This is a genomic window from Pseudomonas sp. NPDC088885, assembly GCF_044750025.1.
Classification (GTDB): Bacteria; Pseudomonadota; Gammaproteobacteria; order Pseudomonadales; family Pseudomonadaceae; genus Aquipseudomonas; species Aquipseudomonas rustica.
Genome location: NZ_JBIVJB010000028.1, coordinates 1 through 56,796 on the forward strand (window position 1 = coordinate 1; position 56,796 = coordinate 56,796).

Annotated in this window: 42 protein-coding genes and 2 pseudogenes; 17 read left to right on the forward strand and 27 right to left on the reverse strand. The window is 59.0% G+C overall.

Features of this window, described 5'->3' with window-relative positions:
* Together ACIP1X_RS13985 and ACIP1X_RS13990 are read left to right on the forward strand one after the other, a co-directional pair.
* A partial coding sequence (locus tag ACIP1X_RS13985; RefSeq protein WP_400752849.1) for a DALR domain-containing protein occupies positions 1-568 on the forward strand: 568 nt, incomplete at its 5' end.
* 505 nt (positions 569-1,073) lie between these two features.
* Entirely contained in the window at positions 1,074-2,279 is a 1,206-nt protein-coding gene (locus ACIP1X_RS13990) for an MFS transporter (protein WP_400752852.1), read from the forward strand.
* Between the two features lie 84 nt (positions 2,280-2,363).
* On the opposite strand, the gene ACIP1X_RS13995 is transcribed toward ACIP1X_RS13990, so the two are convergent.
* Positions 2,364-4,202: a sigma-54-dependent Fis family transcriptional regulator gene (locus ACIP1X_RS13995; RefSeq protein ID WP_400752855.1), complete on the reverse strand. Its 1,839-nt coding sequence runs from the start codon at positions 4,200-4,202 to the stop codon at positions 2,364-2,366.
* Between the two features lie 381 nt (positions 4,203-4,583).
* On the opposite strand from ACIP1X_RS13995, the gene ACIP1X_RS14000 reads away from it, so the two are divergent.
* The 7 genes from ACIP1X_RS14000 to ACIP1X_RS14030 all read left to right on the forward strand — a co-directional run bounded on the left by ACIP1X_RS14000 (position 4,584) and on the right by ACIP1X_RS14030 (position 11,856).
* Positions 4,584-5,678, forward strand: coding sequence for an ABC transporter ATP-binding protein (locus tag ACIP1X_RS14000; protein WP_400752856.1), 1,095 nt, complete (start codon positions 4,584-4,586; stop codon positions 5,676-5,678).
* Complete coding sequence (locus ACIP1X_RS14005; RefSeq protein WP_400752859.1) at positions 5,678-6,790, forward strand: ABC transporter ATP-binding protein; 1,113 nt, start codon at positions 5,678-5,680, stop codon at positions 6,788-6,790. Before ACIP1X_RS14000 ends, ACIP1X_RS14005 begins: the two co-directional genes overlap by 1 nt.
* Complete coding sequence (locus ACIP1X_RS14010; RefSeq protein ID WP_007912484.1) at positions 6,787-7,653, forward strand: carbohydrate ABC transporter permease; 867 nt, start codon at positions 6,787-6,789, stop codon at positions 7,651-7,653. The genes ACIP1X_RS14005 and ACIP1X_RS14010 overlap by 4 nt, the downstream gene beginning before the upstream one ends.
* A gap of 30 nt (positions 7,654-7,683) precedes the next feature.
* Positions 7,684-8,478, forward strand: a complete 795-nt coding sequence (locus ACIP1X_RS14015; RefSeq protein WP_371926003.1) for a carbohydrate ABC transporter permease — start codon at positions 7,684-7,686, stop codon at positions 8,476-8,478.
* A 10-nt stretch (positions 8,479-8,488) separates the two neighbouring features.
* Positions 8,489-8,761, forward strand: a complete 273-nt coding sequence (locus ACIP1X_RS14020; protein ID WP_053121664.1) for a DUF2160 domain-containing protein — start codon at positions 8,489-8,491, stop codon at positions 8,759-8,761.
* Between the two features lie 48 nt (positions 8,762-8,809).
* The gene (locus ACIP1X_RS14025) at positions 8,810-10,552 is read left to right on the forward strand and encodes an ABC transporter substrate-binding protein (RefSeq protein ID WP_053121662.1); all 1,743 of its coding nucleotides are present in this window, start codon (positions 8,810-8,812) and stop codon (positions 10,550-10,552) included.
* A gap of 506 nt (positions 10,553-11,058) precedes the next feature.
* Positions 11,059-11,856, forward strand: a complete 798-nt coding sequence (locus ACIP1X_RS14030) for a class I SAM-dependent methyltransferase (protein ID WP_400752862.1) — start codon at positions 11,059-11,061, stop codon at positions 11,854-11,856.
* A gap of 136 nt (positions 11,857-11,992) precedes the next feature.
* Here ACIP1X_RS14030 and ACIP1X_RS14035 read toward each other — a convergent pair whose 3' ends face one another.
* The 17 genes from ACIP1X_RS14035 to ACIP1X_RS14115 all read right to left on the reverse strand — a co-directional run bounded on the left by ACIP1X_RS14035 (position 11,993) and on the right by ACIP1X_RS14115 (position 30,906).
* Positions 11,993-12,685 carry an N-acetyltransferase gene (locus tag ACIP1X_RS14035; protein WP_400752865.1) on the reverse strand — a complete coding sequence of 231 codons (693 nt, stop codon included), beginning with the start codon at positions 12,683-12,685 and terminating at the stop codon, positions 11,993-11,995.
* 113 nt (positions 12,686-12,798) lie between these two features.
* Positions 12,799-13,590, reverse strand: coding sequence for a ChbG/HpnK family deacetylase (locus ACIP1X_RS14040; RefSeq protein WP_400752867.1), 792 nt, complete (start codon positions 13,588-13,590; stop codon positions 12,799-12,801).
* The gene (locus tag ACIP1X_RS14045; RefSeq protein WP_400752870.1) at positions 13,562-14,746 is read right to left on the reverse strand and encodes a GNAT family N-acetyltransferase; all 1,185 of its coding nucleotides are present in this window, start codon (positions 14,744-14,746) and stop codon (positions 13,562-13,564) included. Before ACIP1X_RS14045 ends, ACIP1X_RS14040 begins: the two co-directional genes overlap by 29 nt.
* 4 nt (positions 14,747-14,750) lie before the next feature.
* On the reverse strand, positions 14,751-15,440 hold the full coding sequence (locus tag ACIP1X_RS14050) for an N-acetyltransferase (protein ID WP_159812510.1): 690 nt from the start codon (positions 15,438-15,440) through the stop codon (positions 14,751-14,753).
* A gap of 224 nt (positions 15,441-15,664) precedes the next feature.
* The gene (locus ACIP1X_RS14055; protein WP_400752872.1) at positions 15,665-17,587 is read right to left on the reverse strand and encodes a hypothetical protein; all 1,923 of its coding nucleotides are present in this window, start codon (positions 17,585-17,587) and stop codon (positions 15,665-15,667) included.
* The gene (locus ACIP1X_RS14060) at positions 17,584-18,891 is read right to left on the reverse strand and encodes a lipopolysaccharide biosynthesis protein (RefSeq protein WP_400752875.1); all 1,308 of its coding nucleotides are present in this window, start codon (positions 18,889-18,891) and stop codon (positions 17,584-17,586) included. Before ACIP1X_RS14060 ends, ACIP1X_RS14055 begins: the two co-directional genes overlap by 4 nt.
* Positions 18,888-19,889, reverse strand: a complete 1,002-nt coding sequence (locus tag ACIP1X_RS14065; protein WP_400752877.1) for a polysaccharide deacetylase family protein — start codon at positions 19,887-19,889, stop codon at positions 18,888-18,890. Before ACIP1X_RS14065 ends, ACIP1X_RS14060 begins: the two co-directional genes overlap by 4 nt.
* A 13-nt stretch (positions 19,890-19,902) precedes the next feature.
* Positions 19,903-21,039 carry a glycosyltransferase gene (locus ACIP1X_RS14070; RefSeq protein ID WP_400752878.1) on the reverse strand — a complete coding sequence of 379 codons (1,137 nt, stop codon included), beginning with the start codon at positions 21,037-21,039 and terminating at the stop codon, positions 19,903-19,905.
* On the reverse strand, positions 21,032-22,000 hold the full coding sequence (locus ACIP1X_RS14075; RefSeq protein ID WP_400752880.1) for a glycosyltransferase: 969 nt from the start codon (positions 21,998-22,000) through the stop codon (positions 21,032-21,034). Before ACIP1X_RS14075 ends, ACIP1X_RS14070 begins: the two co-directional genes overlap by 8 nt.
* Entirely contained in the window at positions 21,997-23,367 is a 1,371-nt protein-coding gene (locus ACIP1X_RS14080; RefSeq protein ID WP_400752883.1) for an O-antigen ligase family protein, read from the reverse strand. Before ACIP1X_RS14080 ends, ACIP1X_RS14075 begins: the two co-directional genes overlap by 4 nt.
* Positions 23,364-24,455, reverse strand: a complete 1,092-nt coding sequence (locus ACIP1X_RS14085; protein WP_400752884.1) for a glycosyltransferase family 4 protein — start codon at positions 24,453-24,455, stop codon at positions 23,364-23,366. The genes ACIP1X_RS14080 and ACIP1X_RS14085 overlap by 4 nt, the downstream gene beginning before the upstream one ends.
* On the reverse strand, positions 24,452-26,044 hold the full coding sequence (locus ACIP1X_RS14090; protein ID WP_053119136.1) for a Wzz/FepE/Etk N-terminal domain-containing protein: 1,593 nt from the start codon (positions 26,042-26,044) through the stop codon (positions 24,452-24,454). The genes ACIP1X_RS14085 and ACIP1X_RS14090 overlap by 4 nt, the downstream gene beginning before the upstream one ends.
* A 16-nt stretch (positions 26,045-26,060) precedes the next feature.
* The gene (locus tag ACIP1X_RS14095; protein ID WP_053119138.1) at positions 26,061-27,086 is read right to left on the reverse strand and encodes a polysaccharide biosynthesis/export family protein; all 1,026 of its coding nucleotides are present in this window, start codon (positions 27,084-27,086) and stop codon (positions 26,061-26,063) included.
* 21 nt (positions 27,087-27,107) lie between these two features.
* A complete protein-coding gene (locus tag ACIP1X_RS14100; protein WP_008084477.1) occupies positions 27,108-27,755 on the reverse strand; it encodes a CpsD/CapB family tyrosine-protein kinase in 648 nt (215 codons plus the stop codon).
* Entirely contained in the window at positions 27,755-28,501 is a 747-nt protein-coding gene (locus ACIP1X_RS14105) for a sugar transferase (protein WP_400752887.1), read from the reverse strand. The genes ACIP1X_RS14100 and ACIP1X_RS14105 overlap by 1 nt, the downstream gene beginning before the upstream one ends.
* Positions 28,502-28,519: 18 nt before the next feature.
* Positions 28,520-29,557 carry an NAD-dependent epimerase/dehydratase family protein gene (locus ACIP1X_RS14110; protein WP_400752889.1) on the reverse strand — a complete coding sequence of 346 codons (1,038 nt, stop codon included), beginning with the start codon at positions 29,555-29,557 and terminating at the stop codon, positions 28,520-28,522.
* Positions 29,554-30,906 (reverse strand): UDP-glucose/GDP-mannose dehydrogenase family protein, encoded by a 1,353-nt coding sequence (locus tag ACIP1X_RS14115; protein ID WP_212546148.1) that lies wholly within the window; start codon positions 30,904-30,906, stop codon positions 29,554-29,556. The genes ACIP1X_RS14110 and ACIP1X_RS14115 overlap by 4 nt, the downstream gene beginning before the upstream one ends.
* A 390-nt stretch (positions 30,907-31,296) precedes the next feature.
* On the opposite strand from ACIP1X_RS14115, the gene ACIP1X_RS14120 reads away from it, so the two are divergent.
* Complete coding sequence (locus ACIP1X_RS14120) at positions 31,297-32,994, forward strand: sulfatase-like hydrolase/transferase (protein ID WP_400752892.1); 1,698 nt, start codon at positions 31,297-31,299, stop codon at positions 32,992-32,994.
* Between the two features lie 105 nt (positions 32,995-33,099).
* Here the strand turns inward: ACIP1X_RS14120 and ACIP1X_RS14125 are convergent, their stop codons facing one another.
* Positions 33,100-34,128 carry a helix-turn-helix domain-containing protein gene (locus tag ACIP1X_RS14125; protein ID WP_400752895.1) on the reverse strand — a complete coding sequence of 343 codons (1,029 nt, stop codon included), beginning with the start codon at positions 34,126-34,128 and terminating at the stop codon, positions 33,100-33,102.
* Positions 34,129-34,199: 71 nt separating this feature from the next.
* Here ACIP1X_RS14125 and ACIP1X_RS14130 point away from each other — a divergent pair, with 71 nt between their 5' ends.
* Positions 34,200-35,135, forward strand: coding sequence for a LysR family transcriptional regulator (locus tag ACIP1X_RS14130; protein WP_400752897.1), 936 nt, complete (start codon positions 34,200-34,202; stop codon positions 35,133-35,135).
* Positions 35,136-35,195: 60 nt separating this feature from the next.
* Here the strand turns inward: ACIP1X_RS14130 and ACIP1X_RS14135 are convergent, their stop codons facing one another.
* Entirely contained in the window at positions 35,196-36,629 is a 1,434-nt protein-coding gene (locus ACIP1X_RS14135; RefSeq protein ID WP_400752899.1) for a heavy metal sensor histidine kinase, read from the reverse strand.
* Positions 36,626-37,300 (reverse strand): heavy metal response regulator transcription factor, encoded by a 675-nt coding sequence (locus tag ACIP1X_RS14140; RefSeq protein ID WP_053121655.1) that lies wholly within the window; start codon positions 37,298-37,300, stop codon positions 36,626-36,628. The genes ACIP1X_RS14135 and ACIP1X_RS14140 overlap by 4 nt, the downstream gene beginning before the upstream one ends.
* 535 nt (positions 37,301-37,835) lie before the next feature.
* Here ACIP1X_RS14140 and ACIP1X_RS14145 point away from each other — a divergent pair.
* The 5 genes from ACIP1X_RS14145 to ACIP1X_RS14165 all read left to right on the forward strand — a co-directional run bounded on the left by ACIP1X_RS14145 (position 37,836) and on the right by ACIP1X_RS14165 (position 44,311).
* Positions 37,836-39,083 (forward strand): TolC family protein, encoded by a 1,248-nt coding sequence (locus ACIP1X_RS14145; RefSeq protein ID WP_400752901.1) that lies wholly within the window; start codon positions 37,836-37,838, stop codon positions 39,081-39,083.
* A 49-nt stretch (positions 39,084-39,132) separates the two neighbouring features.
* The gene (locus tag ACIP1X_RS14150; RefSeq protein WP_400752903.1) at positions 39,133-40,320 is read left to right on the forward strand and encodes an efflux RND transporter periplasmic adaptor subunit; all 1,188 of its coding nucleotides are present in this window, start codon (positions 39,133-39,135) and stop codon (positions 40,318-40,320) included.
* A 14-nt stretch (positions 40,321-40,334) separates the two neighbouring features.
* On the forward strand, positions 40,335-43,481 hold the full coding sequence (locus ACIP1X_RS14155) for a CusA/CzcA family heavy metal efflux RND transporter (protein WP_400752904.1): 3,147 nt from the start codon (positions 40,335-40,337) through the stop codon (positions 43,479-43,481).
* 230 nt (positions 43,482-43,711) lie between these two features.
* Positions 43,712-43,912, forward strand: coding sequence for a co-regulatory protein PtrA N-terminal domain-containing protein (locus ACIP1X_RS14160; protein WP_212551202.1), 201 nt, complete (start codon positions 43,712-43,714; stop codon positions 43,910-43,912).
* A gap of 66 nt (positions 43,913-43,978) precedes the next feature.
* Positions 43,979-44,311, forward strand: coding sequence for a DUF2790 domain-containing protein (locus tag ACIP1X_RS14165; protein ID WP_400752906.1), 333 nt, complete (start codon positions 43,979-43,981; stop codon positions 44,309-44,311).
* Between the two features lie 169 nt (positions 44,312-44,480).
* Here ACIP1X_RS14165 and ACIP1X_RS14170 read toward each other — a convergent pair whose 3' ends face one another.
* On the reverse strand, positions 44,481-44,885 hold the full coding sequence (locus ACIP1X_RS14170; protein ID WP_400752908.1) for a hypothetical protein: 405 nt from the start codon (positions 44,883-44,885) through the stop codon (positions 44,481-44,483).
* 177 nt (positions 44,886-45,062) lie between these two features.
* Between ACIP1X_RS14170 and ACIP1X_RS14175 the strand changes: the two are divergent.
* Positions 45,063-45,233, forward strand: a pseudogene (locus tag ACIP1X_RS14175) (DUF6124 family protein); the annotation flags it as partial.
* 208 nt (positions 45,234-45,441) lie between these two features.
* Here the strand turns inward: ACIP1X_RS14175 and ACIP1X_RS14180 are convergent.
* The 5 genes and pseudogenes from ACIP1X_RS14180 to nuoN form a co-directional block, all read right to left on the reverse strand.
* The gene (locus ACIP1X_RS14180; protein ID WP_400752911.1) at positions 45,442-48,195 is read right to left on the reverse strand and encodes an RHS repeat-associated core domain-containing protein; all 2,754 of its coding nucleotides are present in this window, start codon (positions 48,193-48,195) and stop codon (positions 45,442-45,444) included.
* Entirely contained in the window at positions 48,192-52,748 is a 4,557-nt protein-coding gene (locus ACIP1X_RS14185) for a SpvB/TcaC N-terminal domain-containing protein (protein WP_400752914.1), read from the reverse strand. The genes ACIP1X_RS14180 and ACIP1X_RS14185 overlap by 4 nt, the downstream gene beginning before the upstream one ends.
* A 479-nt stretch (positions 52,749-53,227) precedes the next feature.
* The gene (locus ACIP1X_RS14190) at positions 53,228-54,553 is read right to left on the reverse strand and encodes an OprD family porin (RefSeq protein ID WP_400752917.1); all 1,326 of its coding nucleotides are present in this window, start codon (positions 54,551-54,553) and stop codon (positions 53,228-53,230) included.
* A gap of 536 nt (positions 54,554-55,089) precedes the next feature.
* Positions 55,090-55,185, reverse strand: a pseudogene (locus ACIP1X_RS14195) (transcriptional regulator); the annotation flags it as partial.
* A 269-nt stretch (positions 55,186-55,454) separates the two neighbouring features.
* Positions 55,455-56,796: NADH-quinone oxidoreductase subunit NuoN (gene nuoN, locus ACIP1X_RS14200; RefSeq protein WP_400752920.1), on the reverse strand; the 1,342-nt coding region annotated here is incomplete at its 5' end.

Consider the following 56,796-nt stretch of genomic DNA (forward strand, 5'->3'; position numbering starts at 1 on the left):
CAACTTCTTCACCATCCGCGACGTGCTGGAAAAGTACCACCCGGAAGTCGTGCGTTACCTGCTGGTGTCGAGCCACTACCGCAGCGCGATCAACTACTCGGAAGACAATCTCAAGGACGCCAAAGGCGCACTCGAGCGTTTCTACCACGCGCTGAAAGGCCTGCCGACCGTTGCACCGGCGGGCGGCGAAGCGTTTGTTGAACGCTTCACTACCGTGATGAACGACGACTTCGGTACCCCGGAAGCGTGCGCGGTGCTGTTCGAGATGGTGCGGGAGATCAACCGTCTGCGTGAGAGCGATCTCGATGCAGCGGCGGGTCTGGCGGCGCGTCTGAAAGAACTGGCGAGCGTGTTGGGTGTGTTGCAGTTGGAAGCCGATGACTTCTTGCAGGCGGGCGCTGAAGGGCGTGTCGATGCGGCTGAAGTTGATGCACTGATTGCCGCGCGTCTGGCGGCTCGGGCCGGGAAGGATTGGGCTGAGTCGGACCGGATTCGTGATCAGTTGACGGCGATGGGTGTGGTGTTGGAAGACGGCAAGGGTGGGACTACCTGGCGTCTGGCTGACTGAGATCAGGGACGCGGAGCGTCCCGGGCTGCATTCCCACGCGGAGCGTGGGAACGATCAACAAAACCCGCCTAGTGCGGGTTTTTGTTTGGCCGCGAGAAGAGCCCCTCACCCTAACCCTCCCGAAACGTCGGACCGCCCGGAGGGAGAGGGGACTGAGTGGGGGATGCTCACGAGATACGCCGACGTGAACGTGCTGTACCGAATCCGTAATCGACTGGTTTTGATCGTTCCCACGCTCTGCGTGGGAATGCCTCTTCGGACGCTCCGCGTTCGGTTTTGCAGGGACGCAGAGCGTCCCCGGCTGCATGCCCACGCGGAGCGTGGGAACGATCAAGATCGCAGCCTTCGACAGCTCCTACATGAAATGCGATTCCTGTAGGAGCTGCCGAAGGCTGCGATCTTTTGATCTGTGTTTTTAGCCGAGGTTGCTTTTGCTCTGCGCGTAGGTCTTGATGTCTGACGCAGCCGGATGCTGCGTCGATGACGATTCTGCAACGGAGAAATCATGGCCAATCACTATCGCGAACTGTTCGCGACCCCCGGCGCCACCGGGTTAGTGCTCGCGAGCTCCATCGCGCGGTTGCCGCAGGCGATGATCGGCATTGGCATCATCACCATGCTGGTTCAGCAAACCGGTGTGTACTGGCTGGCCGGTGCAGTCGCCGGCACGTTCACCCTGGCCAATGCACTGCTCGGCCCGTACATCTCGAAACTCGTTGACCAGCGCGGCCAGAGCCGCGTGCTGCCGGTCGTGACGGTTTTCAGCATCGTGATGCTGCTGGCGCTGATCATTGCCGTGTACATTCGCGCGCCCGCCGCATGGCTGTTTATTCTGGCGGCTCTGGCAGGGACGATGCCGAGCATGCCGTCGATGATCCGCGCCCGATGGACGCAGCTATTCCGGGGCAAGCCGCAGTTACACACGGCGTTTTCGCTGGACACGGTTCTGACGGAAATGGCCTACATCGTCGGCCCGCCACTGGCAATCGGACTGAGCGTGAGCTTTTTCGCCGAAGCGGGGCCGCTGGTCGCGGTCGGATTGCTGGCCATCGGGGTCACGGCGTTTGTGCTGCAACGCCAGACCGAACCCAAGGTTGTCGTGGGCCACAGCAGTCATGCCGGCTCAACCTTGCTGATCCCCGGCGTCCGCACCATTGTTTTGGCGCTGCTGGCGATGGGCGTTATCGGCGGGGCAATCGATGTCGCCGTCGTTGCGTTCGCCAATGCGCAAGGCTGGCCAGCGTCGGCGACATTCATTCTCGCGGCTTATGCCTTTGGTTCGCTGGTGGCAGGCCTGACGTTCGGGGCGATGAGGGTTTCCCTGGCAATTGAAAAACAGTTCCTCATCGGGATATTGGTCACGGCGTTTACCGGTGTGCTGCCGGTTTTTGCGACGGACGTTTATGTGCTGACCGCAGCGCTGTTTATCGCCGGCATCTCGTTTGCGCCGACGATGGTTGTGGTGATGAAAATGGGCACGATCATTATTCCTCCGTCGCGGATCACCGAGGGGCTGACGTGGATGACTACCGGTATCAGCGTGGGTGTTGCGCTCGGCGGCATGCTGGCGGGGATGGTGATTGATGCCTTTGGCGCGCGAGCGGGATTTGCGGTGGCTATTGGTGCGGGTTTGATGATGGTGGTCGTTGTGCGGGTGGGGTTGCGCACATTGGCGGCGGCTTCGGCTGTGCAGGTTGAGCCAGCCATTTAAAGTCAAAAGATCGCAGCCTTCGGCAGCTCCTACATACGATCCCTGTAGGAGCTGCCGAAGGCTGCGATCTTTTGATCTGCGCTGCTAACCCCCCAATTGCCGCAACCGCTTATAAAGCGTATTGCGGCTCACCCCCAACCGCCGCGCCAAATGCGAAATATTGCCCCCGGAAGCCTTCAGCTCCCGGTTCAACGCCTCGACATCGTTCAGATCAATCCCTAACGGGGCGCAGCTCTCCACCGGCTCCATCTCCAGATCGACAAAAAAATCATCCGGCAAATGCTCCGGTCTTACTGGCTGCTCCTCGGCCATCGCCAGCGCCACCTGCATCACGCTACTGACCTGACGCAAATTGCCCGGCCACGGATGCCGATCAAACAAATCCAGCACTTCCTGGCTCAATCCCGCCCATTGCGTCGGCTCGCGATGCTGCTCCCACAAGCGTTTAAACAACGCCTCTTTATCACTGCGCTCCCGAAGCGGCGGCAGTTCCAGCGTCAGCCCACCAATGCGGTAATACAAATCCTCCCTGAACCGGCCCAATTGCACTTGTTCGCGTAAAGAGCGATTAGTCGCCGAGATAATCCGCAAATCCACCGCAAACAACTCGCTGCTGCCCACCGGTTGCACGCAACGCTCCTGCAACACCCGCAGCAACCGCGCCTGCGTCGGCAGCGGCATGTCGCCGATTTCATCAAGGAACAGCGTGCCTTTGTCCGCCTTGCGAATCAGGCCGATGCTGCCTTTTTGATTGGCTCCAGTGAACGCGCCTTTCTCGTAGCCGAATAGTTCGGATTCGACCAGTTCGGCGGGGATCGCTGCGCAGTTGACGGCGATGAAGGCCTGTTTGCTGCGCGAGCTGGCCTGGTGCAGAGCTTTGACGAAGACTTCTTTACCCACGCCGGTTTCGCCATGAATCAGCAACGGAATGTCTTTCTCCAACAGCCGTTCCGCTTGGCGCACGGCTTTTTCCACGCGGCTGTCGCCGAAGTGCAAGGTGTTGAGGCTGATGGCCGATGTTGCGGCCGCTTTGGCCTCCGCGATAAACACCCGTGGCTGAACCAACGCCTGCTTCGGCCGTTTCAATAGACACTGAAAACGGTTGCGCCCAGAAGTCTGCAAGGCAAACGGCAGATCATCCGGCTGATTGAGCAATTCCAGCAGCGACACGTTAAACAAACTCTCAACACTGACCCGCGACAAGCGCACACCGAGCAGATTGTCCGCCCGACGATTGGCCGACAGCACTTGCCCGCTCTCATCAAAAATCAACAACCCGGCCCACTGGCTGTCGAGGTTGTTCAGCCCGGTATTGAAGGTCAGTTGAAAGTGCTGGCCATGGAACAGGTTGAGGATCAGCCGGTTTTCCACGGTCTGGCTCATCATCTTGACCATGCCCAAGGTGTGCGAGGGCGGTAGATAACTGTCGCTGGACACATCGAGCACGGCAATCACCTTGCGCTCGGCATCGAAAATCGGCGCGGCGGAACCGGTCATAAAGCGGTTGGCCTTGAGGAAGTGTTCATCGTGTTCGATGTGTACCGCTTGTTCGCACGCCAGTGCCGTGCCGATCGCGTTGGTGCCGCTGCATCGCTCCATCCAGCTCGCACCGGCCTGAAAACCCCGGGCCAGATTCGGTTCGATAAAGCGCTGCGTGCCCCACGACGTCAGCACCTGGCCCTGATTGTCGGCGAGCATGATCAGGCAGTTGGAGTTGCTCAGGATGTTTTCGTAATAGGGCAGGACTTCCTGATGCGTGGTCTGCACCAGTGAGTGATGGCGGTCGAGCAGGTGCGTGATGCCTGCGGCGGGGAGTTGGTCGAAGGCGGGCGTGCTCTGGTGGTCGAGACCGAACGCGCGGCAACGTTGCCAGGAATTCTGGACGATCGCGTCGTGGGACAGCGGCGGGGCAGGTGCGGCCATGGCAGTCAGCCTCTGATGCAGCGTTATTATTATTTTTATGAAGCCAATCTTCGAAACCTACACAGATCCCCTGTGGGAGCGAGCCTGCTCGCGAAAGCGGTCTGTCAGACACGATTGCATTGGCTGACACATCGCATTCGCGAGCAGGCTCGCTCCCACAGGGGATCTCTATCGCATTCGAGATTGGGCAAAAAGCGTTCATAGAGTGTTGTTCACTATTGTTCATTGTCAATCGCCCGACTGTTCAAATGTGTTCAGCAATGAACGCCCAATCCCTGCGTTTTCAACGATTTTCACGCCAAATCAATCACTTGCCCTTTCTGGCACGAAACTCGCTCCTGTGCACAGGTCGCTTGACTCCAATAATAAAAAGGCCGAGCCATGTCACTCACCCTGGAGCACGTCAGCCGCACCGTCGAGGGCCAGACCTGGATCGACGATGCCTGCCTGAAATTCGAAGCCGGTTCGTTCAACGTTTTGCTCGGTCGCACCCTGTCCGGCAAAACCAGCCTCATGCGTTTAATGGCAGGTTTAGACAAGCCCGATACGGGCCGCATCCTGATGAACGGCGTCGACGTCACCCAACGCCCGGTGCGCCTGCGCAACGTGTCTATGGTCTATCAGCAGTTCATCAATTACCCGACCATGACCGTGTTCGAGAACATCGCCTCGCCGCTGCGGCAGGCCGGTGTGTCGAAAGAGATCATCCACAGCAAAGTGCAAGAAACCGCGAAGATGCTGCGCATCGAGAAGTTTCTGCAGCGCTATCCGCTGGAGTTGTCCGGCGGCCAACAGCAACGCACGGCCATGGCCCGCGCCTTGGTCAAAGACGCCGAGCTGATCCTGTTCGATGAGCCGCTGGTCAACCTCGATTACAAACTGCGCGAAGAGCTGCGCCAGGAAATGCGCGAGCTGTTCAAGGCGCGCCACACCATTGCGATTTACGCCACCACCGAGCCCAACGAAGCGCTGGCCCTCGGCGGCACCACGACCATTCTTCACGAAGGCCGGGTGATTCAGAGCGGCCCGTCGACCTCGGTGTATCACCAGCCGCAAACCGTGCTCGCTGCCGAATTGTTCTCCGAGCCACCGATCAACCTGATGCCCGGGCGCATCGCCGGCAACGAAGTTAGTTTCGCCAATTTTGTGCACTTCCCGTTAAACGTCGATCTGCGCCCGGTGGGCGAGGGCGAGTTCCGTTTTGGCGTGCGCCCCAGCCACATCTCGCTGGTGCCGAGTAATGATGACGATCTCGAGCTGGCGGTCACCGTCGAAGTCGCCGAGATCAGCGGTTCGGAAACCTTTCTGCACGTGCGCAACGAGCATTTCCTGCTGGTGCTGCACCTGCCCGGCGTTCACGAATACGACGTCGATGCGCCGATCCGCATTTACATCCCGACCCACAAACTGTTCGTTTTCGATGCGCAGGGCCGTCTGGTGCAAGCACCGGGCCGGCGTGTCGCGAGGGTTGCCTGATGGCCGAAATCCGTTTGCAGCACCTCGCCCACAGCTACAGCAAAACCCCGAGCGGCGCGGAGGATTACGCGATCCGCGAGATGGATCATGTCTGGGAGCAGGGCGGCGCTTATGCCTTGCTTGGCCCATCGGGTTGCGGCAAGTCGACCTTGCTCAACATCATTTCCGGATTGCTCAGCCCCTCGCAGGGCCACGTCTTGTTTGACGGCAAAGCGGTCAACGACCTGACGCCGGAGAAGCGCAACATCGCCCAGGTTTTCCAGTTTCCGGTGGTCTACGACACCATGACCGTGTTCGATAACCTCGCCTTCCCCCTGCGAAATCAGGGCATGGCCGAGGGGAAAGTGCACAGCAAGGTGCAGGAAATTGCCGAAGTGCTCGACCTGCAAAACCTCCTGAGCAAGAAGGCGCGCAACCTCACCGCCGACGAAAAACAGAAAGTCTCGATGGGCCGTGGCCTGGTGCGTGACGACGTTTCCGCGATCCTCTTCGACGAGCCGCTGACGGTGATCGATCCGCACCTGAAGTGGAAACTGCGGCGCAAGCTCAAGCAGATCCACGAGCAGTTCAACATCACCATGGTCTACGTCACCCACGATCAACTGGAGGCTTCGACCTTCGCCGACAAGATTGCGGTGATGTACGGCGGCCAGATTGTGCAGTTCGGCACGCCACGGGAATTGTTCGAGCGGCCGAGCCACACCTTTGTCGGCTATTTCATCGGCAGCCCGGGGATGAACCTGATCGAAGTGCAGCCGCAACCCGGCGGCGTCGGTTTCGCCTCGACGCACTTGCCGTTGTCCGACGCCATGCAGCGACATATCGATCACGGCCAGTGGAAAAATCTGAAGGTCGGTATCCGTCCTGAATTCATTCACGTGTGGGACGAACCGTTTGATGACGCGATGCAGGCAAACGTCGTACACGTCGAAGACCTCGGCACCTACAAGATCATGACCCTCGACCTCGACGGCGCGCCGTTGAAAGTGCGCCTGGCCGAGGACAAACCGGTGCCGCAGGGCACCGCGTACATCAGTTTTCCGGCGCAGTGGCTGATGGTTTATGCCGATGAGTTTCTGCTTGAAGCCGACAGCAGCGAGGTGCAGCCATGAACAAGGTGCAGAACAACAAGGCCTGGTGGCTGGTGTTGCCGGTGTTCCTGCTGGTGGCGTTCAGTGCGGTGATCCCGATGATGACCGTGGTCAACTATTCGGTGCAGGACATCTTCGACCAGTCCAGCCGCTACTTCGTCGGCGCTGACTGGTACAAGCAAGTGCTGCTCGATCCGCGTCTGCACGACTCGTTGCTGCGTCAGTTCATCTACTCGGCGTGCGTGTTGTTGATTGAAATTCCGCTGGGCATTGCCGTCGCCCTGACCATGCCAACCAAGGGCCGCTGGTCGTCGGTGGTGCTGATCATTCTGGCGATTCCGTTGCTGATCCCGTGGAACGTGGTCGGCACCATCTGGCAGATTTTCGGCCGTGCCGACATTGGTTTGCTTGGGTCGAGCCTCAACGCCATGGGCATCAGCTACAACTACGCGGCCAACACCATGGACGCCTGGGTGACGGTGCTGGTGATGGACGTCTGGCACTGGACTTCATTGGTGGCGCTGCTGTGTTTCTCCGGATTGCGCGCAATTCCCGACGTGTATTACCAGGCCGCGCGGATCGACCGCGCTTCGGCCTGGGCGGTGTTCCGCCATATCCAATTACCCAAACTGAAGAGCGTGCTGCTGATCGCGGTGATGCTGCGCTTCATGGACAGTTTCATGATCTACACCGAGCCGTTCGTGCTCACCGGCGGCGGGCCGGGTAATGCCACGACCTTCTTGAGTCAGACGTTGACCCAAATGGCCGTAGGGCAATTCGACCTCGGTCCGGCAGCGGCGTTTTCGCTGGTGTACTTCCTGATCATCCTGTTGGTGTCCTGGCTGTTCTACACCGCCATGACGCACTCCGACGCCAACCGCTGAGGCCCGGCCATGAGCAAACGTCTTACCCCTATGAAAAAAGTGATCCCATTGCTGGTGTACATCCTGTTCCTGCTGGTGCCGATCTACTGGTTGCTGAACATGTCCTTCAAGAGCAACACCGAAATCCTCGGCGGCCTGACACTTTTCCCACAGGACTTTACGCTGGCGAACTACAAAGTGATCTTCACCGATCCGAGTTGGTACAACGGCTATCTCAACTCGCTGTATTACGTGAGCCTGAACACGGTGATCTCGCTGAGCGTGGCGCTGCCAGCGGCGTATGCGTTTTCGCGCTACCGTTTTCTTGGCGACAAGCATCTGTTCTTCTGGCTGCTGACCAACCGTATGGCGCCACCGGCGGTGTTTTTACTGCCGTTCTTCCAGTTGTATTCGTCGATTGGGCTGTTCGACACGCACATCGCTGTGGCGCTGGCGCATTGCTTGTTCAACGTACCGTTGGCGGTGTGGATTCTCGAAGGCTTCATGTCCGGCGTGCCCAAGGAAATCGATGAAACCGCCTACATCGACGGCTACAGTTTCCCCAAGTTCTTCGTGAAGATTTTCATTCCGCTGATCGGCTCCGGTATCGGCGTCACGGCGTTTTTCTGCTTCATGTTTTCCTGGGTCGAACTGCTGCTGGCGCGCACGTTGACCTCGGTAAACGCCAAGCCGATTGCGGCGGTGATGACGCGTACGGTTTCAGCATCGGGTATCGATTGGGGCGTGCTGGCGGCGGCGGGAGTGTTGACCATTCTGCCGGGCATGCTGGTGATCTGGTTTGTTCGCAACCACGTGGCCAAGGGCTTTGCCCTCGGTCGGGTCTGAGGAACTGATGATGGAATGGATGAGTTGGACCACACCCACCGCAGCATTTTTCATCGTCATCGGTCTGCTGCTGGTCGGCATGACCACGTGGGAATTGCGTTCGCCGAGCATCTTGCGGCGAGGTTTTCTACCGATTGCCACCACCCGTGGCGATCGTTTGTTTATCGGTCTTCTCGGCAGCGCCTACCTGCATTTGCTGGTGATCGGCGCCACCGACTGGAGCATCTGGGTGGCGTCCGCGTTGTCCCTGGTGTGGCTGTTGGCTGTGATGCGTTGGGGCTAGTCGAGTCAATCGGCAACCGTGCTCCGAAATCCTAAACAGGAGGTCTCTATGTTCGACAAAAACAATAAGCTGCGACATAGCATTTCATTGGCAGCCATGCTGGCACTCAGCGGTTTGAGCGCCGCCGCGTGGGCCGATGCCTACGAAGACGCGGCGAAAAAATGGATCGGCAGTGAATTCAAACCGTCGACCCTGACGGCTGAACAGCAGCTCGAAGAATTGAAGTGGTTCATCAAGGCTGCCGAGCCGTTTCGCGGCATGGAAATCAAGGTCGTTTCCGAGACCCTGACCACCCACGAATACGAGTCGAAAGTGCTCGCCAAGGCCTTCACCGAAATCACCGGGATCAAGCTCACCCACGACCTGCTGCAAGAAGGCGACGTGGTCGAGAAAATGCAGACGGTGATGCAGTCCGACAAAAATATCTATGACGGCTGGGTCAACGACTCGGACCTGATCGGTACGCACTTTCGCTACGGCAAGACCGAATCGATCACCGACCTGATGGCCAACGAAGGCAAGAACTTCACCTCGCCGACGCTCGACATCAAGGACTTCATCGGCATCTCGTTCACCACCGCGCCGGACGGCAAGATCTATCAACTGCCTGACCAGCAATTCGCCAACCTCTACTGGTTCCGCGCCGACTGGTTTGAACGCGCTGATCTGAAAGCCAAGTTCAAGGAAAAGTACGGCTACGAATTGGGCGTGCCGGTGAACTGGTCCGCCTATGAAGACATCGCCAAATTCTTCAGCGAAGACGTCAAGGAAATCGACGGCAAGCGCGTTTACGGGCACATGGATTACGGCAAGAAAGACCCGTCGCTGGGCTGGCGCTTCACCGATGCCTGGTTCTCCATGGCCGGTGGCGGCGACAAGGGTTTGCCCAACGGTTTGCCGGTGGACGAGTGGGGGATTCGCGTCGAGGACTGCCATCCGGTCGGTTCCAGTGTGACCCGTGGCGGCGACACCAACGGCCCGGCCGCTGTATTCGCTACGCAAAAATATGTCGATTGGTTGAAGGCTTATGCGCCACCGGAAGCGGCCGGCATGACGTTCTCCGAGTCGGGGCCGGTGCCGTCTCAGGGCAATATCGCCCAGCAGATTTTCTGGTACACCGCGTTTACCGCCGACATGACCAAACCTGGTCTGCCGGTGGTCAACGCCGACGGCACGCCGAAATGGCGGATGGCGCCATCGCCACGCGGGCCGTATTGGGAGGAGGGCATGAAGCTCGGTTATCAGGACGTGGGTTCGTGGACGTTCATGAAGTCGACGCCTGAGAAGCAGAAACTGGCAGCGTGGTTGTATGCGCAGTTTGTGACGTCGAAAACCGTGTCGCTGAAGAAAACCATTGTCGGGCTGACGCCGATTCGTGAGTCGGACATCAACTCGCAGGCGATGACTGATCTGGCGCCGAAGCTCGGTGGTCTGGTTGAGTTTTATCGCAGCCCGGCGCGGGTGCAGTGGACGCCGACCGGGACTAACGTGCCGGACTATCCGCGTCTGGCGCAGTTGTGGTGGAGTCATATTGCTGAGGCGGCGAGTGGTGAGAAGACGCCGCAGCAGGCGCTGGATGGGTTGGCCAAGGATCAGGATGCGATCATGACGCGTCTGGAGCGTTCGAAGGCGCAGGCGGTGTGCGCGCCGAAGATGAATCCGGAGCGGGATGCGCAATATTGGTTTGATCAGCCGGGGGCGCCGAAGCCTAAGTTGGCGAATGAGAAGCCTAAGGGGGAGACGGTGAGTTATAACGAGCTGCTGAAATCTTGGGCGGATGCGCGGAAGTAATCGCTCAAGCTGGAAAACGGCACTGGGAGGTGCCGTTTTTTTTGGATGATTGTGTACATATCCGTTGCTGCGGGGGTGGCGGATTAGGGTTCCGCCCTTACGGCGGGTCACTTTTGGCAAACGCCCCAAAAGTAACCAAAAGGTCTGTGCCCTGACGTCCGGCCCTCGCTAAGGCTCGGGTTCCTTCGCTCCGGGTTCATCCGGGGGCATCGCCTACGGTTTGCTTCGCTGCACCTCCTCTCGATGCTTTCCCCGTATGAATCCCTCCACTCAGCCTCCCGACGGGCTCTAAGATCAAAATCAAAAGCTTGTCGAGCTTGCGCTCATCCTGTGTAGGAGCTGCCGAAGGCTGCGATCTGTTGATCTTGATTTTTAAAAACAGGATCAAAAGATCGCAGCCTGCGGCAGCTCCTACATGGAGTGGCTTACAAGTTTGCAACAACCGGGATTGGCGGGGTGATCTAGACTCGGTTTCGCTCAATTACGAGCATCGTCCGGAGTGCGCCATGGAAGTGCCTAATAACAAAACCGCCATCGAGAGCAATCGACAGGCGTGGAACGATTCCGCTCGCCATCATGAGGATTCGCCTGACTGGCAGGCCTTGCTCAGCGAAGTTGCGCAGGCGGATTTCTCTTGTCTTGATGAGACCTTGAGCGGGTTGCTTGAGGTCGACGGTGAGGATGTGATTCAGCTGTGCTGCAACAATGGCCGCGAGAGTCTGTCGCTGTTTGCCCACGGTGCGCGGAGTGTGGTCGGGGTCGATCAGTCGGCGGCGTTTCTTGATCAGGCGCGTGAGCTGAACCGCCGTTCACCGCACAACGCCGAGTTCATCGAGACCGATATCCATCATTTGCCGGCGTCCTTGCACAACCGTTTTGACGTGGCGCTGATCACCATTGGCGTGTTCGGCTGGATGCCGGACATTGGCGAGTTTTTCCGTCATGTCGTCTCGACGCTGAAACCGGGTGGGAAACTGGTGATCTATGAAACCCATCCGTTTCTGGAAATGGTTGATCCGGACGGCGAGGATCCATATCGGCTGGCCACCTCTTACTTCCGCACCGAGCCGTTTGTGCAGGAGGAGCCGATTGTTTACGTCGGCAAGGTCGAGCAGCAGGCGGCGAAGTCGTATTGGTTTGTGCATACGCTGGGGGATATTTTCAGTGGCGCGATTGCGGCGGGGCTGAATATTGCGCATTTCAAGGAGTATGCGCATTCGAACCGGGAAGAGGTGTATGACCAGTACCTGAATCGCGAGGAGCAGATGCCGATGTGCTTTACCTTGGTCGCCACCAAGGCCTGAATGCTTTAGTGAGTCGACCGGCCCCTTCGCGAGCAAGCCCGCTCCCACATTGGATGTGTGAAAGACGCAGATCCAATGTGGGAGCGGGCTTGCTCGCGAAGGCGGCCTGATGACCGCGACAACATTCAGATCTGCATCAAGCCTGCGCCGCCGCACTCACCACCGGCCGCCCCGCCTTACGCAGCGGTTCCAGCCGCGATCCCTCATACCGCGTCTCGCGGAAAAACTTCCAGCGTCCGAACAGGCAATACACGTGCATCACGCGCCCCTGCTCGTGATAGCCCATGCGAATGTGCAGCTTCAGCGCCGGAATATTGTGCGTCTCACAGACGTCCACCACTTTGTTGCAACCCTGCGCCGCCATCGCTTCCCACAGCGCCACCTGCACGTCCACCGAGAGGCTGCTGCCGAAATACGTGCGGATCATCTCACCGCCAAACTCAAAGAATTCACCCGGCTTCACCGGGAAGGTGCAGCCGTAATAGTGACGATCGTGATAGTCGCGAATGCTGCCCCAGATGAACCCCACCGCATGCCCATCCGCATCAACGTACATATGCCCGGTGTGACCCTCGGCCGCCAGCTCAGCCATGGTCTCCACGCGGTCACCGAAATGCTTGCTAAAGGCAACGGCATTCTCCGGCGTAATGTCGACTTTGCTCAGGCCCTCGTAGGGACGCAGCTTGTGCGGCGGCACCGGAGTAACCAGATCACGCTCCATCCACAACAGTTCCCAATGGAAAAACACGTAACGTTTCCACAACGTGCCGAAGGTCCGGCCCAGGCCTTTTTGGCGGATGCGTTCTTGTAGTTTTTTGATGAAGCTCATGATGCCCTCCGTGGCCGAAGCCCGGTGTTGTGGATGTCGCTTTTGTGGGTATAGATCACCCTTGGGGGTTCATTTCAAAGTGCCATCTTCGAAAGTATTGCAAGGTATGTAACTCAATCGAGTGCGGCGGTACCGCGTAGAAAATCCTTGTTCAGATCGGCGTAGGAAACCCGTGGAACGCCCGTCAAACGCTGCTCTAGCACGCGGCTCAGGGACTCCTCAGGGTTGAGATAAGCATCACCAAAATCGGCACCCAGTTGCGTCGGGTGGGCGACGATTTCCAGCACGCCGTCGGTCGGCGAAATGCCATTGCGCAGGTCGATCGGCGTGCACACATAGTCGGCCGTCACCCCGGCCAGACTCTGCAAGCGCCAATTGAGCAAACCCTTGAACACGCGCTTGGGCAGATTGAGGTTTTGCCCCAGATTGCGCGCCAGTCGAATCGGCACACCTTGATGCGCCGCAAACCGCGCGACGATCTCGCCGATCGGCCAGATGTTGTGCACGTGCTGATGTGAATCGATATGACTCGGCCGCACACCGTGATCGACGCAACGCTGCCACTGCGCCTGCAATTCTTCACGCACCGCCTCGCGGTCTTCGCGACTGAGCCACAACCGATGGCGCGGCAGACTCAAGTCGAACACGCCATGGTCGTCGCAGAATGTACGGCGGTTGAGGATCGCCTGACTCAACGGTCGCCCGTAAGTCAGGTTGAAGTGCAATCCAACCCGGCCTTGCAACGTCGGATGCCGGGCCATCGCGCACGCCGCTTCGAACGCCGGCATGTTGGCCATGGCCGTGGCAGAACTGATGACCCCGGCCTGAAAGGCAGCGAAGATCACCGCGTTTTCGTTCGGGCTGAGGCCGAAATCGTCAGCGTTGACTATGACTTGGCGTGGCATGTTCGCCCTCCGTGGTGATCGCGACAGGTTTCAAAACAGGTTTCGCTTGCTCGGCACGCCGCGCCCGCCAGGCTTGTACGCGCGGCTTGAGTCGATGCCACAGACGCAAGCCCAGGCCGAGGACAAGACCACTCGGCCGCCAGGAATAAAAACTCCAGCGCCAGTGCTCCAGTTGTCCGGTCATGCGTTCGTGCAGTTGATGGCTGGAGTTTTCCAGGCTGACCCGCGAGGCATCGATCCAGTGCCAGTGATCGTCGAGCCCCCAGCGAATCCATTCCTCCAGCAACACCCGGCCACTGCCCAGATCGGCGTATTGCGGCAGGAAGGCGAGGTTGTAATCGTAGAGCCGACCTTGCTCCAGCAGGCCGAGGCGATAGCTGATGCAGCGCCCGTTCAACTCCAGCGTGACCACCCGCACCAGGCCTTGACCGGCGAGGGCGATGAACGCGCGTTCGATCAATTGGCGACTGGGTTCGCTGGCAAAAATGCCTACGCCTTCATCACCTTTCCAGCTCACCGCTTCGACTTCGCTGATGGCCTGCAACAACGGGCCCATGCTCATCGCGTCGGGAATAATTCTGCGCACTTCAGCGCCACACGCGGCGATCCGCTTGCGCGCCCGACGCAGTTTGTAGCGCGGATCACCGGAGACTTCCTGATGATCGGCCTCGCTGATCAGGTGCACCGGCACTCGACAACTCAGCCGTCGTTCACCGGTCGAGCTGTGCGCCATCCATTCGGTGAGCGCACTTTCTTCACCGGCAGGTTCGGACAATTCATTGAGTTGCAGCAGCGCGTGGGGCACACGTTGGCGAATCATATTCAGCGCCTGACGCATGTCCTCAGCGCCCAACAACGACAGCAGCGCCAAGCGATCTGCCAGCGGATAACCCAAGTGATGCAGCACCCGAAACGGCACGCCGGCAAAGCGTTCGCGACTCGCCACCAGCGGCAGGCACAGACGCAATGCGTCCGCTTCCCAACCCAGCAGGATGTGCAGACGCTCATCCGTACCAAGGGCCTGCTCGGCCGCGCACAACCAACCGAGGTTGTTGAACGGCGTGTGATCCGTCACCCGCAGACGCAGCGCTTCATGCGCTGCTTCGGGGAAATCGGCGGCGCACAGTGAAGTGCGCCATTCGAATCGCGTCGCCATAGGCTCAGGCCGCCGTTGCTGTTACGGGTGGACGGGACGGTTTGCGCAGTGCGTCCAGACGCGAGCCGCTGTAGCGGGTTTCGCGGTAGAAGCGCCAGCGACTGAACACGGTGTAAACATTCATGATCCGTCCCTGTTCGGTATAGCCCATGCGCAGGTGCAGCTTGAGCGCCGGGATGTTGTGAAATTCGCAGACATCGACGACCTTGTCGCAACCCTGTGCGGCCATGGCTTTCCACAGCTCCAGTTGCAGATCCACCGACAGCTCGGTGCCCCAATATTTGCGGGTCAACTCGCCGCCAAACTCGAAGAACTCGCCGGGTTTCACCGGGAACAGGCAGCCGTAGTAATGCCGGTCGAAATAGTCCCGCGAACTGCCCCAGATAAACGCTACGGCAGCGCCCTGGTCATCCAGGTGCATGTGTCCGGTGTGGCCCTCGTTGGCCAGTTCAGCCATGGTGCCGACGCGGTCACCAAAGTTGCGGGCGAAGGCGCTGGCGTTGTCTGGCGTGATCTTCACTACCTGCAATGGCGGGTAGGGCTTGAGGTTGTGCGGCGGCACCGGGCTGACCAGATCACGCTCCATCCACAGCAGTTCCTGATGGGAAAAAACGTAGTGTTTCCAGGCTTTCGCCAAAGTGGCGCGCAGGCCTTTTTGTTTGATGTGCTCGCTGAGTTTGCTGACGATGCCCATGGTGTGTGCTCCTGAACCTTTCGGCGCAGCGACCCCAATTGTTGAGAGAACGCCTGTGGCGAGGGGATTTATCCCCGTTGGGCTGCGAAGCGGCCCCGCTTTAACAGGATAAGAAGCGACGACTGCTGCGCAGCCGAACGGGGATAAATCCCCTCGCCACAAAAGCTCAATCACATCGGGGTTAAAGTTCGCCTGGCCTTTCTCATGAATGTTCGGAATTGGCTTCATGACGCGCTCCAGCTCAGTGCAAACAGGGTCTGGCCTGGCAGATCAAAGCTGACGCGTCCATCGCGGCAGGTGAACGGTGCGTCGCGGCTGCGGTTGTCGGTGCCGAAGTAGCGCAAGGCGCCGTTGTTCAGCGGGCACTTGGCGCCGCTCAGTTCCATGCGCTGCAGGCGCGTGCCTTTGTTGACGCCGAGCAGGCCACGCTGATCGTCGCCGGCCATCGCCAGCACATCGACTTCAAACGAATCGTTCTCCAGCCACAGCACCTGATGCAGCCAATGCTGGGCGATAAACTGCTGCGCCAGGCCGACCGGTTTCAACTCGAAACGTTGTTCATCCGCCGAGACCCGCAGCATGCCCTTGGGGTACTGCGGCTCATCGGCAGCCTGGAACCAGTTGAGCATGCTCAACAAGCCGTCCTGCGAGGCGTTGATCACCACCGACGCCCACCACAGCGAAGCGTAGTGGGTTTCCTGATCGTAGGGACTGAGGCTGGAGCCGCTGGACATATTGGTCTGATCGAGCAGCAAGGCTTTGCGCGGCACGCCTTTGCTGTCGAGGCCAACCAGGTCGGCGGCGCGACGCACGCTGTCGCGATAAACGCGCGTGGCGAGCAGGTCGCGAATCATCCATTCGTGCCACGCCAGCGCATCGACCTGATCGCCTGATTCGCTAAGCAAACGCCGCGCCCAATCGATCCCGCGCTTGCCCGCCGCGTTATCGGCAAACGGCCCGTTGACCAGCCGCGAACTGGCCGGCATGGCAATGCGCACACCAGCCTTGGCATTCGCCGGATCGCTGCGCACCTGCCGAGCCATGCTGGCGAAAATCGCCTGATATTGCGCGTAGCTCGAATAGTTGAGATTCGGCTCATCGGCAAAACCAATGTAATGCGTGCCTTTGCCGCCCAGCGCTCGGGTGCTGGCCAGCCACGCATCGAGGCCGCTGTTGCTCTGCACATCGGCGCGCAGATCCGCCTGTCGCTGACTGCCAGCGAGCAAGGTGATGTCTTGTTTGATGCCGAAGCGATCCTGATACACCTTTCGGAACGCGTCTTCGAAATGCGGGTTCTTCGCCGTCACATCGACAAAACTGTAGTAACTCGCAGCGGTCGGTTTCAGCGCATCCAGCACGGCGTGACTGGCCGGCGGCGGCATCACGTAGGGCAGGGCGATGCCCAGATCCGGCGTGCGCCCGAGGACTTTGTCGTGCAGGGTCAAACGGGTGTGCCCGGCGTCTTCGCGCAGCGGCTTCAGTTGCTGCGGATTCTGCGCAAACAGGTTGGCCGTGCCATCCAGCCAGAACGCTGCTTTGCCGCTGCCCTGCAAACGCAGGCGCCAGACCTGTTCGCGCTCGCTGACGGGCAGGGCGACCTGATCGAACTGCCAATAGGCGCGATAGGGTTTCAGTGCCAACGTCAGTTGCTGATCATCGCCAACGCGCTGCGCCTGCAAACCGCTGACGCCCCCATGAAACTTGCCGGCCAGCACCGCGTGCTCGCCCGGCGCGACTTTGAAATACAACTCGTCGCCGTTATGGGTATTAGCGCTGAAATGCACTTTCGCTGGGGCGAACAACGCCACCGTGCGCTCGTCATGTTCGACGCGATAATTGCGGAAGCTGTAGCCGGGAATTTCCAGTCGATAACTCGCCGCGCCGGGCAACAACGGCCAGCTCTGACTGCCACGGGTTTCACTGGCCTTGATGAACCGATCACCCTGTAACTTGCCTTGGCCATCGAGCAAATACACATGTTCTTCATTGGCCTCAGCCTGCCACGCCGGTGTCCAGCGTACGGTTACCGTGTCCGGGCGATCCGCTTGCAGATACAGGCTGCCGTCGCGGATCTCGCCCCAGCGCATCGACGCCGCAAAGGCGTCCAGCGACAGGCCGAGACCGAGCAGCAGGGCCAGGCCTTTCATGCGGTTTTGCGCCGTTGCAGGATCAGCCACATCGGTGTGACGTCGCGCGGCAGGATGATCAGGGTTTGCCAGAACGGCACGCCGCTCAAGCGGCAATAAAGCACCAGCATCGCCACCGTCACTGCCAGATACGCAATCGACGAAGCCGCCGCCGCGCCGACGATGCCGTAAGCCGGAATCATCACCAGGTTCAGCGCCAGGTTCAGCAGCGCGCCTAAACCCATCAGCATCGACACCGTGCCGGGGCGATTTTTACCGAGCAAGTCCAGGCGTAAAATGCTTGCGTAGCACAGGCCCAACAGCCCCGGCAGCAACGCCAGCAGCGCCGGATACGCCGGTTGGTACACCGCACCAAACAGCGTGACGATCAGCCATTCGCCAATCACCGCCATGGTCAGGCAGGCGCCGAGCATCACCGTCGCGGTCAGGCGCAGGGCCAGCGGCGTGACCTTGTCCATGCCTTCGTCCTGTTGCAGCAGGCGTTTCATCAGCGGCGTGGTTACCGCTTCCGGGACGATCAGCAGCAGTTCGGCGGCGGCGCTGGCCATTGCGTAATGACCGAGGGCGGTGCTGCCGAGCAGGGCGCCGATAAACAGATAATCCGAGCGCAATATCACTTGCTGAAACAGCAGATCCGGATGACTGCGCGCGCTGTAGCGCAGCAGTTCTTTCTGGCTGGCGCGATCCCATTGCAGCTGTAACGGCTGTGCGCGTTTGAGCCAGACCCAACCGGCCAACACCACCAGACTGATCCCGGCGAGCCAACTGATCAACGCGGCTTCGAGGGCGGCGCTTTTCCACATCCAGAACAGCGCGAGAAACAGCAGCAGCGGCGCCAGCGATTCGACCAGACGCAAGGCGTTGAATGCGACCACGCCACCCGAGGCGTTGTGCAGCGTCAGCAAACCGCTTTTCAACACGGTGAGCGGCACCGCCAGCAGCAACAGCCAGGCGAGCAAACCGAGTTGCATCGTCACATCCAGTTCACTGCCAAACTCACGCACCAGCGCCACCACCAGCAAGGTCAGCAGCGCCGCCAGCAAGCAACCGAACACCAACACCTGACTCAGCAACAAACCCATCGGCCGCTGCTTGGCCGCCTGAAAACCCACCGCCGAATTGAGCCCGCCACTGGTGGCGGCGCTGATCAAATCCGGCAGGGTGCTGAGCAGCGCAAACAACCCGCGCTCACTCGGGCCGAGAATCCGCGCCAGCAGCACGTTGCGCAGCAAACGCAGGGCGATCATCGCCAGTTTGGTGCCCATGCTCAGCGCCAGATGTTTGAGGTAGGTGCCTCGGCTCATGGCCGCGCCCCGCGAAAAATCCGCCACGACAACAATTCCGGATTGCGCGCGGTGCGCTGACTGACGCCGAAACGCGGCAGGTTCAACGGTTCGCCTTCGCCGCGATAGATACCGGTGCCGGTGCCGAGCGCGAATGGATAATCGTGATTGGCGATCTGCTCGCGCACGCGTTCATCGTTGTCGCCGTTGGGGTAGCAATACACCGGCAGTGGCCGGTTGCAGCCGTTGTACAAAGCATCGCGGCTGCGGCTGATTTCTTCGTTCAGGCGCTGATCATCAAGGCCGGTGAGGATCGCGTGACTGGCGCCGTGCGGGCCGAAACGCACCAGTCCCGAAGCTTCCAGCGCGCGGACTTGATGCCAGTCCAGCGCTTGCGGTTGCGATTCCGTTGGGCATTCGTCGGTGAGTTTTTCCAGCTCTCGCGGGTCAAGCGATTTCAATCCTTGCAGGTAATGCAGCAACGCCAGGCTGCGGCGATCGACATCAATGTCATCGAGCATCACCGGCAAGGGGTGATGCATCATTTGCAGGCACTCGATCAAATGCATCCGCGCCTTTTCGCCGTGGCTGCCCCACAGGGTTTCGCCGAGGCTTTCCCACCAGAAACGCTGACGGCTGCCAATGAAATCGGTGGAGAGGAAAATGCTCGCCGGCACCTGGTGTTTTTGCAGCAGCGGGAACGCGTTGACCGCGTTGTCGCGCCAGCCATCATCAAAGGTCAGCGCGACGCGTGGGCGCTCGCTGCGCAGCGAGTTGGGCTGAAGAATTTCCATCAGCGGCACGCAATCGAAATGTTTGCGCAGCCACACCAGCAAATGCTCGAAGGCTTTCGGCCCGACGCACAGTTCATTGCGGTGCGGCAGGTTGGCGGCGCGGTCGTTGGCCAGCACCCGGTGCAGCATCAAAATCACCCCGGCGCCGTGCAACTGGTTGCGGCCCATCGACGAGTTGAGATAGAGCCAGCCACTGGTGCGTTTTAGCAGTTGTTTGATCGCCATGGCTTCAGTCCTCTTAACGGTTCTGTTCGGGATTCCACTGGGCATACCGCTGACCGCGCAGGAACTGCCACAGGCCGAGACTCATCCCGGCGAGGGTGACCAGCAGAAACGCAGCGAGGCGGAAGGGTTTTGGCAAACGGTGTTGCGAATCCAGCAGCCCGGCAATCGCGATGGTGTAACCGACCAGTTGCGCGATCAGGGCGAAGCGATAGAAACCGTGTTCTTGCCACAGCCAGAAGTTGCTCAGCAGCAGCGGCAGCAAGAGGATCGGCGCCAGTCGGCGGATCAGTTTGTGGCTGATCAATGCGATCGAGTACAGGCCATATTTCAGCGGATTGAGCAGCTCGCGACGCTGGGCGAGGCTTTGCAAACCGCCGACGGTGACGCGCTGACGGCGCCGGAATTGTTTGTCCGCTTCATCAACACCGTGGTCGATCACTTGCGCTTCCGGCACATAGACGATGCGTTTGTGCGCCACCGGTGCGCAGGTGCTGATAAAGAAATCGTCGTTAACCTCGGCCGGCACGTTCTGGAACAACTCGCGGCGCAGGGCGAGCAGGGCGCCGTCGGCGGAAACCATGCAACCGGTGCGGTTCTCGACCCGGCGCAACCAGCCTTCGTAATGCCGATAGAGGCTGTCACCCACGCTCAAGCCGCCGCCGGTGACCGGGATGACCATGTGCCCGGCACAGCCGCCGACCTGCGGATCATTCAACGGTGCGAGCAGGTAGCCGAGGGTTTCGCGGGACCATTGGTTGTCGGCATCGGTGAACACCAAAATGTCGCCAATGCTCAGGGCTACGCCGGCATTCAGTGTCGCCGCTTTGCCTTGGCGCGGCAGGTCGAGGACGGTGATGCGCGGGTCAACGATTTTGTGTGCGCAAGCCACGGTGTCGTCGGTCGAACCGTCGCTGGCCAGAATGATTTGCAGGTTTGCTGGCTGATAATCCTGCGCCAGCAACGTGCGTAATTTGTGCTCGATATGCCGTGCTTCGTTGTGCGCCGCAATCACGATGCTGACATTCAGCGGCGGCGCCGGGGTGTGCCGCCAGGCCGGAAACAGCGGCGCGACCAGCGTCAGCAGCAGCGGGTAGCCGACGTAGGCGTAGACCGGCAGCAACAGGCACATCCAGAAAATGAACTCAGCCACGGGCAGGCCTCCTGGCGTTCCAATGACACAGACTCAAAATAAACGCGGCGCCGGCCAGGTGCAGACGCACCCAGTGCAGGCCCCACAGTTGTAAAGTCAGGCAGATGTTCCGGTGCCGGGCGCTCTGCCGCACGCTGAGCACCAGTCCCGGTATCAACGTCAGCGTAACCATGACCGCCGCGTGATGTGGAAAGCCGTCGAGCAACGCTGAAATCGCCAGAAAATCCAGCAACCACACCAACAGCGAGAGCATCGGGAAACGCAACAAGCGCAGGCTGAAACCGTGGGTGCGCAGCAATTGCAGATGACTGCCCTGACGCCACAACTCCTTGCCCATCCACTCGCGCCAGTTCATTTCATAGCCCCAGTGCAAGGCGACGCTTTTATTGATCGCCAGCAGTCGGGCGCCGTGTTCGCGCAGGCGCAGGGTAAATTCCTTGTCTTCGCCGGTGCGCAGGGTCTCGTTGAAACCGCCGACCTTGTCGAACCAGCGTCTGAGCATCAACAGGTTACTACTGGGTAGCCAGTCAACGACGTAATGCGCGTGCGTTGTCGGGCGCAAGGTGCGGCGCTGCCAGGCCGTGGCGTACCACGGCGCGGCGGCAGGGGTATGCAGATCCAGGCCGAAAATATCGGCCTGGCCGGTGGCTTCGATGTCGAATAACTGGCTCAACCAGTCTTCCGGCATTTCAATGTCGGCATCGATAAACGCCAGCCACTCACCGCTGGCGATCGCGGTGCCGCGATTGCGCAACGCGCCGATCAACAAGCCCGGCAAGACCAACACCGTCGCGCCAAACTGGCGGGCGATGTGCGGGCCTTCATCGGTGGAACCGTTATCGACCACGATCAGTTCGCACTCGATATCAGCCGCGTGCGCGGCTTTTTGCGCCGCGAGCAGCGTGCGGCCAATGTGCCGGGCTTCGTTGAACATCGGAATGACGATGCTGATCCGGCTCATGCTCTGGCCTCCGTGGTCAGCGGTGCTTGCTCGGCTTTCAGACGCAGGACACTGGTCAGCGCGAGCATGATCCACACGTATTTCTGGTTCGGCGCGCTGAGGAACATCAGGAACAGCGTCAGCGACAGAAAACTCACGCCGAGGTGCGTCATCAGATCCGCCTGATACGCATCGCGGCGCAGCATCCACGCCGCCCGCGCGCGAATCAGGTTGTATAGACCGAGAGCAAGCATGCCGACAAACAACAGCCCGGCAGGCACCCCGAGTTCACTGAAAATCTCCAGGTAGGTGTTGTGCGCGCGACGGTACAGGTCGCCGATTTTGCGGTTGGCGGAAAAGGCTTTGGCGTAACCGGTGGTCGCGTAATGCAGCGGAAAGGTGCCGGGGCCGGAGCCGAGCAGCGGGTTCTCGCGGATCATCTGGCTGCCAACGACGATGTACGAAGCGCGGCGGCCGAGGGATTCGTCCTGCGCCTTGGAACCGGCGCTGAGAATACTCAAGGACTGGATGCGCGCCATGTAGCCGGCCGGCATCGCGTAGATCGCCAGCGGCAGCACGATGGCCGCACCGAGCATGGCAAAACCCAGATGCCGTGGACGAATCCGCGTCAGTTGCGAGCGGTAATGCCAGCAGCCGATCAACAAGCTCAGCGCCAACACCACCAGCCCCGAGCGCGATTCGGTTTTGGTCATGCCGCCCAGCAACAGCAGGCAGCAACCGCCCCAGAACAACCGGTGCAGCAGGTTCGGGCTACGTATCACCAGCAGCAAACCCATCGGCACCGCGAAGGCAATCAGCATGGCGAAAGCGTTAGGGTCTTCGAGCAGGCCCGCCGCGCGGCCCTGATCCTGGAATTTGGCCGAGAACATCGCCATCGCGCAGGTGGTGCTGACGGCGAGGGTGACGAGGCGGGCGAACAGGTCGAGATTAAGCTCGCGACCGATCAACAGGGTAATGACAAACAGAATCAGGCCGACGCTGAGTTCGCGCAGATGCCCTAGTGACATGCCCAGATCATCGGTGTTGAGCATGCTCAAAAAGTACAGAACCATGAACCAGATCAGGTAGCGCCAGATATTGCTGCGCAGGCGCTCCGAAGGAATCTGGTGCAGCGCCAGTTGCAGCATCAAAATCACCGCCAGCCCGGCACCGAGCAATTTACTCCCGGAAAACGAACTGTCCTTGAAGAAACCCTCGAACGGCACCAGTGCAGCGATACCGAGCAGGCCCCAGGTCGGTTTGCGGTAAAGCACCGCAAAACCGACCAGGCCGAGCACCACTCCCGGCGCCAGAAACGGATAAGGGCTGGCCAGCAAAGCGATGCAGACCAGACCGAGCAAACTGACGATCGAGAGCGGGAAAATCATGCGCGTGCCTCCCGTGCCGTGCGGATGTACAGCTGCGACCAGCGTTCGGCCAGGGCCTTGAGGTCGTAGCGATCCTGTTGCGTGCGTTTTGCGTTATCGCGCAGCTGCCGGGCCAGTTTCGGCTCGCTCAGCAAGGTGTCGAGCTGACGGCTGAGGTCGGCACAGTCGGCCGGTGTCGCGAGTAAACCGTTGTGCCGGTGTTCCAGCACGTCGGGAATCCCGCCGACAGCGAACGCCACCACCGGCACCCCGGCCTGCATGGCTTCGAGCAAAATCATCGGGGTGCCCTCGGTGCGCGAACTGATCACCAGCGCATCGAGTTGCTGCCACCACGGTTGCATCGCCGTCTGATAACCCGGCAAACGAATGCGTTGCTGCAACCCGGCGTTGTCGATCCGCGCCTGCAACGCCTCGCGTTCCGGGCCGTCGCCGAGCATCACTGCGTCCAGTTGCGGATGCTGGTGACACAGCGGAATCAGCGCGTCGAGAAACAGATCCGGGCCTTTCTCGCTGCTCAACCGGCCAACGTAACCGGCCAGCCAGCGTTGCCGATCGGCATCGGGAATCATGGCCGCAGCCGCCGGCAAACCGTTGGGAATGACTTGCAATTTATCCGCGCGCACGCTGGCCTCACGGTGCAGCGTGGCGATGCTTTCCGCCACGCAGACCACCCGATCCACCGACGCCGTGCGGCACAGTTGCAGGCTGAGCCAGGTGTAAAACTTCTGCTTGCGGCTGCGCGGTGTGAAACCGTGTTGGGTGATGACCAACGGCAGGCGCAACAGCGTCGCGCCAACCCAACCGAACAACAGCCCTTTGAAATTGTGCGTATTGAGCAACGGTTTTTCAGCGCGACGCTGACGCAAGTGCTGCAGCAATTCCGCTAGTCCGGCACAACCGCGGCAGTCCACCCCAGCCTCGCGAAAGCGCGCGATCAGGTCTGCTGGCGCGTCGAGGAACAGCACCTGATGCTGCCCCGGCGTCGCCAGACAATGATCCAGCAACATGCGCTCGGCCCCATAGAAACCGCCGCTGCTGAGCAAATGAATGATCGGCAACGCGGTATTCGGGGCGGATGCGCTGCTCAATTGCGCACCCAGTGCAGGAAGCTTGGCACGGTCCAGTTCTTGTGCGGATTGCTCGGCAGCACGTTCTGGTCGTTGATCACCAACAGCACCGGAATGCCCAGCTCGTGGCTGATTTGCGCCGGGTGTTTGAAGCGGTGATCGAAGAACTCCCGCACGTAGACGAAGGCAATCGCCAGCAGCAACCCGGTGAGCATGCCGAATGGAATGATCAGGCCCGGTTTCGGGAACGCCGCTTCGGTCGGTTCGAACGGCGGGCTGAGCACCCGGGCGTTGGACAGGTCGTCGCTGAGCGAACGGGTGGTGCTGCTTTCGGCGAACCGCTGGGCGTAGGTTGAAAACGCAGCGTGCAGCGCGTCGATCTCGGTGTCCATCTGCCGTAGCTTGCTCTGAGTCTGCTGCAACTCGTGGATGCGGTTCTTGAACTGGGCGATGCGCGCGGTTTTCTGATCGATCACCTGCTTGACCACCGCCAGATCGTTGGTGCGTTCCTGAATGCGGTTGCTCACCACTTTGAGGAACTGGCTACGGGTGCGGGCAATTTGCTCGCGGGTCAGCAGCATCGGCTCGCTGCCAGGCTGGAACACCGCCAGATCATTCATGTAGCGGCTGACCTGAGTGGTCAGTTGCTCGCCCATCTGTTTGATCTCCCGATCTTCGAACGCCACGTTGTCGACGGTGGTGGTGAAGGTGTAGGGGAAGGTGTAGTCGTTGAGCTTGTTAGTGCTCGCGGCCGCCAGTGCGGTTTTCAGGTATTCGAGCCAGCGCTGGCTCTGCAGCAGGCGATCCTGATACAGGTTCAGCGCCTGCTCTTCGGTGTTGATCGCGTTGAGGCGGAAGGTGATTTCTTCCTTCGGATCCGACGCGCCGACGCTTTCGAGCAAGGCCTGACGGTTACCTTCCAGGCCATCGAGACGCACTTGGTAGAGCTGCTTTTTCGACTCATAGAACGACTGCGGCAAGTCGATCGATTGCAGCGCCTGACGGCTCACCAGATAGTTCTGCAAGAGGGCGGCGACAAACGTCGTGCCCTGATGCGGATCGGGGAAGCTGTAGATGATCGAGATCACGTTTGAGCCCGGCAGCGTCTCGATTTTCAGGCTGTCGATGGCTTGCTGGGTCAGGGCGTCGAGCGCGGTGTCACGCACCGGATCGGTCTCCAGCCCGAGCATGTTGCGCACCGGGTTGATCACGTACTGGCGCAGCGGCGAACTGACGTAGCGCTTGAACGGATCGGCCACCAGTTTGCTGAACATGCCCGGCGAAGGTGTGTACTCACCCTTGTCGCGCAGTTCGCTGATGGTCTGGCGGATCAGCGCCGGCGAACGGAGGATATTGCTCTCGGTTTCCATGTCCGCCAGCGACGGTGGAATGAACGTGGCGTTGTCCACGGTGAGCGACGTGGTGGCGTCACCCTGAGAGAGTTTTTTCGACTGCACGATCACCTGCGCGGTGATATCGAAGCTCTGTTTGAGCAACAGCGGCAGGAGCAGGGCGATCACTGCAAAGATCAGGAAGACCCGTTTCACCAATTGCTTGTTGGCGAAAAAGATCCTGAAGAACTCGTGCAGGTAGTTTTCCTTTGGATTCATGTCGGTCACCTGAGAGTTAGTTGCTGTCACTGTCTTTGTTGTCGACGCGGTAGCCGAAGCTGAACCCGACGCCCTGGAACAGCACCACGTCGGCCAGTTGACGGGCGAGTTCGCCGGCGCTGGCCAGTTTGGTTTTCGGCACGTAGAGCATGTCGTCCGGTTGCAGGTAGGCGATTTGCGGCGCCTCGCCCGACAGGGCCTTCTCGACGTCGTAACGCACGGCCTGCACCTGATTGCCGTTGCGGCGCATGATCACCACCGAATCAAGGCGTGCCTTGACGTTGGTGCCTCGAGCCAGGGTCAGCGCTTCAAGCACCGAGACCGGCCGGCGGATCGGGTAGGAACCCGGTTGGCCGACTTCGCCGAGCACATAGATTTCGTTGCCGGCGGTGGATTTCAGCAGCACGTCCACGGTCATCCGGCCCGGCAGTTGCGCGTACTTCTTGTTGAGGAAGGTTTCCAGTTGATTGACGGTCATGCCTTGCAGCGGCACAGCGCCGATTTCCGGGAAACTCGCGTAGCCGTCAGTGCCGACGGTGATCTCGCGGCTCATGCCGGTGGCCGGATGGTTCAGCGCGCTTTTCAGATTCTGCTCGTTGGTCAGCGGGCTGATGATCTGCACGGTCAACTGATTGCGGTTGGGCTGAAACAGTTGTTTGCGCTGATAGGCACGCTGGATTTCTTCGCGAGCCTGATCACTGGTCAGCCCGGCGATTTTCACCGAAGTGTTGGCGCCCGGCAGTTCGATGCTGCCGTCGGGCAGCACCAGTTGATTGCCGTTGAGCTGGCTGGCGGCGGTGAAGTTCAGGCCGATCTGGTCACCCGACTGCACGCGGTAAGCGTCCGAGCCGCTGGTGCTGATATGGAAGATCACGTCGAGCACATCCTGCGGGCGCAGGGTCTGCTCGATCTTCGGCATGTCCGTCGCTTGGGCGTTGGCCGGCGCGGCGGTGAGGATATTCACCGGCATGTTTTGCGTTTCAGAATTGCTGGAGCAACCTGCGAGCGGCAGCAACAGCAGGACAAGCATTTTGGCGTTCATGGCGTCATCCTTCGCGGTTGCTTACAGGTTTTTGTAAAGCCATTTGGGCATGTAGTACTTGCGCCGGTTGAACACGCTGCCGACCACTTTCGCGCCAGCCTGCGTCAGGCGTTGCACGGCGGCCTGAGCGACTTCCCAGCGAGTGTCCTCAGCGCGAACCACAAACACCACGCCATCCACTTGGGTACTGATGACCAGCGTGTCGGCGGCGGAGTACACCGCGTCGCCGTCGATCACGACGAAGCGATACTGGCTGCCCAGTTGATCAAGCAACGGGCTCAGACGCTCGGCGGTCAGGTGCTCCATGGTGCGGATCGGCCGGCCATTCGGCAGTACGTGGAACGGCAGGCTTGAGACCTGCACCACGCAGTCCTGCAACAGCGGCGGGTTGTCCGGGTTGAACAGCAAGTCACGCAGGCCGCGCTCTTTGCTCAGGTTCAGCTGCTGCGTCAGATTGCTCGCCGACTGGCTGGCGTCGACCAGCAGCACTTGGCCGCTGCTCATTTGCGCCAACTGGCTGGCCAGCGCCAACGCACTGGTGGTGGTGCCGGCGCCCGGGTTGGCGGCGGTCAGAAACAGGATCCGCAGATCAAGATCCAGCACGGTCGAGGTCAGGTTCGATTCGCTGGGGTTGGCAATGCTCAGGCTTTTGTTGGTTGAACCGTCCATTAGCTTGCTCCGTGGCCGCTGAATACTTTGAAGGGGGTTTTCAACAGAATCTTCAGATCAAGCAAAAGGCTCTGCTCGGCGATGTAGCTGAGGTCCAACTCAACGCGCTGGTCGAAGTCGATGTTGCTGCGCCCGGAGATCTGCCAGAGGCCGGTCATTCCGGGATAAATCGCCAGACGGGCGAGGTGACTGTCCTTGTAGCGATAGGCGTTGAACGAGGTCGGACGTGGGCCGACCAGGCGCATGTCGCCGGTCACTACATTGATCAGGTTGGGCAGTTCATCGAGGCTGGTGCGCCGCAGAAAACCGCCGATACCGGTGATGCGTGGATCCTGATCAATCTTGAAGTCGATGGCGTCGGCACCGTGCTTGTTCAGGTGGCGCAGCGACTCTTTCAATTCTTCGGCGTTGGCGACCATGGTGCGGAATTTGTACATGCCGAACTTGCGGCCGCGATAACCGGTGCGTTTCTGCACGAACATCACCGGGCCTTTGCTGGAGTACTTGATGGCCAGCGCCAGCCCGAGCAGCAGCGGCGAAATCAGCAGCAGAATGGTCAGCGCGCCGAGGCAGGCGACCACGCGATTAGTGCGTGACAACTGCCATGGGCGACCGCCGTCACGGCCGGTGAGCCAGCCACGACCCTGACGGTGAATCGCTGCATCGAGGCGCATTCGTTGTTCCGGATCCATGCGTTTATCACGCTGCAGTTGTTGGATCGGTACACCTTTTTCATGTCCAGTCATAAAGTCCTCCGCTGATGTTCAGCCGCGAGCGGCGCGTGGGCGATAGGCAGTCGGGTAGTAATCGCGAAACCATGCGATGAAGCGTCCAAGTCCTTCGTCCAGCTCTATGCGTGGCTGGAACCCGGTGGCCTGGGCCAGATCGCTGGCGTCGGCACAGGTGTTGAGCACGTCGCCCGGTTGTAGCGGCAGCAGCTCGACAATGGCGTTCTGGCCGAGGTGTTTTTCCATCAGCGCCAGATAGGTTTTCAGCTCGACCGGGTGTTGCCCGCCGATGTTGAACAGTCGCCACGGCGCCATGCTGCTGGCCGGGTCGGGCTGCTCGCGATCCCACAGCGGTTGCGCTTGTGGTGGGCGATCGGTGAGACGGGCAATGCTTTCGATGATGTCGTCGATGTAGGTGAAGTCGCGTTGATGCTCGCCGTAATTGAACAGCTTCAGCGGCTCGCCTTCGCTGATCGCCCGGGCGAACTGGATCGGCGACATGTCTGGCCGGCCCCAAGGGCCGTACACGGTGAAAAAGCGCAGGCCGGTGCAGGGAATGCCGAATAGATGGCTGTAGCTGTGCGCCATCAGTTCATTGGCTTTTTTAGTGGCGGCGTACAGCGACAGCGGATGATTGACGCCGTCCTTCACGGAATAGGGCGTGTGCTGGTTGGCGCCGTACACCGAACTCGACGAGGCGTAGATCAAATGCTCGACCGGGTGATGCCGGCAGCTCTCCAGAATGTTGAGGAAACCATTGAGGTTGCTGTCGAGATAGGCCCGTGGATTTTCCAGCGAATAACGCACTCCGGCCTGCGCCGCGAGGTGAATCACCACTTGCGGGCGTTCACGGACAAACAGCGCGTCGACGGCTGCGGCATCGGCCAGATCAACCGTCGCGAGCTGGAAATCGCCGACCTGTTCACGCACCCATTGCACGCGGTCGTGCTTGAGTTGCGGGTCGTAGTAGCTGTTGAAATTATCCAGGCCGACCACCGAGTGGCCGTCGCGCATCAGCCGCAACACGCAATGAGCGCCAATGAAACCGGCCGCACCGGTGACCAGAATCTTCATGGCCGTGGTCCTTCGGGCGCGATATGGCGCAGGCCGATGCCGCTGTAATGCAGGCCGGCGGCGGCGACGTGTTCCGGGTTGTAGAGGTTGCGGCCATCGATGATGACTTTCGAGCGCAGCTTTTCCGCGAGCAATTCGAAATCGACCACGCGGAAGTTTTTCCACTCGGTGCAGATCACCAATGCATCGGCGTCTTCAAGGGTGTCGTCGCGGGTGGCGCACAGGTGCAGATCGTTGCGGTAGCCGTAGAGGCGTCGGCACTCGGACATCGCTTCCGGATCGTAGGCCTGCACGCTGGCGCCTTCGGCCCACAGTGCATCCATCAGATAACGGCTTGGCGCTTCGCGCATGTCATCGGTGTTCGGTTTGAACGCCAAACCCCAAATGGCGATGGACTTGCCGGCCAGGCCTTGCGGAAATTGCGCTTTGAGTTTGCTGAACAGGATGTGCCGCTGCAGGTCGTTGACGTCGGTGACGCTGCGCAGCAATTTCAGCGGCATGCCGTTGTGTTCGGCGGTGTGCAGCAGGGCGCGCAGATCCTTGGGAAAGCACGAGCCACCGAAGCCGCAGCCCGGATAGATAAAGTGGTAACCGATGCGCGGATCAGAGCCGATGCCTTTGCGCACGGCTTCGATATCGGCACCCAGCAGTTCGGTGAGATTGGCCAGCTCGTTCATGAAGCTGATACGCGTGGCGAGCATCGCGTTGGCGGCGTACTTGGTCAGCTCGGCGCTGCGGTTGTCCATGAACATCAATTTTTCGTGGTTGCGGCAGAACGGCGCGTACAACTCGCTCATCTGCTCGCGGGCCGCTTCGTCGCGGGTACCGACGATGATCCGGTCGGGGCGCATGCAATCGGCGAGGGCGCTGCCTTCCTTGAGAAATTCGGGGTTAGAGACCACGCGCACGTTCAGCTCGGATTTGCCGCGACGCAGCAGTTCACTGTTGGCAGCGGCGAGCACCTGATCCGCCGTGCCTACCGGCACCGTCGATTTGATGATCAGCGTGCGATCGGCCTCCATGAACGAGGCGATTTGCCGGGCGACGTTGAGCACGTGGCTCAGGTCAGCAGAGCCATCCTCATCGGCCGGCGTGCCCACAGCGATGAAAATCAGCTCGGCGTGCTCCACCGCATCACTGGCCTGGGTGCTGAACAATAAGCGCCCGGCCTTAATGTTTTCTTCCAGGGTGCTGGACAAACCCGGTTCACTAATCGGAGGAACTGCTTGTTGCAGTTGCTTGATTTTATTCGGATCAATATCCACGCATAAAACGCGGTGTCCAACATCGGCAAGTGCCGCTGCTTGTATCAGGCCAACATAGCCCGTACCAAATACGCTCACGTCCATATTGGCGTGCCTCGTAAGACGGTGGAAAGAGTTCGAAATGAGACTGTCAAAAGGGGTATAGCGCAGGGTGAGAAAAGCGTGTCAGCAAAATGACATGTTGCACCTGTATAACAGGTCCATTTTTGGGGGCGAATGGCCATCAAGTGCTTGCTATTGCTGGATTTGTCCCGTTCTTGACGCTTTTTTCACAATTCCATTAATGCGATAAACGGTCGCAGGCCGCGAAATTAGAGGCTTGCAGCAACTGGAGTGTGTCAGATTTGAGTCAACGTTTTTTTGACGCTTTAGGGAAAAGTCAGCCATTTCTTGCGCTTTGATGGCCGGGTGCTAGTGTCAGTTTTTGACCGACAAAACCTTGACCCTTTGCCGTTTCGCGCGACCGGAAAAGCCATGTTTCGATACCTGAAAGAACTGCTTTTAATTATTTATCTGCTGCTTTATTGCGAATATTACATTGAGCGGTTAAATGCTATCGGCCTCGGTTTTCCTGTACTTCTTTTTGGCGCGATGTTTTTGGCGCTTACTTTAGCGTTATATCTAACGGCCTATATACGCCAGACACTCATACGACATCTATTCGCATTGGCAATGTTTGCCTCGGCGGTGTTTTTTGATGTCTACACCCGGGTCACCGCGGATTACCTGAACTACAGCAGTTTCGTCTCGCTGGTCTATTCCGGTGGCTTCATTCAGGAGGCGGCGTATCAGTACCGGGACGCGATCCTGCGCGGGGTGCTCAGTGGGCTGTTGTTACTGTTCGGCATCGGCCTCAAACCTCGGCATGCGCTGGTGGTGCCGAACGCCTTTCGCGTGGCCGCGCCGATTTGTGGGGTTTTGCTGCTCAGCGCCGTGCTGTTTTTACGCGCGGGCGAGGGCGCCCGTGGCTTGCCGATCATGTACACGCCGCTGGCCTATCTGAACCTGTTTGCCTATGAGGCGCTGCACAACACCGTCGGCCCGCGTGAACCAGTGACGCTGGCGCGCGCCTCGCAACCGGTCGGGCATGACATCGTGCTGATCATCGACGAAAGCATCTCCGGCAATTATCTGGACATCAACGCGCCTTTTGGCGTGCACAGCAACCTCAAGCAGGCGCACGCTGGCGTCGACATTTTCAATTATGGCTACGCGGCGTCCATCGCCAATTGCAGCGCCGACACTAACGTCACCCTGCGCTACGGCGGCACCCGCGCCGATTACATGCGCATCAACAGCACGCTGCCGTCGATCTGGCAGTACGCGAAAAAGGCCGGGCTGCGCACGGTGTACATCGATGCCCAGCGCACCGGCGGCAATCTGCAGAACCTGATGACCGATACCGAGAAAAAGGACATCGACGAATTTGTGCAATTCGACAAAACCAGCGTGCGCGACCGCGACATGGCGGCAGCGGCGAAGCTGATCGAGCTGCTCAACGACGACAAAGCGGAGTTGGTGGTGATCAACAAGGTCGGCGCGCATTTTCCGGTGCACGACAAATACCCCGATGCATTCATGGCGTACCGCCCGACGTTACCGCGCGGTCAGTTCACTGAAGTGGCGGACACTGGTGAGCGCACCGGTTTCAATGGTCAGCCCGATGATTGGGTGCTGTACCGCAATGCCTACAAGAACACCGTGCTGTGGAACGTCGGCGAGTTTTTTGCGCGGGTGTTTGCGCAGGCCAATCTGAACAATGCGTTGCTGATTTATACGTCTGATCATGGCCAGGATTTGCATGAGCGCGGCAATCCCGGGCTCAACACCCATTGCGGCGGCGATCCGGTGGAGGAGGAGGGGCTGGTGCCGTTGGTGGTGATTCAGGGCAGCGATCTGAAAACGCTGGATTGGTCGGCGCAGTTGGCGGTGAACAAGGATCGCTCCAGCCACTACAACATTTTCCCGACGCTGTTGCAGTTGATGGGGTATGACCTGGCAGGGGTTGAGGCGGTGTATGGCAAACCGCTGAGCGTGGCGACGGGCGATGAGTTTACGTTTAACTACCGGTTTAATGCGCGGCTGGGGGCGAAGCCGGAGTGGAAGCATATTGATTTGGGGAGCATTGTCACGCCGACGCAGGCGCCGGCGAGTGTGGCGGCGGGGCAGTGAGTTTTGGGTTGGATGGGCGGGCCCTTTCGCGAGCAAGCCCGCTCCCACAGGTTGATCGCATTGCAAAATGTGGGAGCGGGCTTGCTCGCGAAGACGGTGTGGCTGTCACTGCCAATATTGAGTATGGTACCGAGCCCGATAAACCCCCGGCGCACACCCCAGCCATCTCAAGCACGCGCGGTTAAAACTCTGCACATCGCTGTACCCCAACCGATCCGACACTTCGACCAGCTCCAGCTCTCCGGCCTGCAATAAATCCTCAGCCCGATAGCGCCGATACTCATCCAGCAATTCGGAAAAACTCCAGCCCAACGCCTTCAACCGCCGGGCCGCTGTGCGTTCGATCAAATGCTGCGCCGCACAAAAGTGCTTCCAGTCCGCCGCTGCGAGATCCTCGATCAGGTAATCGCTGAGCTGCTCCAGCAAGGTCGATTCGCTGTTACGTCGCGTTTGCTCCAGCAACTCCACCAGCGTCTGTTCCAGCCCCTGATTGCCCGGCGTCAGCGCCGCGACAAACAGCTGTGGATCCAGCCGAATCGCCAGATAAGCCTGCTCACCCAGCACCGACGCCCGAAAGGCGCGCTCATGTTCATCGCTAGTCGCCGAAAGCAGCGTCACGCCGACAACAGGATCACGCCCCAAACCGCTGGCGAGCAATTTGCGCCGCAACATGCTGCACAGGCTGACCAGAATGTAATCGGCAATCGGCGCCGCCGCGCGCAGGCTGCCGGTTTCGACCAGACGCAATTCCACGCGGTCATCCTCACGCACGATCTGCGCGTGGAAATGGCCGTTGAAGAAAGGGAAGAAACGCACGAAATAAGCGCAGGCACTTTCCAGCGACACCGCGACATCGAACAGATAGGTCAGGCCATTGGTGGCCGTCGAGACAAAGCGCCGTCCCGCCGCCAGACCGATCAGCGGGTCGCCGGTCTGCTCCAGTGCGAACGCCCAGAAGCGCCGCGACAGCACCAGCGGAATGCGCATGAACGGCGTGCGCAAATCGAACAGGCTGCGATGAAATTGCGCTTCGATGGCGTCCTGCGGGATGCCGCGCGCGAGCAGTTCTTCGATGGCCGGCAGCAGGGTCGGCGCGTAAAAGGCGTTGGCGGGCGGCTGATTGATTTTTGTCATGTAGGGCTCACCGCTTGATTCGGGACACTGGTTAGGCTGGCCGACGTTAAGCGATTTGCCGGAGCAAGACCATGCTTGATTTACGCCAGCTCGACCTCAACCTGTTGCTCGCCTTCGACGCGATCTACCAACAGCGTAGCGTCACCCGCGCCGCCGATGTGATGAGCCTGTCGCAACCGGCGATGAGCAACGCGCTGCGGCGCCTGCGTGAATTGTGCGGCGATCCGCTGTTTATCAAGAGTCGCCTGGGCGTGACGCCGACGCTGGTCGCGCATCGGCTGGCGGACTATGTACGCGCGGCACTTGAGTCTTTGCGTGACGGTTTGCGAATGATACCGGCGGCGCGGCAGAACAATCCGTTGCTGCGCATCAGTTGCCTGGATTGCCTGCAACCAGTGCTGCTGGATGCGTTGCTCGAAGCGCCGCATGCCGATTGGCAAGTGCGCTATTTCCAGCCGCGCCGACGTGATGCGCTGCAGGAACTGGCCAGTGGCAAGCTGGATATTCTGATCGACATCGATCAGCCATTGGCCAGGTTGAGCGGTTTGCACAAACGCACCTTGGCGGCGGATCACTACGTGTTTGCCTACGGTGCGGCGTTGAAGGAGCCACCGCGCACCTTGCAGGCGTATCTGCTACAACCGCAGATTCAGGTGTCGAGTCGCCGGGACGGTTTGAGTCCGGTGGACCTGCAACTGGGCCTCAAAGGCCTGCGCCGCACGATTGCGGTGACCACGCAAAGTACCCTCGCGGCGAAGCTGATTGCCGACCGCCAGCCGTTCGGCCTGAGTTTGCCGAGTCGGGTTGCCAGCACCTTGGGTCTGCAGCACGTGCCGCTGCCACTGGAGGACGCGGTGGAGCTGAAACTGGCGCTGTACATCGAAGCCCGTTATCGCTTCGAACGCAGCCGCGAAGAAGCCATGCACTGTCTACTGCAAGCCCTCGGCGAACCGCTGCAACTCCCCGCGAAAACCCAACACCTGTGGGAGCTGGCCTGCTCGCAATAGCGGTCATCGCGAAGGTGCCCGAAACGCAGCGGTGTCCAGACATTCCGAGCACACCACAATTCACTGTGCGAGCGGGCTTGCCGACGATGGGGTCGTCCGTGTCGCTGCAGGAAACCCCAGTCGAAAAACCGTCATCACCCCCGGCAAACTCTTCACATCGGCGACACCCTGATGCAGGCTCATGATCGAGCGCACGATCGCCAGCCCCAACCCAGTGCTGCCCTGCGACCGCGAGCGGCTGCTGTCGACACGGTAGAAACGGTCGAACAGATACGGCAAATGCGCGGCTTCGATCCCTGCCCCCGGATTGCTCACCAACAATGAAGTCTGCGTCGCGCCCTGTTCAATCAATAACGTCACGGTTTTGCCGTTCGGGCAATGCCGCAAAGCATTCGACAGCAGATTGGAAATCGCCCGCTGAACCATCAGCCGATCGCCCAGCACCGTGGCACTGCCCAGCACACTCAAGTGAATGTCTTTGTCTTGCGCGGACAACGAAAACATCTCGGCGACTTTCGCCACCTCGGCCTCCAGCGCAAGCGACTCGAACGGTGCCAGCGCCGAAGGATGACTCACTTGCGCCAGAAACAACATGTCGGAAACGATCCGCGCCACGCGCTCCAGTTCTTCGGTGCACGACACCAGCACATCCTTGTATTCCTCGACGCTGCGCTCACGCGACAGCGTCACTTGCGCCTTGCCCATCAGGTTATTGATCGGCGTGCGCAATTCATGCGCCAGGTCGTCGGAGAACTGCGACAACTGCTGCACCCCGGCGTCCAGCCGATGCAGCATGAAGTTGATGCCCTGCGCCAATTCACTGAGCTCCTGCGGCATGTTCACCACCGACAGGCGATGATCGAGATCCTGGGTCGAGACCATCGCCGCGACTTTGCGAAACTCGCGCATCGGCGCCAGTCCGCGCTGCACCGCGCCCCACGCCGTGAGGCCGATGAACACCAGCAACAACGGCAAGGCAATCAGCGTCGAGCGCAAGTAGGCGCTTAGTAACGCCTCGTCGTGGGCGTTATCCACCGACAACAGCACTGGCACGCTGTTGCCGTCCTTGAGGCGAATCAGTTTCGAGGCAGTGAGGAATTTCTTCCCTTCCGCGTCGGTGCTGTCGCTGTAGGTCAACTGATCGGTGGTCGCGCGAACCGCTTTCAATTCAACCCGTGGCTCGGCCAGTCCCGAGCCGGATTTGAGCAGCGGAGAACGCTGATTCAAGCGGTCATAAATCGTCAGCGTGAGGTTGTCATGGCCCATCACCTGATCGAGCAAAATATGTGGTTTACCGCTGATTTCATTGGCGTCGACGTACAGCGACAGGCTGTGCTCGACCTGTTGCATCTTCTTTTCCAGACTGTCTCTGGAAAGCGCATTCAGCTCATGGGTCAGGGCGAAATAGGCGAGGATCGCCAGAAACACCACCAGCAGCGCGCCGAGAATGCTCACCGTCAAACCGAGGCGCATCGACAGGCTGGCCGGTTTCATTCGCGCGCCTCCAGCACGTAGCCGACACCGCGCAGGGTGTGGATGAGTTTGCTGTCGAACGGGTCGTCGATTTTTGCGCGCAAGCGGCGGATCGACACTTCGACCACATTGGTGTCGCAGTCGAAATTCATGTCCCACACCAGCGAGATGATTTGCGTGCGCGTCAGCACTTCGCCGGACTGGCGCATCAGCAGGTGCAGCAGGGCGAATTCCTTGGTGGTCAGGTCGATGCGTTGCTCGCCACGGAATGCGCGATGGCGGCCCGGGTCGAGTTCCAGATCGGCGACTTTCAGCACCTGTGGCAGCGGAATGTTTTCGCTGCGACGCATCAAGGTGCGTACCCGCGCGAGCAGTTCGGGAAATTCGAACGGCTTGACCAGATAGTCATCGGCACCCAGATCGAGGCCGCGAATCTTGTCGGCCAGACGTCCGCGCGCGGTGAGCATCATCACCCGCGTGGCGTGGGTTTTGCGCAGTTGTTCCAGCACGCCCCAGCCGTCCAGTTCGGGCAGGTTCACATCGAGAATAATCAGGTCATAGGCCTGTTGTTGCGCCAGGTGCAAACCATCGGCGCCGGTGGCGGCGTGGTCAACCACATATCCACTTTCGGTCAATCCCTGATGTAAGTATTCGGCAGCTTTAAGCTCGTCCTCGACGACAAGGATTCGCATGATCTTTCACCACTTATATTTAATGGGTATTTGATTAAAAAGGGCCCTCACCCTAGCCCTCTCCCGGAGGGAGAGGGGACTGAATGGGGGATATTTCAGAACTACGCCGACGTGAAAAAGCTTTGATGAATCCATAATCGACTTGATGTAACAGGTCGTTAAATAACGCCAGACAACTCGGTCTGCTCCCTCTACCTCCGGGAGAGGGCTGGGGTGAGGGGAAGTCGCACAATAAAGGTTGTAGTGGCTACAGGGTCAACCGCCAAGCGCTTTAAAACGGCCATCTGCGACAGCCTGTCGCAGCACAAACTGCAAAATCCCCATGACATTGATTTACACAAGTGCTGTTCAGCAGATATCTAACTCGCATTTGTTTCCATGTATTACGACAACAGCGTTCGCACTTCGCATCCTAGAACAAAACAACTAGTTCAAACCGTGGATAACGGATTTGTAATGTTCCAGTCACCTTGTCGATAAGTTCAAAACCCTACCGTGGCGGCATCAAAGATTCTTGAATAAAGGAAGTCTGCCATTGCCCGGTTTAATTGAACTGACGGCGCGATCACGCCTGCAAAAAACACTCGGCGGCCTGCTGTTACTGGCCAGTGCCAGCCTGGCGAATGCCTCGACGCTGACGCTGGATCAAGCCCTGCAAAGCGCCTTCGCCGGTAACCCTGATCTGGCCGCCGCGCAGTGGGAAATCGGCATTGCCGAAGGTGATCGTGTGCAGGCTGGTTTGATCCCCAACCCCGAAGTTTCCTGGGAGGCCGAAGACACTCGCCGCGATTCGCGCACCACGACGATCATGCTCAGCCAACCGATTGAACTGGGCGGCAAACGCGGTGCACGGATCGACGTCGCCAGCCGCGCGCAGGACGCCGCCGGCATCGAACTGGAGCGCAAGCGTAATGCCTTGCGCGCCGATGTGATTCAAGCATTCAACAGTGCGCAAACCGCGCAGCAACGCCTGGATCTGTCTCGGCAATCGCTGCAACTCGCCGAGAAGGGTTTGCGCGTGGCTGACGGGCGCATTGAGGCCGGTAAATCGTCGCCGGTTGAAGGCACGCGGGCGCAAGTGCAGCTCTCGGAAGTACGTCTTGAAGTGAGCCGCGCCGAGCGCGATCAGGCCAACGCTTACCAACAATTGGCGCAGGTGATGGGCGCGCCTTTGCCGGCATCGACCAAGGTGCAGGCACCGGCGAAAAGCCTGATGGCTGTTCCACCGCCGACAAGATTACTCGAGCGTCTGAACGAAACCGCCGAGCTGCGTCTGGCCAAATTGCAGATCGATCAGCGCGAAGCCTCATTGGGATTGGAGAAGTCCCAGCGCATCCCCGATCTGACCGTGAGCGTGGGCAGCCAATACAGCGAAACCGAGCGCGAACGGGTCAACGTGGTCGGGCTGTCGATGCCGATTCCGCTGTTCAACCGCAATCAAGGCAATGTGCTCGCCGCCGCGCGCCGCACCGATCAGGCACGGGATCTGCGTAACGCCACCGAACTGCGTTTGCGCACCGAAATCCAGACCAGTCTTGAGCAATGGCAGACCGCCAACGGCGAAGTCACAGCGTTCAACCAGACCATCCTGCCCGCCGCGCAACGTGCGGTCGACAGCGCCACGCGCGGCTTTGAAATGGGCAAGTTCGGCTTCCTCGATGTGCTCGATGCGCAACGCACGTTGATCGCCGCGCGCAGCCAATACATCCAGGCCGTCAGTGAGGCCACTGACGCTCGCGTACGCATCGAACGGATCTTCGGCGAGCTCGCCGTCAGCCCTTGAATTTCATCTTTTTGAGCACTGCGCGATGGCACGGCGCAGAGGAGTTTCCATGGATAAAAAACTGATTGTGGTCGCTGCGGCGACATTGGCGCTGGGCATTGGTGTGGGCTCGATGTGGTCGGGCACTGCCTCCATCGACGCGCATGCCGATGAAGCGGCGGATCACGCCGATCACGCGGAAGGAGGCGCTGCGGCTGAGCATGGCGAAGAAGGACACATCGAACTGACCGCCGAGCAAATCACCGCTGCCGGCATTCAACTGGCTGAAGCGAAACCGCAAAACATCAGCCTCGGCTTGCCGTTCCCCGGTGAAGTGCGTTTCGACGAAGACCGCACCGCCCACGTGGTGCCGCGTGTGCCGGGGGTGGTCGAGGCAGTCTCGGTCAACCTCGGGCAGACGGTGAAGAAGGGCCAGTTGCTGGCGGTGATCGCCAGTCAGCAGATCTCCGATCAGCGCAGCGAACAAGCGGCGGCGCAACGGCGTTTGGCGTTGGCGCGCACGACCTATGAGCGGGAGAAAAAACTCTGGCAGGACAAGATCTCGGCCGAACAGGATTTCCTTCTGGCGCGCCAAGCGTTGCAAGAGGCGGAAATCGCCGTAAGCAATGCGCGGCAAAAGATCAGCGTGCTCAGTGGCAGCGTGGTCGCCACCGGCGGCAATCGCTACGAATTGCGTGCGCCGTTTGACGGCGTGGTGGTGGAAAAACACCTGACGCCGGGTGAGGTGGTCGATGAAACCACGGCAGCGTTCACGCTCTCGGATCTGTCGCGGGTGTGGGTGACGTTCGGCGTTTCACCGAAGGATTTGACCAAGGTGCAAGTGGGTAAAGCGGTCACCGTCAGTGCGCCGGAATTGAACGCCGAAGTTGTTGGCAGCGTGGCCTATGTTGGCAGTTTGCTCGGCGAACAAACCCGCACTGCAACCGTGCGCGTGACCCTGGAAAACCCGCAAGGCTCATGGCGCCCCGGTCTGTTCGTCACCGCGCTGGTCGCAACCGACAGCCGCGAAGCAAAAGTCGCTGTGCCGGAAACGGCGATCCAGACCGTCGAGGACAAACCCACGGTGTTCGTGCGCACCGACGATGGTTTCGAAGCGCGCCCGGTTGAGTTGGGCAGTCGCGCGGCGGGCCAGGTGGAAATCACCCAAGGACTGGAGCCGGGCGTGCAAGTTGCCAGCGCCGGCAGCTTCGTCCTCAAATCGGAACTGGGCAAAGCCTCAGCCGAGCATAGCCACTGATCCGGAAGACTCCCATGTTCGAACGCCTGATCCAGTTTGCCATCGAGCAGCGCATCATCGTGCTGCTCGCCGTTCTGCTTATGGCCGGCCTCGGTATCGCCAGTTATCAAAAACTGCCGATCGACGCCGTGCCCGACATCACCAACGTCCAGGTGCAAATCAACACCGGCGCCGCCGGGTTCTCGCCGCTGGAAACCGAGCAGCGCATCACCTTCCCGATTGAAACCGCAATGGCCGGTTTGCCGGCGCTGGAGCAGACCCGTTCGCTATCGCGTTCGGGTCTGTCGCAAGTCACAGTGATCTTCAAGGACGGCACCGACCTGTTCTTTGCTCGTCAGTTGGTCAACGAGCGTTTGCAGATCGCCAAGGAGCAATTGCCCGAAGGCGCGGAAGCGATGATGGGGCCGATTTCCACCGGGCTCGGCGAGATCTTTTTGTGGACGGTGGAAGCCAAGGAGGGCGCGCTCAAGGACGACGGCACAAGCTACACGCCGACCGATTTGCGGGTGATTCAGGATTGGATCATCAAGCCGCAATTGCGCAACGTGCCGGGTGTGGCCGAGATCAACACCATCGGCGGTTTCGCCAAGGAATATCAGATCGCGCCGGATCCGAAACGGCTGGCGGCGTACAAGTTGACGCTCACTGATCTGGTCACCGCGCTGGAGCGCAACAACGCCAACGTCGGCGCCGGGTACATCGAGCGCAGCGGCGAGCAGTTGCTGATTCGCGCACCGGGGCAAGTGGCGAGCACCGAGGACATCGCCAATATCGTCATGGCCAATGTCGACGGCACGCCGATCCGCGTGAAAAACGTGGCGACGGTGGAAATTGGTCGTGAACTGCGCAGCGGCGCGGCCACGGAAAACGGTCGCGAAGTGGTGCTCGGCACGGTGTTCATGCTGATCGGCGAGAACAGTCGAACGGTCTCGCAGGCGGTGGCCAGCAAGCTTGAACAGATCAATAAATCCTTGCCCCAAGGCGTGATCGCCGTGCCGGTTTACGACCGTACACACCTGGTCGACAAAGCCATCGCTACGGTGAAAAAGAACCTCATTGAAGGCGCGATTCTGGTGATCGCGATTCTGTTTTTGTTCCTCGGTAATATCCGCGCGGCGCTGATTACTGCGATGGTGATTCCGTTGTCGATGTTGTTCACCTTCACCGGAATGTTCAGCAACAAAGTCAGCGCCAACCTGATGAGTTTGGGCGCGCTGGACTTCGGCATCATCGTCGATGGCGCGGTGGTAATCGTTGAAAACACTCTGCGGCGATTGGCCCATGCGCAGCAGCATCATGGGCGTTTACTGACCCGCGCCGAGCGTTTCAAGGAAGTGTTTGCGGCGGCGAAGGAAGCGCGGCGACCGCTGATTTTCGGGCAGTTGATTATCATGGTCGTGTACCTGCCGATTTTCGCGTTGAGCGGCGTCGAAGGGAAAATGTTCCATCCGATGGCGTTCACCGTGGTCATCGCTTTGCTTGGCGCGATGCTGTTGTCGGTGACCTTTGTGCCGGCGGCGATTGCGTTGTTCGTGACCGGCAAAGTCAAGGAAGAAGAGGGCGCGGTGATGCGCGGTGCACGCCGCGTTTATGCGCCGGCGCTGGCCTGGGTGATGAGTCATCGCGCTGTCGCGGTGAGCGCTGCGTTGGCCGTGATCGTGCTCAGCGGCGTGCTCACCAGTCGCATGGGCAGCGAGTTTGTGCCGAGCCTCAGCGAAGGGGATTTTGCCCTGCAAGCGCTGCGCGTGCCGGGCACCAGCCTGACGCAATCGGTGGATATGCAGCAGCGACTGGAGAGGATGATTCTGGCGAAAGTGCCGGAAGTCGAACGCGTCTTTGCCCGTACCGGTACTGCCGAAATCGCTTCCGATCCGATGCCGCCGAACATCTCCGACAGCTACGTGATGCTCAAGCCGAAAGAGCAGTGGCCGGATCCGCGCAAGTCGCGCGAAACCTTGATGGCGGAACTGCAAGCCGCTGCCGCGACCTTGCCGGGCAGCAACTATGAGCTGTCGCAGCCGATTCAGTTGCGCTTCAACGAACTGATTTCCGGGGTGCGCAGTGACGTCGCAGTGAAGGTGTTTGGCGACGATATGGACGTGCTCAACGCCACGGCGGCGAAGATTGCTGCAGCAATGCAAAAGGTCAACGGCGCCTCTGAAGTGAAGGTCGAGCAAACCACCGGGTTGCCGGTGCTGACCATCAATATCGATCGCGACAAGGCGGCGCGTTATGGGCTGAATGTGGGGGATGTGCAGGACACGATCGCCGTTGCGGTGGGCGGGCGGCAGGCGGGGATTTTGTATGAAGGCGATCGGCGTTTCGACATGGTCGTGCGTTTGTCCGATGCCATGCGCAAGGACATCGACGGGCTCTCGGCGCTGCTGATTCCGGTGCCTTCTGTGAATGGCACGGCGAGTCAGATCGGTTTTATCGCCCTCAAGGAAGTCGCCAGCCTCGACCTGGTGCTCGGCCCGAATCAGGTCAGCCGCGAAAACGGTAAACGCCTGGTGATCGTCAGCGCCAACGTGCGTGGGCGTGACATCGGTTCGTTTGTCAGCGAAGCCGGCGCAGTGATTGAGCGTGATGTGCAGGTGCCCGCTGGTTACTGGACGAGTTGGGGCGGGCAGTTCGAACAACTGCAATCGGCTGCCAAGCGTTTGCAGATTGTCGTGCCAGTGGCGTTGCTGTTGGTGTTTGGGTTGTTGTTCATGATGTTCAACAATCTGAAGGATGGACTGCTGGTGTTTACCGGGATCCCGTTTGCGCTGACCGGCGGCGTGATGGCGCTGTGGTTGCGGGATATTCCGCTGTCGATTTCGGCGGGGGTCGGGTTTATCGCGCTGTCGGGTGTGGCGGTGTTGAACGGGTTGGTGATGATCGCGTTTATTCGTAATTTGCGGGAGGAGGGGCGTTCGCTTTCAGATGCCATTAACGAAGGCGCACTGACACGGTTGCGGCCGGTGTTGATGACGGCGCTGGTGGCATCGCTGGGGTTCATTCCGATGGCGCTCGCGACTGGCACCGGTGCTGAAGTGCAGCGTCCGCTGGCGACCGTGGTGATCGGCGGGATCCTCTCCTCGACCATCCTCACACTGCTGATCTTGCCGGCCCTCTACCAACTCGCCCATCGCCGGGATGAGGGACGACGTTCCAACTAAATAGGTAATCCCCCTGTGGGAGCGGGCTTGCTCGCGAAAGCGGTGTATCAGTCAAAACATTATTTGAATGACACACCGCATTCGCGAGCAAGCCCGCTCCCACATTGGTTTTGTGTGCGGACTTAAAAGGCTGTTTCGGCAGATAACGGATCTGTAATTTCCCCGCCACCGTCACGAAAGGTTCACCTTGTTACCTTGATCCCGTCAGCTACTTAAACGAGGAATCAACCATGAAACTTGCCCAACTCAGTGCCTTCGCAGCCGCGCTCGCGGTGTCTTCCCTGGTCATGGCCGAAGGTGGCGGTGATCGCACTTTCGAAAAAATGATGGCCGCCAACGACCGATCCGTCGAGCTGTTCGTCGCCAAGGAACAGGCCCGCGACCCTGTCGTGTTGAACGAGAAAAAAGACGAGAAAACCAAAGCGCTGTAAGCGTTCGGAAAATGAGCAAGCCTGTCATCGACTGCCGATGCCGGGCTTTTCGATGAGGCAATGGACATGAAGATTTTTAAACGGATGGCGTTCGCTGCAGCGATGGCAGTGTCGGTGAGTGCACTGGCCGAGGGCGGCGGTGATCGCACCTTCGAACGCGCGCTCAGCGCCAACAGCATAGCCATGGAACAGTACGCCGCCAGCCAAGGCAAAGCGCCGCCGGTGGTGAAGGATTACGCGTACGGGATGAAGCTGGACGTGGTCAAAGTGGTGAGCGTGGTCAAGCCTGAGGCGGCGTGCGCCGTGGTGCCTACAGCGATGACATACGAAGATTCGAAGGGACAGCTCAACACAATCAAATACAGCGTGGCGGGCGTGTGTCGCAACGGCGGAACCTGAAAAAATCACAATCCCCTGTAGGAGCTGCCGAAGGCTGCGATCTTTTGATCTTGGTTTTCAAAATCAAAAGATCGCAGCCTTCGGCAGCTACTACAGTGAACGGATTTTAATTTCGGCATCAATTCGGGCTCTATGCCGCTGTTTGTGACGAAAATCAAGGGGTTGGTTGTTAAGTGTCTTGAATATCAAATGTGCCGTCAAGCTCGATTTTTTCTTTGGGGTCCTGTGTGCCGGCTAGTTTGATACTGAAAGAGCCTGTGACTTTATAAAGACTTGTTTCAGTTAATGTTAAGCGGCCCTGGGTGACAATAAATTGAGAGTTAATAATTCCTGGGCCTGGATTACCTCTCCAAAGTCGTCCTTCTGTAAAATTTCCTTCGTCAAATTTGTACTCTCCAGGCGGAGTACCTTTTTTGAATTTCAATTGAAGTTTGCGAGCACCTTGGCTTCCGGACACGTTATCAGGGCTATAAGCCACTGTTTCGCTGGAGAGGTAAGGCATATCGTCGTGTGTGGTGACGGCGTTAAGGTAACCCGTCACCAACGTGGTAGAGGTGTCAGTAGAATTGCTCATGTCTATTTCCTTTTTTGCAGTGAATATAATGAGCAGCTGCCAAAAGCTGCCATTCAATAGTATTTTCATTTTTATTGGACGGTCTACTGTCAGAGTTGACAGTAGACTCATGGTTGTTTTTGTGAGTTGCTTGATGCTGTATCAGTTTCATGTGGCGCATCTGCTCTCAGCGTATTCTTACTGGCCAACGCCTGCGAATCCCTCGCCTAGGCACCCTTAATGCTCGGCGACTTAGCAGCCTTGCTCGAAGGCACGCATCGCAAGACGCTGCTGGGTATCGCGCAAGTGGTCATGCTCGGTGAATTGGCGGTAAACAGGGCACTGGATAACGTCGATCCCGCTTCCTAACTCCTGTAGGAGTGAGCCTGCTCGCGATGGCTATGCGTCAGGCGATGAAGATGTCGCCTGTGCGAAACATTCGCGAGCAGCCTTGCTACCAGACTTCAACTGCAGTCAGATTGCAGCTTCTGTAGTAACAAGACGTTAGTACAGCCGACGACAAGGCCGGGAGGCGCGGCATACTAAGGTTGAGGTGATTGAAAATCGAATCGGTAGTTTACAGTTTCAGGTTCTTCTTGATGGTTTGAATTATCGTTGGCTTGCCACTATGAGAAAAAGTGGGTTTTTCGAGGATGCGTTTAACTTCGGAGTCTTTCAGTTGTAGAAGTGGATACATTGCTAATGTGTCGGCATTGGTTATCTGGTGAGGCTCAAAATCTTCAAGGGTGTTGAAGTCATTTCTTTTAATGTTATGAACGCTGTCAGACACTTTTTTCAGGTTGGCGATCTCAAGCTGTGCTTCTTTGTTTGAAACAAATTTACTGAAGTGGACAGGGTAGGGGAAATGATCCGGTGTATCTTCGGCAAGATGAGTTAGCTCGTGGATGAAAGTAAAGGCCTTTCCGATTATGTTCCTCTGCGCAAACTCTTCTGTCACGAAAATTCGTCCATGTGGATCTCGGGGGTTGGTGAGTGCACTAGGTTTCAATTGATCCGACTCGCCTGCCAGGTACACGATTTGGTCGTGTCTATCTCCTGCTTTCTGGTACCGGAGTGCTTCTTGATGTGTAGTTCTGTAGATGTTTAGAGCTGTATTTGCCGTTTCTTTGATTAAATAATTTGGGTGGTCTTTTGCATTTTTTCCTCTTAAAAAACGAGTTAGCTTTTGTGTTTGTTTTGCCTCTAACTCGTTGATGCTTCTTTGTATAAGATGAATGCTCAGTTCCATCGCGGCTTCATTCGTTTGCGCGAACTCTGTATTGCCTGATTTAAACGCGTCACTATTTCCTCTGTATTTGATTGAATAGGATCCTTCTTTGAGTGCCTCGTTTTCAATATCGTCGCCTTTTCCGATATATACCATTCCCTGATAGTCATACCCGCTGGAGGGATTGCTCTTTGCGAATAAATAAAGATTCAGCCCGTCAACTGTTTTTGCTGGATCCGGATTCAGCCATCGCTGCAACCACGGCGCGTAATACCTGAAACCATAATAATAAAGCCCCGTGGCATCTCGCTCTTGCCCCGAATAACGCACGGTTTTGTAACCCGCTTCGATTTCGCTGCGCCCGGCAAACCATGCGGTCGTGCCAAACGGGTGATAGCGCTCTTGGCTGATGATGTCGCCTGAGCTGGCCAGTTCGAGCGCGCAGGAACCGATATGGTCTTTAAGGCTGTAACGATATTGATCGTTGGCGATGTCTTCGGGCGGTTCTGGTTCCCAATGCAAAACCCGCACGCTGCTGCGTCCGGCTTGAACGGTGATCACCTGCAACGCTTCCCCCGTGCCGCTGTGGGTGCGCAGTTCTAGTCCAGGCAGATAACGAACTTCTGATACCAGCGTTCGGGCGCTGGTCTGTGTAGAGCGCACTTTACGAACGCGCATACCGTCGGCGCCGTAAACGTAACGCTCACGGTCATTCGCCACGGGGCTGACTTCGCGCAATTGGTTGCGCAGATCCCAGCGTAAAGATTGCCCCGGTTGCAGATTGAGCAAATTACCGTTGGCATCGAAACTGTTGCGGAAGTCTTCTTCGCTCGGTTCCACGCCATTGATCACCGGCAAACACCGATTGCTCTGCGCAGCCGCCACCAGTCGATGACCGTGACTCTGCGGCCCGTCATGCGTCAGTTCCAGCAAGTTACCGCCACGGTCATAGCGGTAGTTTTGGGTGTAGTTGGCGCACGACGCGGGATCGTCAAACCGCGAAAATGCCGGGCCTTGATTCGAACCGCCAGCCTCCCATCCCGTCGCATTGATCAACTGATAGAGGCTGTCGTAAACGTAACGGTTGATCGGTTCAATCCGCTGATTGGCAAAGTAACGAATGGGCAGGGCGGCGTCTTCAATGCTGACTACGTTGCCTACCGGGTCGTAGCCATAGCGCAAATCTTGCAGAGTGTCGTTACCGCGTTTGGCTTGAAGTCGTGTCAGGCGACCACTCTGCGCGGCGTATTCCAGCGAGGTGATCACGCCGTTGCCGGCCATCTCCTGCTCTGTCTGACCGTGGGCGTTGTAGCGAATAGCGCTGACCAAGGTTTTCGCTGCAGTGTTCTTTGCCAATTGCAGACGAACCTCGCGCAACTGGCCGGCGAGGGTCTGGCTGAAAAACTGTCGGTTACCTCTGGCGTCAGTTTGTTCGATGACTTCGCTCAGTGCATTGAATTGCGAACGGCTTGTGGCCTCGGTGCCGGGCTCAAGCAAAGCCTCACGTTCAGGCACTGGCTCAGGCCAGTCGGGCACTTCAAGTGCGAGCAGGTAATGCCGGGTTAACATCAGAACTTCACCCGCCAAGCCAAACTGTTCGAATCGCAGAACTCCAGCCGACTCATCGTGGCGGATTAACTGCCCGCACTGGTTTCGCTCGGAAAATGCTGAATCAGCCCAGCCATATTCGTAGCGTTCGGTGCACAACAACGCGCCATCATTCGCTTGCTCAAATACCGCGATCGGGCGAAGAAGGTTGTCGTATCCCGCTTGGCGCTGACTTCCCCTTGCATCGCATCCCCAAATACTCTGACCCGCCGCCCCGAAAAGATCGACACGCCATCCGGCATCAACACTGACGGTGCTCAAAGCCTTTCCTGATAGCGAATAGATCGACACAAGGTTCGCAGGTGCCGAAGCATCCGCCAGCAATCGCGGATCCTGCTGCGCCACCAATCGTCCGGCGGCGTCATGCTGTTGCAAGGTAAGCCGTGCCTCAGGATCGCTGAGATCTTGCCGCCAATAGGCAACCTGCCGCACCGGCAAGCCACGGCTGTCGGTGGCCGTCAGCTGCGGAGTATGGGCGTCAAACCCCCAACTCATGGGAACGGCATTTTTTTGCGCCGTTTCGCCGGCGGCGGGTCGAATAAGTCGTTTTCATCAAACGCCACGGTGCACCAGATCCAATACCACGTCTCCCGCCGCAGGGGTTTCATTTCCGGCGGATTGCCCTGAAGCATTTTTTTCGCCAACACCGTTTCGGTCGGGCGACCGGCCGCGTCGTAAAACTGCTGATCGTGAAACGCATGTTGGCGCATCGATTGGTCGTTTATGTAGAGCGTTTTATCGGCAAAGTAGGGGCGGTAAAGCCTCACGGTCTCGCCCTTGTTGTTGTACTCGACCGGCGCACTGATGCGGAAGCGGCGTGGCACTTCGGCCTCCTCCGGCGTGCCGTCGGGCTTGAGAATCAACTCACCGTTTGCGCCCACCAGCCATGACTTGCCCGGCTCAACCTCCTGTTTGGTTTGCAGTTGTCGACCAAAACCGTCCAAGCACGTAATGCTCAACCGAACTTGCATATCCGGGTCATCGGGGTAGCGGTCGGCCTGCAAGACGGCGCTGTATACCGGCTCGCGTTGGGCGGCATTGACTTGTTGCTTGAGGACGGTCTCGTTCGGGTCGAAGGTTTTCAGGCCAGCGAGGTGCTGACGCGCTCTGTCGCAGATATGCCCGCTGGGCAGGATAAAGCCCTCCTGTCTGGCCCATGCTATCCATTGCGCGGTAGGTGGCGAGCTGCGGGAGATACGCCCCATCCAGCTGAAAACGTCGGTGAAACAGACGCTGGCGAATTTTCCAATGGCCTCTTTTGGATCAGCAATGGCAATGGCCGGGTCGCGGTCAACAGGCGGAACATATGTTTCCAGTTTATGAAAACCAACGTCCAGACCATATTCCGTGCCGTGGAAGCTGGTGACCAGCGGTTCACCGAGCGCGTTGTAACTCGCTTCCTGAACGTTACGATTGGCGTCTTCGACCGAGGCCGGCAGGAAGCTGCGGTAATCAATATCGAGAATGCGTGTGGTGCAGCCGTCCGGCAACGTTACGGCGGTGGTCAGGCAAGAGTAGTCGTCGTAGCAGACCAGCGTTAAGCCATGGCTTTGGGTCTCCTGATACTTCTCGATGTTAAAAAATCCGACCGCCTTGAGGTAGGTGGGGAAGCCTCGGTGCACCGCCCACAAATAGTTTTTCGCATCGTCGGGATCCGCCAGCGGAGCCTGTTTCACCTCGGGCAGGAACGGCTCCATGATGTTGTAGCCGACCTCACGCGATTCGAGTTTTTCCTTGAGGTTGAAGGGCATGTTGCCCTGATCATCCTTGAGTTTGTCGTAGGCACTGAGGGCAATGGCATCCAGTTCTGCGCTTTCGATGTGGGCCGGCAGGCCCTCGAAAGTGGCTTGACCGGGCGCAAGGGTCTGGCCGGTTACGGGGTGCTTGTAGAATTGCCGCGACATTCCGGTCAGTACCGATTGTTTCGCCCACTCGCCATCGTCCTCGCTCAGCGCAAGCACGTCTTCATGATTGATTTGCTCGGGGCGCAGTGCCGTTTTGTCCAGAACCAATGCGTTGCCCCGTGTCTGGTAGGGCAAGCCGAGGCGCCAGGCTTCTTTGTCTGGTTGATGGATGTGCCGCGCTTTTGTTTGCGTCAGGTAGAAATTTTGCTGGGCATCATCGTGGGCGTGGCGCCACCAGGTCTGGTGATAGGGGTCAGTGAACGGCGGTGGGTCTTGTGCGGTTTTCCGGCGAGCGTAATTGACGGTAATGGCGTGGATGACTCTGCTGTACTCATCCCATTCGAGGTTAATCGTCTTCTGGCATAAAGGGTCGTCGACAATGGTCGGTTCATAGCTGTAACTGATCGCCTCCACCGTCAAGGGCTGCTGCACCGCGTAAGGTTGATGCTTGCCTTTGGGGCGCAGGATGCGCACTGCGTAGCGCGCCTGCTGTACGGCATAGGGCACGCGTTGGCCCTCAGGATCGTCCGCCGCGTAGATCTCCGTGCGCATCACCTGGCCACTCAGGGCGCGGGCAATTTCGCGGGCGGTGTCTTCATCGGGTGACTCAAGCAATTCAAGCGCGCGATCATTGAAATGGTATTTCTGCACCAATGCAGGTTTTAGCGGTACGGCGTCGGGGTCGTGACTGCAATAATCCTTCGTTGGCGGGTCGATCTGCTCGCCCGTATGGAACCAGGTCAGGCTGAGGATTGGCGCGGTGAAACCGGCAGTCGCACGTTCGGCTGCGGTGGCTTCGGTGTCGGTTTGCTTGAGCAAGCGAAAGCCCCGGCTTTCGCGGTCGAATGGATCGTAGTAACCGCCTCGGTAGGTGAAACATTGGGTGAGTGTGTTGTCGGTGATCTCGTCGTGCTGGGTTTGTCGGCTCACCAGGTGCATCGCGAGCGGCAGTTTGGACACTGCGGTCCTGCCCTGTGCGGTTTCCTCCTGCTTTTCATCCAGCCATTCCTGTGCCGAGCTGCGGTAAGTGACGTGGCTGCTGGCGCCCATGTTATTGCAGGTGCCGTTGACGAGATAAGGCTTGGCATCGACGAAATCGTAACGCCAGTGCTGAGGCGTCATGTAGGGAATTGTCAGGATCAGGCTGGAGCAGCCAAGCCCGAGCAAATCGGCGGCGGTGACCTGGCTCAGTCGGTCATAAAGTACGTCCGGTGGCCACGGCAGGTCGATGGAGGTCTGCGCGTATCCGTTGCCGGCGCGATTCATGAACACCCGCAGGCACTCGGGTTCAAGGTAGACCAGGTCGACCGCGCCCGAGCCGTCGAGGTCAGCCAGCCGTACTTGAGCAGCATTGAACTCGCTGTAAAGGAAAGGCAGCGTAGACCACACGAAACCCTTGCCAAACCGCCCATGGCCCAGGTTCGGCCAGACCTTGACTTCGTCATGGCGGATGCGCACCAGATGCTGTTGCCCGCTGCCGAGCGGATCAGCGAATGCCACCACTTCCGATTCATCGTCGATCAACGACGGCAGTTCATCGTCGTCACCGTCGGGGGTTTTAGCCAGATGGGGTACGTCGATACCGTCGGCGAATCCTTGTTCGCGACAGTTGGCATACAGCCGCACGCTGCGGGTGCCGATCATTGCGAGGTCGCTGAGGCCATTACCGAGCAGATCGGCGAGGCGTGATTCTGGGTGTAAAAACTCGCTGGGGAACGCAGCAAAGGGGAGGAAGTCTGCCCAGTTGCGATCAGCACCCAAGGTGAAGTACCCCCGCATCCCCGGCATGGCGATGACCCAGTCGAGTTTGCCATCGCCCGTCAAATCGGTGAGCGATTGATGGATGGGCTTGCTGCTGTCAGCGGTGGGAATGTACGGCAATGACATCCAGTCGCTGTAGCAGACAGCGTCGCCGCCACTTTCGCAGCGCAGCGGCTCGCGGTAGTACCAGGCTTTATCAAGACGGCACAGCACCCCCGGCATGCCCTCGCCGTGCAGATCCACCAGCTGATAGCGCTGACCGTCGTTGAGGCCCGGCATGTCCGGGAATGGTGTCCAGCCCGTTCGTTTGGGTTCGAGTTGGAACGTATTGTAGTGAAACTCCATCGGCGGACGACTTTCGACCTGCTTCGCGGCGCCGTAGGCTTGAATATGTGCCGCGACCAGATGGTTGAAACCGAGCGGGCTGGCGCGGTGATCCAGCAGCAGGCGCTGGACCAGTACCGGTGTCGGCCCCAGCTCTTTGAGGAAGTGATGGAACATCAGCACCTGCTGGCACAGGCGCTGAGTGCCTATCTCAAAACCGAAGCTGTAGTTACAGTATGGATCGCTGCGCTTGAGCCATAGGTTATTTTCAGCGTAGTCGGGTGCGGTTTCCAGGGCAGTACTGCGCTCGCCGTAATCGAACAGCAGATGAAAGTGCCAGTGTTCTTTTGTCCAACTATCGGCAACCCACGCGTACAGATGTGGATGGGCTTTCGCGTTGCCGTAGTACACGCACTTGAGGTAACGCTGGGCACGATAGTCGCGCAGCTGCGGCAAGGTTGGGGCCTCTTCGTCGGCCTTGTATTCGTAGACGATGTGCTCGCCGCGGGTGTTGAGGCTTTCCTCGATCAGCCATGCGCCGACTCGCTGTGGATCACTTGTGTCGGCCCCGCGCGCGCGTGGGTTTTTGCCATATATCTCGACGATGCCATCGGCACCGTGGAAGACCCAGAAGCCCGCGGGGTCGGCAGCGGTCGACCAGCGCTCGATGAGGTTGAAAGCATTTTCGATTCTGGGCCAATAGCGCACAACCGTGTGACTGTCGCCCAGGTCCACGCCGTTGTATTGGCGGGTGGTTCTGGAGATGAGGGCGCCGTTATCATCGCGCTCGGGCATCCACACATCGCCGTCAGGACCTGTGACCAGATCGTTACCTTTGTATTCCGGGACACCTTTGGAGGTGCGTAAATAGATGACTTTGATGTTCAGGTGCCAGCCGATGCCAAAGATGCTGTTGCCGCCATTACTGCTGTAGTTCAGCCCCAACCCTGGAGCAAAACCGCGCCCGCTGGAGATCGGCAAGGGTATTTGCAGCGATGCGGCACCATTGGTGCCGATAGGTCCCCAACCTTTGCCGATGCTTTGAATCGCACCGCCCATTTTTGGCAGCGAAGGCGTATTGATCTGCATCGTCGACTGTTGCTGAGGTTGCTGTTCACTCATAGCGAAGCGCCTGCGAAGTCGACCGTGAAATGCATGTGCTCGAACACTGTCTCTGCGACGGCCATATCATTAATTCCCCCTGGCAAATCGGTGGCATCGGCGCAATGCCCGGCGGATTAACGCTAGCGGTAAACGACCTCGCTGTAACCTGTCAGACCTGACAGGTCGACTCGCTTTTATTAGACCGAATTCGTTCAACGGATCGTTTTTTTATCGCTAATCCCTGTAGGAGCTGCCGAAGGCTGCGATCCTTTGATCTTGTCTTCAAGGGCAAGATCAAAGGATCGCAGCCTTCGGCAGCGCCTACAGGTGTGTTGTCCTCAACAAAAAAAAGGCGCCCCGAAGGACGCCAAAAAATTCACCTCTTTCCAAAGGAGCAAGGAGCTTCTAAAGGTGAATCTGATCGCTCATGAAATTCACAGAATCGCCAGCGGGTATTCGACGATCACCCGCACTTCTTCCAGATCGGACTCGAACGCTGTGGCGCGGGTCGTGGCCTGACGCAAACGCAGTGACAGGTCTTTCATCGAGCCGCTTTGCACCACGTATTTGACTTCAACATCGCGCTCCCAGCGCTTCTGATCGGTGAGCGGATTACCCTCCGCGTCGCGGCGCATGTACACAGCGTTGGCGTTGGAATAATCAGCATCGGTGCCGCGACCGTAACGGGTCATGAACGACAGACCCGGCACGCCGTACGGGGTCATGTCGAGGTCATAGCGCACCATCCAGGAACGCTCCTTGGGCGAGTTGAAGTCGCTGTACTGGATGGAATTGTCGAGGAAGATCGAGTCGGACTGGCGCAGGTAATCGAAGTCGTCGTTGCCGTTGTTGCGCTGGTGGGAGAGGGCGACGGAGTGGGCGCCGAGTTTGACGCCGACGCGGCCGCTCCAGATGTTGTTGTCGAATTCGCCGAGCAGTTGTTTGCCCTCGTCGACGGCCTTGTAATAGTTGAGGTCGCCGAACAATGACAGGTCATCTGCCAATGGATACGTCCATGCGGTACCGGCGTAGTACTGATTCCAGGCGTCCTTGAGGCGGCTGGAATACAGGCTGAACGTGAGGTTTTTGTTCAACGCGTAATCGCCGCCACCGTAGGCGATCCACGGGGAATTGACCGGGCCGGCGTAGAAGGTGGCGAAGTTATCGTTGAGGTCGCTTGAGGTCGGTTGGCTCATTGCATGCAGTCGACCGCCCTGTACCGCCAGGCCTTCGATACTGGTGTTGATGGCTGTCACGCCTTTGAAGCTCTCGGGCAGCAATCGCGAGTCACCAGCGGCGACCACCGGGGTGGCAGGGAACACATCGCCGACCCGTACGATCGTATCGAACGCGCGCACTTTGGCGGCGCCGCCGAATTTGGTGTACTCGTCCTGCGCCTGGCCATCGCTGTTGACCGGCAACACATCGAAGGAGCTACGAGCGCCGTTACGGCCGTCACCGGTGTCGAGTTTCAGGCCGATCATGGCAAACGCATCAACACCGAAGCCGACGGTGCCTTGGGTGAATCCGGACTCGAACTTGCTGATCACTGCGTGCGCCCAGGCTTCGGAATAGCCATTGCCAGTAGGGCTGGACTGGCCGTTGCGGTGATCACGATTGAAGTAGTAGTTGCGGTTGAGGACGGTGAGGCTGCTGCCTTCGATAAAGCCTTCGGCTTTTTCCTCCGCCACTACCATGGATGATCCGGCGCTGATCGCCACCGTTAAAGCGGCCATCGATATTTTTGTAGGGTTAAGCATCAGTCACTCCTGGAGTTCGGCAGAACGGGAACGTGCTTCGGCGTGAGTTTTATTGTTCGACGGGCGAGGGCCCGCCGGCATGGTCGCCGGGTGACATCGTTGCAAGCTGCGGATAACGCCAAGGTGATGAGGGAATTACAATTTCGTCATGTGGCGGGTGTGAATACCACTGAACCCTGTGGGAGCGAGCCTGCTCGCGAAAGCGGTGTGTCAGGCAATGAAGATGTTGAATGTGCCGACGCCTTCGCGGGCAAGCCCAGCTCCCACAATGATCCGGGATGGCCACAGAATTTGTGCACGACACATAACTTGTAGGAGTGAGCCTGCTCGCGAAAGCAGTGTGTCAGGCAATAAAAATGTTGAATGTGCCGACGCCTTCGCGAGCAGGCTCACTCCCACATGGGTCAGGGCCAGTCTGAAAGAACACCTGTGGGCAGAAGTGACCCCTATCTTTCGAATTTGTGCAGAAAGCCTTTAGGTGGAGAGTCATCAGTATTATCGGGACGTGTGAGCTTGCCCTTCATGCCGCCGATCCGTTTCACACGTGTCTTCTTCAAGGTGATTTTGCCTTGGCGCTCGTCGGCTAGAGCATCAAGGCCGTCCACCAACTCAGAAAAAATATTTCGCTTCATGGTTTTTGGATCGCCACTAGATAGGTGATCCTCAAATTTAACCGTCATGCTTTCTGTTGAATGTCAGCCATTGCTCACCGCTTTGCAGGCAGATTCCTAAAAAGGCGAGGGCGTTGAAGGTCAAAAGATCGCAGCCTTCGGCAGCTCCTACAGACCGCATACCGTCCCAATGTAGGAGCTGCCGCAGGCTGCGATCTTTTGATGTTAAATCCCACAAAAACAAAAACGGCACCCGAAGGTGCCGTTTTCATTTCTAGCCAGCCGAGCAATCAGCCCGCCAGACCCGCCTGCTGAACCAGTGTCAGCAATGGCTGCGGGTACACACCCAGGAAGAACGCGACCAGGGCGATGGCCAGCAGCATCACGCCGCCAGCCTTCTGTTCCCAGTGCAACTGGGCGTCGTGTCGACGCAGGTTTGGCTCGATCAGGTACAGGGTGACCATCACGCGCAGGTAGTAGAAGACGCCGATGGCACTGCCCAGTACCAAGGAGCCGACCAGCCACCATTGGTGCGATTCAACACCGGTAGCGATTATGTAGAACTTGCCGATGAAGCCAGCGGTCAGCGGGATACCGGCCAGCGACAGCATCATCACGGTCAGCACGGCGGTCAGGTACGGGCGGCGCCAGAACAGGCCGCGGTATTCGTACAGGGCATCCGCGTCACGGCCGTTGTACGGCGAGGACATCAGGGTGATCACGCCGAAGGCGCCGAGGCTGGTGATCACATAAGTCACCAGGTACACGCCAATGGCTTCCACCGCCAGACCCTTGCTCGCCACCAGTGCGATCAGCAGGTAGCCGAAGTGCGCGATGGACGAATAACCGAGCAGACGCTTGAGGTTGCTCTGGGTCAGGGCCAGCAGGTTACCGAACAGGATCGAGGCGATAGCGATAACGGTCAGCACGTCGCTCAGTACGCCACTGCTGGCGGCAGGGGAGATCTGGAACAGACGCACCATCACCGCAAACACTGCAACCTTCGACGCAGTCGCAAGGAACGCGGCCACCGGCGCCGGTGCACCTTCGTAGACGTCCGGCGTCCACAGGTGGAACGGCACCAGCGACAGCTTGAACGCCAGACCGATCAGCATCATGCCCAGGCCCAGTTGTGCCAGCGGGCTAGGCAGACCCGTCGCGGCCAGTGCCTGACCGATACCGGTGAAGCTCAGGGAACCGGCGTCAGCGTAGAGCAGGGCCATACCGAACAACAGGAACGCGGAACCGGCCGCCGACAGCACCATGTATTTGATGCCGGCTTCCAGCGAACGCTTGTTGAAGAAGGCGTAAGCCACCAGACCGTAAACCGGTACCGAGAGCAGTTCCAGACCGATGAACAAACCGGCCAGGTGCTGCGCGCTGACCAGAACCAGACCACCGGCGGCGGCCATCAGGATCAGCAAGTACAGTTCTTCACGGTTGCCCGGGTAACCCGAACCGCCATCACCCAGATAGGCGTGGGCGAGGGTGACGCAGGCGAGGGTGGCGACCAGGATCAGCGCCATGTACAGGCAGGCAAACGAGTCGATCTGCAGCAACGGGGTCACGGCCAGAGGCGCGACTTTCAGGGCTGGCAGGATCGACAACAGGGCCAGGTTCAGACCGGCGACC

Bases quoted from the DNA above. Each gene is read 5' to 3' on its own strand.
- ACIP1X_RS14075 (WP_400752880.1), bottom strand. From the start codon at position 22,000: ATGAGCCGGATCAGCATCGTCATTCCGATGTTCAACGAAGCCCGGCAC.
- ACIP1X_RS14045 (WP_400752870.1), bottom strand. From the start codon at position 14,746: ATGGCGACGCGATTCGAATGGCGCACTTCACTGTGCGCCGCCGATTTC.
- ACIP1X_RS14155 (WP_400752904.1), top strand. From the start codon at position 40,335: ATGTTCGAACGCCTGATCCAGTTTGCCATCGAGCAGCGCATCATCGTG.
- ACIP1X_RS14105 (WP_400752887.1), bottom strand. From the start codon at position 28,501: ATGACTGGACATGAAAAAGGTGTACCGATCCAACAACTGCAGCGTGAT.
- ACIP1X_RS14165 (WP_400752906.1), top strand. From the start codon at position 43,979: ATGAAGATTTTTAAACGGATGGCGTTCGCTGCAGCGATGGCAGTGTCG.
- ACIP1X_RS13995 (WP_400752855.1), bottom strand. From the start codon at position 4,202: ATGGCCGCACCTGCCCCGCCGCTGTCCCACGACGCGATCGTCCAGAAT.
- ACIP1X_RS14015 (WP_371926003.1), top strand. From the start codon at position 7,684: ATGAAAAAAGTGATCCCATTGCTGGTGTACATCCTGTTCCTGCTGGTG.
- ACIP1X_RS14040 (WP_400752867.1), bottom strand. From the start codon at position 13,590: ATGCCACGCCAAGTCATAGTCAACGCTGACGATTTCGGCCTCAGCCCG.
- ACIP1X_RS14000 (WP_400752856.1), top strand. From the start codon at position 4,584: ATGTCACTCACCCTGGAGCACGTCAGCCGCACCGTCGAGGGCCAGACC.
- ACIP1X_RS14030 (WP_400752862.1), top strand. From the start codon at position 11,059: ATGGAAGTGCCTAATAACAAAACCGCCATCGAGAGCAATCGACAGGCG.
- ACIP1X_RS14185 (WP_400752914.1), bottom strand. From the start codon at position 52,748: ATGGGCGGTGCGATTCAAAGCATCGGCAAAGGTTGGGGACCTATCGGC.
- ACIP1X_RS14160 (WP_212551202.1), top strand. From the start codon at position 43,712: ATGAAACTTGCCCAACTCAGTGCCTTCGCAGCCGCGCTCGCGGTGTCT.
- ACIP1X_RS14065 (WP_400752877.1), bottom strand. From the start codon at position 19,889: ATGGCGATCAAACAACTGCTAAAACGCACCAGTGGCTGGCTCTATCTC.
- ACIP1X_RS14130 (WP_400752897.1), top strand. From the start codon at position 34,200: ATGCTTGATTTACGCCAGCTCGACCTCAACCTGTTGCTCGCCTTCGAC.
- ACIP1X_RS14140 (WP_053121655.1), bottom strand. From the start codon at position 37,300: ATGCGAATCCTTGTCGTCGAGGACGAGCTTAAAGCTGCCGAATACTTA.
- ACIP1X_RS14095 (WP_053119138.1), bottom strand. From the start codon at position 27,086: ATGAACGCCAAAATGCTTGTCCTGCTGTTGCTGCCGCTCGCAGGTTGC.
- ACIP1X_RS14115 (WP_212546148.1), bottom strand. From the start codon at position 30,906: ATGGACGTGAGCGTATTTGGTACGGGCTATGTTGGCCTGATACAAGCA.
- ACIP1X_RS14180 (WP_400752911.1), bottom strand. From the start codon at position 48,195: ATGAGTTGGGGGTTTGACGCCCATACTCCGCAGCTGACGGCCACCGAC.
- ACIP1X_RS14125 (WP_400752895.1), bottom strand. From the start codon at position 34,128: ATGACAAAAATCAATCAGCCGCCCGCCAACGCCTTTTACGCGCCGACC.
- ACIP1X_RS14110 (WP_400752889.1), bottom strand. From the start codon at position 29,557: ATGAAGATTCTGGTCACCGGTGCGGCCGGTTTCATTGGCGCTCATTGC.
- ACIP1X_RS14035 (WP_400752865.1), bottom strand. From the start codon at position 12,685: ATGAGCTTCATCAAAAAACTACAAGAACGCATCCGCCAAAAAGGCCTG.
- ACIP1X_RS14080 (WP_400752883.1), bottom strand. From the start codon at position 23,367: ATGATTTTCCCGCTCTCGATCGTCAGTTTGCTCGGTCTGGTCTGCATC.
- ACIP1X_RS14150 (WP_400752903.1), top strand. From the start codon at position 39,133: ATGGATAAAAAACTGATTGTGGTCGCTGCGGCGACATTGGCGCTGGGC.
- ACIP1X_RS14020 (WP_053121664.1), top strand. From the start codon at position 8,489: ATGGAATGGATGAGTTGGACCACACCCACCGCAGCATTTTTCATCGTC.
- ACIP1X_RS14055 (WP_400752872.1), bottom strand. From the start codon at position 17,587: ATGAAAGGCCTGGCCCTGCTGCTCGGTCTCGGCCTGTCGCTGGACGCC.
- ACIP1X_RS13990 (WP_400752852.1), top strand. From the start codon at position 1,074: ATGGCCAATCACTATCGCGAACTGTTCGCGACCCCCGGCGCCACCGGG.
- ACIP1X_RS14135 (WP_400752899.1), bottom strand. From the start codon at position 36,629: ATGAAACCGGCCAGCCTGTCGATGCGCCTCGGTTTGACGGTGAGCATT.
- ACIP1X_RS14010 (WP_007912484.1), top strand. From the start codon at position 6,787: ATGAACAAGGTGCAGAACAACAAGGCCTGGTGGCTGGTGTTGCCGGTG.
- ACIP1X_RS14050 (WP_159812510.1), bottom strand. From the start codon at position 15,440: ATGGGCATCGTCAGCAAACTCAGCGAGCACATCAAACAAAAAGGCCTG.
- ACIP1X_RS14100 (WP_008084477.1), bottom strand. From the start codon at position 27,755: ATGGACGGTTCAACCAACAAAAGCCTGAGCATTGCCAACCCCAGCGAA.
- ACIP1X_RS14025 (WP_053121662.1), top strand. From the start codon at position 8,810: ATGTTCGACAAAAACAATAAGCTGCGACATAGCATTTCATTGGCAGCC.
- ACIP1X_RS14120 (WP_400752892.1), top strand. From the start codon at position 31,297: ATGTTTCGATACCTGAAAGAACTGCTTTTAATTATTTATCTGCTGCTT.
- ACIP1X_RS14005 (WP_400752859.1), top strand. From the start codon at position 5,678: ATGGCCGAAATCCGTTTGCAGCACCTCGCCCACAGCTACAGCAAAACC.
- ACIP1X_RS14090 (WP_053119136.1), bottom strand. From the start codon at position 26,044: ATGAATCCAAAGGAAAACTACCTGCACGAGTTCTTCAGGATCTTTTTC.
- ACIP1X_RS14170 (WP_400752908.1), bottom strand. From the start codon at position 44,885: ATGAGCAATTCTACTGACACCTCTACCACGTTGGTGACGGGTTACCTT.
- ACIP1X_RS14190 (WP_400752917.1), bottom strand. From the start codon at position 54,553: ATGCTTAACCCTACAAAAATATCGATGGCCGCTTTAACGGTGGCGATC.
- ACIP1X_RS14060 (WP_400752875.1), bottom strand. From the start codon at position 18,891: ATGAGCCGAGGCACCTACCTCAAACATCTGGCGCTGAGCATGGGCACC.